A 57671-nucleotide genomic window follows, 5' to 3' on the forward strand; every position below is an offset into this window, starting at 1 on the left:
GTTTTTCTCTTCAACCGAACCGGCTGTTTGTGTGAAGTGATTCACATCCGCCGTGTCGATGGAGGCGCATTATAGGGAGTCGACTCAGGAAGACAAGCGGAAAAATGCATTTTTGTTTCAACCGCTCACCTTTTATCCACAACGCTTACTTTTGCTGCTTTTTGATCGCCATTGGCAGGTCTGCCAGACTATTTATGACCAAATCTGCCGCATTTTCTGCTTCCGGCGTGACGGGTTTGCCTGTGCGCACCAATACCTTCGTGCCAACATTCGCAGCTGTCGCCGCCTGCATATCTTCAATTTTGTCGCCAACCATATAAGAAGCGGCCATATCGATGTGCAAGAAGTCTCTGGCGGAGATAAACATGCCAGGATGCGGTTTACGGCAGTCGCAGACCTGACGATACTCTTCTACAGTACCCTGCGGGTGATGCGGGCAGTAGTAGATACCATCCAGCTCAACGTCGCGATCGGCCAGCGACCAGTCCATCCATTCGGTCAACGTTTCAAACTGCGCCTCAGTAAATTTACCACGCGCGATACCAGACTGGTTCGTCACGATAATAAGCGCGTAACCCATCTTTTTAAGTTCACGCATGGCATCAATAACGCCGTCGATAAACTCAAACTCGTCGATCTCATGTACATAACCGTGGTCCACATTAATGGTACCGTCACGGTCGAGAAAAATTGCGGGTACAGACTTTGCCACCTTTTATAGCTCCTGAATAAGGCATGTGACTCTAGTATCGCATGTTTCAGCGGGCAAGAAAGTGCTCATCGTGCAAAGCCCGATTGATTTAGACGTCTGGATGCCTTAACATCCATCTTGTTGACGGCTTCGACCGTACCTGACAGACGAAAATGCCACGGCTAACTTAATTACGATAATAAATAACCAATGATTAAACTTTCGAATATCACCAAAGTGTTCCAGCAGGGGACTCGCACCATTCAGGCGCTAAATAATGTCAGCCTGCATGTTCCTGCCGGGCAGATTTATGGCGTTATTGGCGCCTCCGGCGCCGGTAAAAGTACGCTCATCCGCTGCGTTAACCTACTCGAACGCCCTACCGAAGGCAGCGTTCAGGTTGGCGGTCAGGAGCTGACCACGCTTTCTGAGTCGGAGTTGACTAAAGCTCGCCGTCAAATCGGCATGATTTTTCAGCACTTTAACCTGCTCTCTTCCCGTACGGTGTTCGGTAACGTCGCACTACCGCTGGAACTGGATAACACGCCAAAAGAAGAGATCAAACGCCGCGTAACAGAGCTGTTGGAGTTGGTTGGTCTTGGCGACAAGCACGATAGCTACCCGGCCAACCTTTCCGGTGGACAAAAACAGCGTGTGGCGATCGCCCGTGCGCTGGCAAGTAATCCCAAAGTGTTGCTGTGTGATGAAGCCACCAGCGCACTCGATCCGGCAACGACCCGCTCGATTCTGGAATTATTGAAAGATATTAATCGTCGTCTGGGACTCACCATTCTGCTGATTACCCACGAAATGGACGTTGTAAAACGTATTTGTGACTGCGTGGCGGTCATCAGCAATGGTGAACTGATTGAGCAAGACACCGTTAGTGAAGTGTTCTCACATCCGAAAACGCCGCTGGCACAGAAATTTATCCAGTCCACGCTGCACCTGGATATTCCGGAAGATTATCTGGAACGTTTAAAAGCAGAGCCGGAAGCCGACAGCGTGCCGATGCTGCGTATGGAATTCACCGGCCATTCGGTCGATGCACCGCTACTTTCTGAGACGGCCCGTCGCTTTAATGTGAATAACAACATTATTAGCGCGCAGATGGATTACGCCGGCGGCGTGAAGTTCGGCATCATGCTGACTGAAATGCACGGCACACAGGAAGATACACAAGCAGCCATTAGCTGGTTGCAGGAACACCATGTAAAAGTAGAGGTACTGGGTTATGTCTGAGCCGATGATGTGGCTGCTGGTTCGCGGCGTATGGGAAACGCTGGCAATGACCTTTGTGTCCGGTTTTTTTGGCTTTGTGATTGGTCTGCCGGTCGGCGTGTTGCTGTACGTAACGCGTCCGGGGCAAATTATTGAGAACGCGAAGCTTTACCGTACGCTCTCTGCGCTGGTGAACATTTTCCGTTCCATCCCGTTCATCATCTTACTGGTGTGGATGATTCCGTTCACCCGCATGATCGTAGGCACCTCTATCGGACTGCAGGCAGCTATCGTTCCGCTGACCGTCGGTGCCGCGCCGTTTATCGCCCGTATGGTGGAAAACGCGCTGCTCGAAATCCCGACCGGGCTGATAGAAGCCTCTCGTGCGATGGGCGCCACGCCGCTGCAAATTGTACGTAAGGTATTACTGCCAGAAGCGCTGCCAGGACTGGTCAATGCGGCCACCATCACCCTTATCACGCTGGTTGGTTACTCCGCGATGGGCGGTGCCGTCGGTGCCGGTGGTCTTGGACAGATTGGCTATCAGTACGGCTATATTGGTTACAACGCTACCGTAATGAATACAGTACTGGTATTGCTCGTCGTTCTGGTTTATTTAATTCAGTTATCCGGCGATCGCATCGTCCGGGCTGTCACGCACAAATAACGTTGCACACAACACTAAAAACTCATTAAGAAAAGGAAATAAGCATGGCGTTCAAATTCAAAACCTTTGCGGCAGTTGGAGCCCTGATCGGTTCTCTGGCACTTGTGGGTTGCGGTCAGGATGAAAAAGATCCTAATCACATCAAAGTGGGCGTTATTGTTGGCGCAGAGCAGCAGGTTGCAGAAGTCGCGCAGAAAGTGGCAAAAGAAAAATACGGTCTGGACGTTGAGCTGGTCACGTTTAACGATTACGTTCTGCCTAACGAAGCGCTGAGCAAAGGCGATATCGATGCTAACGCCTTCCAGCACAAACCATACCTGGACCAGCAGATCAAAGATCGTGGTTACAAGCTGGTTGCTGTAGGCAATACTTTTGTTTACCCGATTGCGGGCTACTCCAAAAAAATCAAATCACTGGATGAGCTGCAGGACGGTTCCCAGGTCGCGATTCCAAACGACCCGACTAACCTTGGCCGTTCCTTGCTGCTGCTGCAAAAAGTGGGCTTAATCAAACTGAAAGACGGTGTTGGCCTGCTGCCAACCGCGCTGGACGTGATTGAAAACCCGAAAAACCTGAAGCTGGTTGAACTGGAAGCACCGCAGCTGCCGCGTTCCCTGGACGATGCACAAATCGCACTGGCGGTCATCAACACCACCTACGCCAGCCAGATCGGCCTGACTCCGGCAAAAGACGGTATCTTTGTTGAAGATAAAGATTCCCCGTACGTAAACCTGATTGTAACTCGTGAAGACAATAAAGATGCTGAGAACGTGAAGAAATTCGTTGAAGCATACCAGTCTGACGAAGTGTACGAAGCAGCAAACAAAGTCTTCAACGGCGGTGCTGTTAAGGGCTGGTAATTTTAGGCTGTTTACAGAATCTGTAATATCATCAGGACGGGCGCTTGCCCGTCTTGTCATTTATGCAAGCACCTGATTCAATATCTGACGTTTAGATCATTCATTGAGGAAATATTATGCGTGCTTTACCGATCTGTTTAGTAGCACTCTTGCTGAGCGGCTGTTCTATGTTAAGCAGATCCCCTGTTGAACCCGTTCAAAGCACCGCAACCCCGCCGAAAGCGGAGCCGGAAAAACCGAAAGCACCGCGCGCTACGCCGGTAAGAATCATTACTAACGCTGAAGATTTAGTAGGCAAACCGTTCCGCGATCTTGGCGAAGTTAGCGGTGAATCCTGCCAGGCTTCAAACCAGGATTCCCCTCCGAGCATTCCAACCGCACGCAAACGCATGCAGATTAACGCATCAAAAATGAAAGCTAATGCGGTATTGCTGCACAGTTGCGAAGTGACCAGCGGAACGCCGGGTTGCTATCGTCAGGCAGTTTGCATCGGTTCTGCACTGAACATTTCGGCGAAATGAGCCATTTTCAGTTCGAGCAAATAGGCGTTATCCGCTCACCTTATAAAGAAAAGTTCGCCGTTCCACGCCAGCCAGGTCTGGTGAAAAGCGCCAGCGGTGAACTGCATTTGCTCGCACCTTATAACCAGGCCGATGCCGTTCGCGGCCTGGAAGCCTTCAGTCATTTGTGGGTGATTTTTGTTTTTCACCAGACAATGGAAGGTGGATGGCGTCCGACCGTGCGCCCTCCCCGCCTTGGCGGCAACGCCAGAATGGGTGTCTTTGCCACGCGTTCAACGTTTCGTCCTAACCCTGTTGGCATGTCGTTGGTTGAGCTACGGGGCATCCGCTGCCATAAAGAGCACGTGATCCTCGAACTCGGTGGGCTGGATCTTGTTGATGGCACGCCAGTCGTAGATATAAAACCGTATCTGCCGTTTGCCGAATCGTTACCCGATGCTCGCGCCAGCTATGCTCAGGATGCCCCCCAGGCCAGCGTAGACGTGACGTTCAGTGAAGATCTCGCGGAGCAGCTACCGAAGCTCGAACAACGTTACCCACATCTTCGTCAGTTTATTGCCGAAGTGCTGGCGCAGGATCCGCGTCCTGCCTACCGTAAAAACGAGGAAGAAGGCAAAACCTACGCCGTCTGGCTGCTGGACTTTAACGTCCGCTGGCGCGTCACGCCGTCAGGATTTGAGGTCTTTGCTCTGGAAGCCCGCTAATTTGCGTCGCGTACTCTTTTGACATCCCTTTCTCGCTGGTAAACTAAACCACTTTTGTTTTGTGCCAGGCTCGTTTTGAGCCTGTTCGATCGTTCAACTGGAACCGTAACAACATGCGTACTAGCCAATATCTGCTCTCCACTCTGAAGGAGACACCTGCCGACGCCGAAGTCATCAGCCACCAGCTGATGCTGCGCGCCGGGATGATCCGCAAGCTGGCCTCCGGGTTATATACCTGGCTGCCGACCGGCGTGCGCGTCCTGAAAAAAGTCGAAAACATCGTGCGTGAAGAGATGAACAACGCCGGTGCGATCGAGGTGTTGATGCCGGTCGTTCAGCCTTCTGAACTGTGGGAAGAGAGCGGCCGTTGGGAACAATACGGCCCGGAACTGCTGCGAATTGCTGACCGTGGCGATCGTTCGTTCGTCCTCGGCCCAACGCATGAAGAAGTGATCACCGACCTGATCCGTAACGAGCTGAGCTCTTACAAACAGCTGCCGCTGAACTTCTATCAGATTCAGACCAAATTCCGTGACGAAGTCCGTCCACGCTTCGGCGTGATGCGCTCCCGCGAATTCCTGATGAAAGATGCATACTCTTTCCACACCTCTCAGGAATCCCTGCAGGAAACCTACGACGCGATGTACGCTGCGTATAGCAAAATCTTCAGCCGTATGGGGCTGGATTTCCGTGCAGTACAAGCGGATACCGGTTCTATCGGCGGCAGCGCCTCTCACGAATTCCAGGTGCTGGCGCAGAGCGGCGAAGACGATGTGATCTTCTCCGACTCCTCTGACTATGCGGCGAACATCGAATTTGCCGAAGCCGTTGCGCCGAAAGAGCCGCGCGCAGCAGCAACCCAGGAAATGACGCTGGTTGATACGCCGAACGCTAAAACCATCGCCGAACTGGTTGAGCAGTTCAACCTGCCTATCGAAAAAACCGTGAAAACCCTGCTGGTGAAAGCGGTTGAAGGCAGCAGCTACCCGCTGGTCGCCCTGCTGGTTCGTGGCGATCACGAGCTGAACGAAGTCAAAGCGGAAAAACTGCCGCAGGTTGCCAGCCCGCTGACCTTTGCCACCGAAGAAGAAATTCGTGCGCTGGTAAAAGCAGGTCCTGGCTCGCTCGGTCCGGTGAATATGCCAATTCCGGTGGTTATCGACCGTACCGTTGCAGTAATGAGCGATTTCGCTGCCGGTGCCAACATCGACGGTAAACACTATTTCGGTATCAACTGGGATCGCGACGTGGCCACCCCGGAAGTTGCTGACATCCGTAACGTAGTCGCCGGCGACCCTAGCCCGGACGGCAAAGGTACGCTGATGATCAAACGCGGTATCGAAGTCGGCCACATCTTCCAGTTGGGTACCAAGTACTCTGAAGCGATGAAAGCCGCCGTTCAGGGCGAAGATGGCCGTAACCAGACGCTGACTATGGGCTGCTACGGTATCGGGGTCACTCGCGTAGTCGCTGCTGCTATTGAACAGAACTTTGACGATCGTGGCATCGTATGGCCAGATGCCATTGCCCCGTTCCAGGTCGCCATTCTGCCGATGAACATGCACAAATCCTACCGTGTGCAGGAGTTGGCTGAAAAGCTGTACGCTGAGCTGCGCGCGCAGGGTATCGAAGTGCTGATGGACGATCGTAAAGAGCGTCCGGGCGTGATGTTTGCCGATATGGAACTGATCGGTATCCCACACACCATCGTGCTGGGCGACCGTAACCTCGACAACAACGATATCGAATACAAATACCGTCGTAACGGCGAGAAAGAGCTGATTAAAACCGGCGACATCGTCGACTTCCTGGTCAAAGCCATTAAAGGCTAATACCAACAAAAAGGCCCTGATTATCAGGGCCTTTTTTCTATCGATTAATTACACGCTTTACCAGGGATAAATTTCGCGTCTTTATCCGCCATCAACGTTTTCACTTTCTCACCCGTATCCGGGTTTGACTCCAGCGTGAAATGCGCCTCAAGCGTCAGCAGTACGGACTGCCCGTTTTCCGCACGAGCGGCTAAATAGTCGCGTTCAAGCTGAGCGTTATTCGCCACCGGCATCCGTTTACCCGTTGCGCAGTCGGTAAAGATTGCCGCGTCAGCCATATAGAAATACATGCCTCGCATCGGCATTGGCGTCACCGGTAAGCTGGCGGAAACCGGCTGGAGCGTGTAGTTAAACTGTGACTCAATCGGGTTACCTTCACGATCGAGCATTTCCAGCGCCTCGCCTTTAGCCCGGTAGTACGATTTTTCACCTTTACTGTCGGTCAGCACCAGTTTGTCGGCTGTACGCGCCCATGTGCCATAAGAGGCAAACGAAGACGGTTCATCCCGCACGCCCTGATAGCGTTCGTTCATCACCCATGTGCCGTCTTTTTCCAGAAACAGAGAGGTTTCAATCCCTTCGCAGTCCGCGCAAGGTAAGATGCCACGCCAGCTTTGCTGCATCGCTTTTAATTCTGCCGCCCGCGTCGGCTGTAGTACTTCAACTTCAGTACGGTTATTACAGCCGATCAAGGAAAAAAGCGTGCATGCAGCGACCACGGACAATATTGCTGTTTTCACTATCAATTCCTTATTAATTTTTATTCCCGCTCGTCAGTCTTGCGTTCGACGAACTCTCCCACGCAGTGCTTTCACTGTGGATTTTTGCGCCTTCGATGACAACCTGCGCTCTTTCGAGGCGCGCGTAGGGCGAGTTGCCTGTCGGCTTTTTTGCACCGCGGTTAATTCTTTTATCACCGCCACCAGTCGGGAGATTGCCGCTTCCCGATTGAGCTCCTGGCTACGGTATTCCTGCGCCTTAATGATAATAATGCCATCGCCGCTAATCAGATGATGGCTGGCGGCCAGCAGGCGTTCCTTGTAATACTCTGGCAGGCTCGAGGCCCGAATGTCAAAGCGCAAATGGATAGCCGTCGAGGTCTTGTTAACGTGCTGACCACCCGCGCCTTGTGCCCGAATCGCCGTGATTTCCAGCTCATTATCAGGGATAGAGACGTTTCGGGAGAGAACAATCATGAACGCGGCTGCCACGCGGTCAGATGAATTTCCAGATTGTTCTGAGAGTCGGACAGCCAAATAGCGCCGTCCTGAATAGTCGCCTGCAGCGCCATTGTACGACCAGCAAAATCACTCAGTTGCGCCAGCTGTTCATCATCCAGATACCACACGGTGAGATTTTTAAACTGCGCACATTTGTTCTGGTTTTGCTGCCACCAGATCTGAGCCGCACGACTGTTGTAGGCAAACAGAGCAACCTCACCAGACTGGGTACAGGCTTTCTTGATACGGCGCTCATCCGGCAGACCCAGCTCAATCCAAAGATCGATGCCCAGATGGTCGTTACGCAGCCATGCTTCAGGCTCGTCTTCCGCGCTCAGGCCACGCGTGAACTGCAGCCGTTCATCGGCATATTTAATCCAGGCCAGCAGGCGCAGCATCATGCGCTCCTGGGTTTCAGAGGGGTGACGCGCCAGCGTCAAGGCCGCGTCAAGAAACTGGTTGCGGTCAAGATCCGCTACGTTGACGACGGCTTTATAAATTGTCGCTTTAAGCGCCATGGGAGAACTCCTTTCGAATCAGGCGCACATTGTAGCGAAAACTGCGGCAAAAGGCTGCTAACTGCTCATCTATCAAGGCGCTGATATTGCTTGAATGAGTATGGTATAGTCACCTTGCTAAACAGAGTTTATCTTCGTAGGCTTAGACTTGCATCCACGGTTAAGTCAGAGTGCTGACAGGAGGGCATGTGGAAAAATATTGTGAGTTAATACGCAAGCGGTACGCGGAAATCGCCAGCGGAGACTTAGGGTATATCCCGGATGCGCTGGGTTGCGTATTGAAGGTGCTTAATGAAGTGGCGGCAGACAGCGCCCTTCCAGAGTCGGTCAGGGAAAAAGCGGCCTATGCTGCCGCGAACTTACTGGTGAGCGATTATGTCAATGAATGAAACGTATCAACCCATCAATTGCGATGATTACGACAATCTTGAACTCGCCTGCCAGCACCATTTGTTACTGACGCTGGCGTTAAAAGATGGCGAAGTTTTGCAGGCGAAAGCGAACGACCTGGTTTCACGCAAAAACGTGGAGTATCTGGTCGCAGATGTCGCAGGTGAAACCCGGGAGCTTCGCCTCGACAAAATTGCCAGCTTCAGCCACCCGCAGATCGGTACCGTGGTGGTCAGCGAATCCTGATTATTTTGGTGCCGGATGACGGTGCAAAGCACCTTATCCGGCCTACTTTCCACGCCAAACCAGACTCACGCCTTCTTCATCTTCCGCCGCTCCCTCACGCGTCACGAAAACACCCGCAGCCGCAATCAACGTTTCGCCGTAAAACAGCAGCGGTGTGGTATCTCGTCGCCAGGGCGGGATCCCCTGCTCCTGCCAGATTTTCTTTAATTTCCGTCCACCGTTACGCCCGACAATATGCAATAACCCTGGTGCTTTGAAACGAATGCTGACAGCTTCATCCGCTTGCGGCATGCGCAATTCACCCGCAGAGATTAACTGAACCGAACCCAATCCAGCAAGCAGCGCCAACGGTGTTTTCCACTCTAGCCATGGGATAACGGTTTCGCTTTGCCCATCGACTGACTTCACCCACCACAGCTGTGACTGATAACGGCGGACCTCGTACTCCCCGAGGCGAAAACAGGGTGAGGCATCTTCCCGCGCCAGCGCCACTTCCTGCCAGATACGTTCCAGTCCATCACGAGAAGGCATCGGCGCATTTAACCCCGCCAGCCAGCGACGAAGCAGCGCGGCACGACGCACGTCGCTCATCATCATTAACGGTACCAGTAGCAGTGTGCCGTGGGCTGTGATGCAATCGGCTAAATCGCTGGCCAGCAGTTCATCCAGTAAACTCTCCTGCTCAGCACACAGCGCGGCGCTGCGGGCTACGGCTTGCGCGAAGTGCGGCCAGCGCTGTTGCAGCAATGGGGTAACGCGCAATCTGAGGAAATTGCGATCGTAGGTATCATCCTGATTGCTTTCATCTTCAATCCAGCATAATTCATGCTGCCGCGCCCATGCTTCAAGCGCCTCTCGCGTTTGCGCCAGCAGCGGTCGAATCAGCTGGGTTCCGGCGAACGGTGAGTTTTCGCCCATGGCGGAAAGTCCGGCAGGGCCGCTGCCGCGCTTAAGCGCTAGCAAAAAGGTTTCACACTGGTCATCGAGATGCTGGGCAGTCATTAGCACCTCGCCCGGTAGTAAGGTCTGCGCAAATGCCTGATAGCGCGCGCGTCGTGCCTGAGCTTCGATGCCCAGACCATCATCCTCAAGGTGTACCCGCTCAACCACCAGCGGCACCTGCCACTGCATACATACTGACTTACAGTGCTGCACCCAACTGTCTGCATGTGGGCTTAATCCATGATGAATATGGATTGCGCGTAAAGCGACCTCAGGATGCTGCGCTCGCCACTGCACCAGCTGATGCAGGAGTACGGTTGAGTCCAGCCCGCCGCTAAAGGCGACCAAAATCGATTGAGAATTCAGCAGTGAAGTGTTCAGCGTGAGTGTCGTCATGATGGTTACTTACAATGGCATTGCCCGGCACGTTACCGGGCTAACGCCACAATGACAAGCCTTACATCTCGTACAGTTCGAGGGGCAATCCGTCCGGATCGTTGAAAAACGTAAAGCGTTTACCGGTAAATGGATCGATACGTATGGATTCACACTTCACGTGGTGTGCTTCCAGATGCGCGATCGACTTTTCCACATCCTCCACGCTGAACGCCAGATGACGCAAACCGCAGGCTTCCGGTCGGCTCGGACGGCAAGGTGGAAACGGGAAAGAAAAAAGCTCAATCACATACTGGCCGTTCAATGCCAGATCGCCTTTCCACGAATCTCTCTCTTCCCGATAGGCTTCGCTCATCAGTGTAAAGCCAAGCACATCGCAGTAAAATGCCTTACTTGCCGCGTAGTCCGTCGCAATAATGGCAATATGGTGAACCTGTTTTAATCCCAGCATAGCGTCATCGCCTCTTTCATTTTTCTGTCAGCACGTTACTCGTACGTCTTAGGGTCAGGCAAGTCGTTATGCCATTTTTAAGACTCTCACGCGATACACACCATCCTCGCCCAGTTTAGCGCCATGGATATCGGTTTCAAATCCCGGGTAGCGCTGCCCCACTGAACACAGCATCAGAAGAAAATCGAGGACAGCCCGGCTTTTGGCTGTGATCATTTCCCCGGGCATCAAGAGCGGCACGCCTGGAGGATAAGGCAGGATCATATTGGCGGACACGCGTCCTACCAGTTGATCAAGCGCCACGGTTTCCACCTCACCTTTGATCTGCCGCTGCCAGGCCTGATGCGGTGTCATTTTCATTTCCGGCAAAGTATCAAATGCCCGCAGCATCAGTCCGGAGAGATCGTGCTGGCGGATCAGCTTATGGATCCCCTGTGCCAGATCCTGAATACGCATATTGCGATAGAAATCGGGATCTTCAGCATACAGATCCGGCAGCATATTTTTCACGCGTAAATTCAGATCGTACGAGCGCTTAAATTCCGTCAGACCACGTAGTAGCCCCATCGCCCGGGTTTTATCAATGCCAATACTGAACAGGAATAACAGGTTATACGGTCCCGTTTTTTCGACGACGACGCCGCGTTCATCAAGGAATTTCGCCACCAGCGCCGCGGGGATCCCCTCTTCGCTCATATTTCCCTGTTCATCCATTCCCGGCGTCAGAATCGTGACCTTCACCGGGTCGAGGAACATGTGGTCGGCATCAGCATCAACAAATCCGTGCCAGTCTTCACCTGGCGCTACCGGCCAACATTCTGCTTCATCGACCTTTTCCGGCTGCCAGATATCAAAGAACCAGCCATCCGACTCTTCGCGCAGACGCTGCACTTCTTTACGGAAATGCAACGCCCGTTCCACCGAACGATTGATTAACCGCTTGCCGGAATTGCCACGCAGCATTGCCGCCGCCGTTTCTATCGACGCCACAATCGGATAGCTCGGAGACGTGGAGGTGTGCATCATAAAGGCTTCGTTGAACGTGTCTTCATCATAGTCACCCTTAATGTGGATCAGCGAAGCCTGTGACAACGCCGCCAGCATCTTGTGGGTGGACTGGGTTTCAAATATCACCTTTCCCGGTACCCGTTCGCCGCTCATCCCGCTTTTCCCCTGATAGATCGGATGAAAATGGGTATACGGCACCCAGGCTGAATCAAAATGGATGGAGGACACATCCAGGGTTTGCTTGATCCAGTTGGTGTTATAAAGCAGCCCGTCATAGGTGGAGTTGGTGATCACCGCGTGTACCGGCCATTGCGCCTGAGTCGTCTCTTCTACCTTGCGTTCAATACTTGCACGGGTAAATTCCCGACGGGGTATACCGCCGAGGATCCCCAACGCGTTACGCGTAGGCTTCAGCCAGATTGGCACCACATCGCTCATCATCAGCAAATGCGCCAGCGACTTATGGCAGTTGCGGTCAATCAGTAGCGTACTGCCTGCAGGCGCAGCATACATACCGACAATTTTGTTCGACGTCGAGGTGCCGTTGGTCACCATATAGCTCTGCTCAGCACCAAAGGTGCGAGCGATATACTCCTCCGCTTCGAGGTGTGGTCCGGTATGATCAAGCAATGAACCCAGTTCGGTTACGGAAATGGACACGTCGGCTTTCAGCGTATTGCCGCCAAAGAAATCATAGAACAGGCAGCCGACCGGGCTTTTCTGGTACGCCGTACCCGCCATGTGCCCGGGCGTACAGAAGGTATACTTTCCTTCCTTCACATAGGTAAACAGCGCCTTGGTGAACGGAGGCGTGATGTTATCGAGGTATTCGCTGGTGTACTGGCGAATGCGGGTGGCAATGTCTTCAGACTGACCCAGCGCATACTCAAAAAACCACAGCGCCATGCGCAGGTCGTGCGCACTGACATCCATCGTCGAATGGGTATTAATAAAGGCGTAGAGCGGGAGATACTCGTTGAGCTGGTTGATGTCACTGCACAGCTCCAGGCTATATTCATCCCAGTCAAAAATGACGCCGCAAATTCGCGGGTTGTGTTCGATAAACTTCAGCAGGTCAACGCTATTCTGCGGCCAGATAATCTGAAATCCCTGCTGTTGCAGCGCACGTTCAAGTTCCTTGATGGGCTCATCTTTATAAAAGACGCCATGCGGTCCCATGATGGCAATGATATTCATGCGTTCCTCCTGGAAAAACCTTAGTTAATCATAGCCTGGCCAAACCACAGGTAAAAAAAAGGGCCACAACGTTGTGGCCCTTTTCGGAATTAATGCAGTTTACGCGTAACCGTAGCTCATCAGACGCTGGTAACGACGGTTTTTCAGATCGTCTTTGCTTAACACGTCGAGATCGGCGAGATCGGCCAGCAGCTGTGCTTTCAGGGACGCAGCCATCACTTCCGGATTGCGGTGTGCGCCGCCTAACGGTTCCGGAATGATAGAGTCGATAAGCTTCAGCTCTTTCAGACGCGGGGCAACAATTCCCATCGCTTCTGCGGCCAGCGGTGCTTTGTCGGCGCTTTTCCACAGAATGGAAGCACAACCTTCCGGGGAGATAACGGAATAGGTGCTGTATTGCAGCATATTCACTTTATCGCCTACACCGATCGCCAGCGCGCCACCGGAACCACCTTCACCGATAACGGTGCAGATTACCGGTACGCTCAGACGCGACATTTCACGCAGGTTGCGTGCGATCGCTTCTGACTGACCACGCTCTTCCGCGCCCACGCCCGGGTAAGCCCCTGGGGTGTCGATGAAGGTAATGATCGGCATGTTGAAACGCTCGGCCATTTCCATCAGACGCAGCGCTTTGCGATAGCCTTCCGGCGCTGGCATGCCGAAATTACGGCGAATCTTTTCTTTGGTCTCACGGCCTTTCTGATGACCAATGATCATCACCGGACGGCCATCCAGACGCGCGATACCGCCGACAATAGCTTTATCATCCGCATAGGCACGATCGCCCGCCAGCTCATCAAATTCATCAAACGCCAGGCGGACATAATCCAGGGTGTACGGACGCTGTGGATGGCGCGCCAGTTGGGCTACCTGCCATGCGCCAAGATCGGCGAAGATTTTACGCGTCAGTTCTACGCTTTTTTCACGCAGGCGATGCACTTCTTCATCGATGTTAATATCCAGTTTCTCATCCTGACGGCTAACCGCAGTCAAAGAATCGATTTTTGCTTCCAGCTCTGCAATCGGCTGTTCAAAATCAAGGAAATTCAGACTCATAGTATTCCTGTATTAGTCAAACTCCAGTTCCACCTGCTCCGAACCAATAAGGCCACGGAGATCGTTTAGCAAACGATCGCTCGGAGAAACACGCCACGTCGCGCCAAAACGCAACCGCGCACGTGCATCCGCCCTCTGATAGTAGAGATGTACTGGAATTGTCCCCGAGCGGTGGGGTTCCAGAGACTGACGGAGTCGGTTTAAAAGCTGGTCATCAATTTGCCTGTCCGTCAGCGAGATAGCAAGCCCGCGAGCATATTTTTCCCGGGCTTCGTCAATATCCATGACTTCACGGGCCATCATTTTAAGCCCGCCGCTGAAGTCATCAAAGCTGACCTGTCCGCTGACGATAAGTATGCGGTCTTTTTCCAGCAATTGCTGGTATTTATCCAGAGCATCGGTAAACAACATAACTTCCAGACGTCCGGAACGGTCATCCAGTGTACAGATGCCGATACGATTGCCGCGCTTGGTGACCATTACCCGCGCAGCAATGACGAGCCCCGCAGCCGTGGTGACTTTACCACGTTCTGTCGGATGCATGTCTTTCAGCCTGTAGCCTCCGACATAGCGCTCAATTTCTTTTAAATACTGGTTGATGGGGTGTCCCGTCAGGTAAAGCCCCAACGTTTCACGCTCACCATCTAATACCACCTGCTCCGGCCACGGTTGGCAACTGGCATAGGATTGTTCAATTTGCTCCGGTTCTTCCGCCAGCACGCCAAACATATCGGCCTGACCGATGGCTTCGGCTTTTGCATGCTGATCGGCGGCTTTTAGCGCATCGTTGAGCGAATTCATCAACGCCGCGCGATGCGGACCAAGGCGATCAAACGCCCCAGACATAATTAGCTTTTCCAGCACCCGGCGGTTAAGTTTTTTGATATCCGTGCGCGCACAGAGATCAAACAGCTCACGGAAGTAACCGCCTTCGTTACGCGCCTCAATAATAGCTTCAATTGGTCCTTCACCCACGCCTTTTATCGCGCCGATGCCATAAACAATCTCGCCATCATCATTCACGTGAAAATGGTAAAGCCCGGAGTTGATGTCCGGCGGCAGGATTTTGAGCCCCATACGCCAGCATTCATCTACCAGCCCGACCACTTTCTCAGTGTTATCCATATCGGCGGTCATTACCGCCGCCATAAACTCAGCAGGATAATGCGCCTTCAGCCACAGCGTCTGGTAAGAGACCAGCGCATAGGCTGCGGAGTGCGATTTGTTAAATCCGTAACCGGCGAATTTCTCCACCAGGTCAAAGATTTTCATCGCCAGTTCGCCGTCTACGCCGCGCTTTTTCGCCCCTTCTTCAAAGGTGCCGCGCTGCTTAGCCATCTCTTCCGGCTTTTTCTTACCCATCGCACGACGCAGCATATCCGCGCCGCCAAGGGTGTACCCGGACAACTCCTGGGCAATCTGCATAACCTGTTCCTGATACAGGATAATGCCGTAGGTCGGCTCCAGTACCGGTTTCAGACACTCATGCTGCCATTGTACGTCCGGGTAGGAAATCTCTTCGCGACCATGCTTACGGTCGATAAAGTTATCTACCATCCCCGACTGTAGCGGACCTGGGCGGAACAGAGCCACCAGTGCGATCATGTCTTCGAAGCAGTCAGGCTGCAGACGTTTGATCAGGTCTTTCATACCGCGGGATTCAAGCTGGAAGACCGCCGTGGTCTCCGAGCGTTGCAGCATATCGAAGCTTTTCTTGTCATCCAGCGGGATAGCCGCAATATCCAGCGGTGGCTCACCGTTCTTTTCACGGCGCGCGTTGATCATTTCCAGCGCCCAGTTGATGATGGTGAGCGTACGCAGGCCGAGGAAGTCGAACTTCACAAGACCGGCATATTCCACGTCGTTCTTATCAAACTGAGTAACCGGGTGCAGCCCCTGCTCATCGCAGTACAGCGGCGCAAAATCAGTAATTTTTGTCGGTGCGATAACCACACCACCGGCGTGCTTACCGGCGTTACGCGTGACGCCTTCCAGCTTACGCGCCATATCGATCAGCGCTTTAACCTCTTCATCTGCCTCATAGATTTCCGGCAGTTGGGGTTCGGCTTCAAAGGCTTTTGCCAGCGTCATGCCCGGGTCGGGCGGCACCAGTTTCGAAATACGGTCAACGAAACCGTACGGATGCCCCAGCACGCGGCCCACGTCGCGGATAACCGCTTTTGCAGCCATCGTACCAAAGGTAATAATCTGCGAAACCGCATCACGACCGTACATTTCCGCCACGTGCTCGATAACCTGGTCGCGTTTCTCCATGCAGAAGTCAACGTCGAAGTCGGGCATTGAGACACGTTCCGGGTTAAGGAAACGTTCGAACAGCAGGTCAAATTCCAGCGGATCGAGATCGGTAATTTTCAGCGCATAGGCGACAAGTGAGCCAGCGCCGGAACCACGTCCCGGGCCTACCGGTACGCCGTTATCTTTCGACCACTGGATAAATTCCATAACGATCAGGAAGTAGCCAGGGAATCCCATCTGGTTGATAACTTTAAGTTCAACTTCCAGACGTTCATCGTAAGGCGGGCGCTTCTGCGCACGAACTTCAGGGTCAGGGAACAAAAATTCGAGACGTTCTTCCAGCCCTTCGCGTGATTTCGCTACGAGGAAATCTTCGGTGGTCATATCGCCAGTCGGGAATTGCGGCAGGAAATATTCCCCCAGACGCACCGTCACGTTGCAGCGTTTGGCTATCTCGACGGTGTTTTGCAGTGCTTCCGGAATATCGGAGAACAGCTCGCACATCTCATCTTCGCTGCGCATGTATTGCTGCGGCGAATAGTTACGCGGGCGTTTCGGGTCATCAAGGGTGAACCCGTCGTGGATCGCTACGCGGATTTCATGCGCATCGAAATCTCCGGTTTCCAGGAAGCGGACATCGTTAGTCGCCACCACCGGTAGACCACGCGTTTCGGCTAGCGCTACAGCTGCGTGCAGATAGTTTTCTTCATCTTGCCTGCCGGTGCGAATCAGTTCGAGGAAATAGCAATTGGGAAAATGTTCTTCGTAAAACGCCACGCACTCGTCAACCAGTGCGCTATTGCCGCGCAGCAGGCTGCGTCCGACATCGCCCATGCGACCGCCGGAGAGCAAAATCAAACCTTCTTTTAGCTCAACCAACCAGTCCCGGTCGATAACCGGTCCTTCTGCGCCATAGCCGCGCTGATAGGCTTTCGAAATCAACAACGTCAGGTTCTGATAGCCGGTATTATTTGCGGCCAGCACGGTGAGCTGCGTGAGTTCATCGCCCAACAGCTCACTGCGGACATGAAAATCTGCGCCAACTATCGGCTTGATACCCGCGCCGTGGCCCGCTCCGTAAAACTTCACCAGACCACACAGGTTGGTAAAATCGGTGATCGCCAGCGCAGGCATGCCTAACGCGGCCGCCTTTTTCACCAGCGGCCCGGTTTTCGCCAGCCCATCGATCATGGAGTAGTCGCTGTGCACCCGTAGGTGGACGAAACGTGGTTCAGACATCTTCAGATTCCTTCGACACAAGAATCAGGACGAGAGTCCCAGTGCGCGTTTGACGGGGCCAAAGCTGCGGCGATGGTGCTCAGTCGCACCATGCAGTGCCAATTTTTCCAGATGAAATGCGGTTGGATAGCCTTTGTGCTGTGCAAAACCATACTGTGGAAAAACCGTATCCAGCGCCGCCATTTCAGCGTCACGGGTCACTTTTGCCAGAATCGATGCGGCGCTAATCTCCGCCACGCGGCTATCACCTTTGACCACCGCCATCGACGGTACCGGTAATGCCGGGCAACGATTGCCGTCAATCAGCACGTATTCAGGCGCAATATGCAGACCCGCAACCGCACGCTGCATGGCAAGCATGGTGGCATGCAAAATGTTCAGCTCGTCGATTTCATGCGGTTCCGCCCGACCCAGGCTCCAGCTTAACGCTTTTTCTTTAATTTCATCAAACAGCGCCAGGCGACGTTTTTCTGACAGTTTTTTTGAGTCGTTAAGACCGATAATAGGGCGAGCCGGATCCAGAATGACGGCAGCAGTGACGACTGCGCCAACCAAAGGGCCGCGCCCGACTTCATCCACACCCGCCACTAAATGCGTATGCGGATACACAAATTCAATCATTGCGCTAACTCCAGGACCGCATCCGCCGCCTGCTCATCAGCATTGCAACGGATCTGCTGGTGCAGTTCACGGAATGTGTCGTGCATCGCATGGCTGGTTTTACCATTTGCCAGCAACGGCAACAGCGCTTGCGACAACGCCTGCGGTTCACACTCTTCCTGCAACAGCTCTTTAACCAGTTCTCTTCCCGCCAGCAGGTTAGGTAGCGAAACGTAATCCGTTTTCACCAGGCGCTTCGCCAGCCAAAAGGTGAAGGGTTTCATACGGTAGCCAACCACCATCGGGCATTTTGCCAGCATACATTCCAGCGCGGCGGTACCTGAAGCCAGCAGTGCGGCATCGCTGGCCACCATTGCTTCACGTCCCATACCATTGAGCAGATGTACAGAAAGCTCCGGTGCAACTTCCGCTTTAATGCGTTCAAACTGCTCGCGACGTTTGGCATTCACCAACGGCACCACCACTTCGAGATCCGGATAATGCTGGCGTAATAGCTGCGCCGTTTTCAGAAAATCGGCGCTGAGCATCTCCACTTCTGCACCGCGGCTTCCTGGCAGTAGCGCCAGGCAGTGAGCGTCATGAGGAATGCCCAGAACATCACGTGCCGCATTTTTATCCGGGTCCAACGGCATGGCATCCGCCATGGTATGACCGATAAAGCGGCACGGGACGTTAAATTTGTCATAAAACGCTTTTTCGAAAGGCAGAAAGGCCAGCACCATGTTGGTGGATCTGCCTATTTTGAAAACGCGTTTCTGTCGCCACGCCCAGACGGACGGACTGACATAATGAATGGTTTTAATGCCCTGTTTTTTCAAGTTCCCTTCGAGGGTAATATTGAAATCAGGCGCATCAATGCCGACGAAAACATCCGGCTTTAAGTCGGTGAATCGGCGAGTGAGGTCGGCACGAATATGCAGTAAACGGCGCAGGCGTCCGAGCACTTCAACAATGCCCATGACCGCCAGCTCTTCCATTTCGTACCAGGCTTCACAACCTTCGGCCTGCATCAGCGGACCCGCCACGCCAACAAAGCGCGCATTGGGAACGCGAGCCTTGAGTGCACGGATTAACCCTGCACCAAGAATATCGCCGGAGGTTTCTCCGGCGACGAGGGCAATCGTTAAAGGACGCTGTTCAGTCATTAACGAATCAGGCCACGCGTTGAGCGTTCAAAGAAGTCGCTGAAAGCCTGAACTTCGGGGTACTGTTTCGCCAGTTCCGCGATTTCTGGTTTCACTTCTTCCAGCGTTTTACCGCTACGGTACAACGCTTTGTAGGCGTTACGAATCGCGGTAATCGCTTCGCGGGTGAATCCACGACGCTTCAGACCTTCGATATTGACGCCAAACGGCGTCGCGTGGTTGCCCTGGGCGATAACGTACGGAGGCACGTCCTGGGCTACACCAGAACAGCCGCCAACCATCACATGTGCACCGATGATGCAGAACTGATGCACCGCAGTCATGCCGCCGATGATAACAAAATCATCAAGCGAAACATGTCCGGCAAGCGTGGCATTATTCGCCAGAATACAGCGGTTTCCTACCGTACAATCATGCGCGACGTGCGCATTAATCATCAGTAAGTTATCGCTGCCCACCTTCGTCACTCCACCGCCCTGCACTGTGCCACGATGAATGGTGACGCTTTCGCGGATGCGGTTGCGATCGCCAATTTCCACACGGGTCGGTTCACCAGCATATTTAAGATCCTGGTTAACTTCACCGATGGAGGCAAACTGATAGATCTCGTTATCGCGACCAATTTTTGTATGGCCATTCACGACAACGTGAGACTTCAGTACGGTACCCTCACCAATTTCAACATGGGGTCCAACAATACAAAATGGGCCAATGTGAGCATTGGCACCAATGCTGGCGCCCTCTTCTACAATGGCGGTCGGGTGAATAAAGGCGGATTTATCAATCACGTATCAGGCCTCCCGGCTACGGGCACACATCATCGTTGCTTCGCACACAACTTTACCATCGACCAGCGCAACCCCTTTAAAACGGGTCAGGCCACGGCGCGTTTTCTCGAAAGTCACTTCCATGATCATCTGATCGCCAGGCACGACAGGACGCTTAAAGCGTGCTTCATCAATACCCGCGAAATAATACAGTTCGCCTGGTTCCAGTTTTCCTACGCTTTTAAACGCGAGGATACCGGTAGCCTGTGCCATCGCTTCCAGAATCAATACGCCAGGGAAAATAGGTTTACCCGGGAAGTGGCCCTGAAAGAAAGGCTCGTTAACGGATACATTTTTCACTGCGCGCAGAAAACGACCTTCTTCAAAATCCAGCACGCGGTCAACCAGCAGAAACGGAAAACGGTGCGGCAGAAGTTCTAAAATCTCTTCAATATGCAGAGTATGAGTGTTAGTAGTCAAAATACTCTTCCTGTCAAAATATACTAAAAGGCAATAATAACACGGCCTGTCGCAATCGTATGAATGGGACAGGCCGAAAAGTCAGACATGCAAAAACGGTGCTTTAGTCTTGTTGATTAACCTTGCGCTCAATCGCTTTGAGGCGCTTGCTCATATCATCAATATTCATCACCAGTGCAGCTGTTTTACGCCATACCTTGTTAGGTTGTAGCGGAATGCCTGAGGAGTAGACGCCAGGTTCAGTGATAGGACGCATCACCATACCCATGCCAGTTACCGTAACTTTGTCGCATATTTCCATATGCCCATTGATCACGCTGGCACCGCCAATCATGCAATAACGGCCAATCTTCAGGCTACCCGCCATAATGACGCCACCGGCTACCGCCGTATTGTCGCCAATCACAACGTTATGCGCAATCTGGCACTGGTTATCAATGATAACACCATTACCGATCACAGTATCGTCCAGAGCACCACGGTCAATGGTGGTACAAGCGCCGATCTCGACGCGATCGCCGATAATCACGCGACCAAGCTGGGGGATCTTCACCCAGTTACCACGATCGTTCGCGTAACCAAATCCATCAGATCCAACGACGGTGCTGGACTGGATCAGGCAATTTTCACCGATCTGGATGTCGTGGTAAATCGTCACATTCGCCCACAAGCGTGAACCTGCACCGATTTTGGTATTTTTTCCGACGAAGCAACCTGCACCGATAACCACGTTATCGCCCAGTTCTACGCCAGACTCAATGACCGCATTTGCGCCCACAGAGACATTATTACCCAGCTTCGCCGTTGCATCGATCACTGCACTGGGTGCAATGTTCTGTGCAGGCTGAGGCGTGGTATCTAAAATTTGCGCCATACGTGCATAAGTCAGGTAGGGATTCTTCACTACCAGCGCCGCACTCTTAGCAAAAGGAAGATCGTCCTGCGTCATCACAACGGCAGACGCCTGGCATACGCCTAAATGTTCACGGTATTTAGGATTCACCATGAACGTGATATTGCCAGTTTGCGCAGATTGCATGGACGCTACGCCGGTGATGACGATATCGCCATCACCGTGTAATTCTGCATCCAACTGCTCTGCTAAATCAGCCAGTCGAATTGAAGGCATTACTTATTTAACCTGTTTCAGTACGTCAGCGGTGATGTCTTTTACATCGCTGCTGTTGTATGCAACGGTGTTTGCGTCAACGACCAGATCGATGCTCTGGCTGTTAGCAACAGATTTCACAGCTGTCTGGATACGAGTAACCAGTTTGCCACGTTCTTCGTTGGAACGACGTGCACGATCCTGCTCGAAAGCCTGAGCTTTCTGAGAGAAAGTCTGGCGCTGAGCCATGACGTCTTTTTCCAGCTTGGTACGATCGCTACCTGCTTTCATTGATTGCAGACGCTGCATTTTAGATTGCAGATCGGATTCCATACGCTGCAGTTCGCTGGCTCGGCCTTTGAACTCGTTTTCCAGCGTAGCAGAAACACCCGTCTTCTGTGCAACCTGTTGGAACAGGCTACCCATATTGACGATTGCAATTTTGTCAGCAGCCTGTGCGGACGTTGCCATCGCTAAACCGAGACCTGCAGCTAATAACCACTTTTTCACAATTAACTCCTTACCATCCCATTTGCACCCGAAGGTGCAGTTCTTTGCGTGGCCAGGCGATCCCATGCAAGATCGCCTAAAGTCATCGCTACACTACCACTACATTCCTTTGCGAAGAACAGTTACCAGGTTTTACCAATGTTAAACTGGAACTGTTCCGCTTTGTCTCCATCGTACTTCTTGAACGGCTGGGCGTAGGAGAAAACCAACGGCCCCAATGGGGACATCCATTGTAACGCGATACCTGCAGACATACGGATATTGCTCGGATCACCGTAATCTGGAACCCCAATAGCACGAGTTTGATCGCTATCCTGCCAGTTAGTATCCCAAACGGTACCCATATCCCAGAAGAAGGAGGTACGGACCGAGTTAGCATACTTATCGCTGATAAACGGCGTCGGGGTAATAAATTCCAGGCTGGCTACGGCCATGGCGTTACCACCGACCGCATCGTCTGATTTACAGTACGAACCGTCTTTATTGGTACACTCTTCGTAGCTGTCAGTATCGCCGGCGTAAGCCCCAGGTTTATAGACCGCTTTCGGACCGATGGTATTAGACTGGAAACCACGCACGGTGCTGGAGCCACCCGCATAGAAGTTCTCGTAGAACGGCAACTCTTTGCTGCCTATACCGTCTCCATAACCTACCTTGGTACGACCCAGGACGACCCATTTATGATCGTCATCGATCGGCACATAGGTCGCGGTATCCAACGTCGCTTTATAGTATTCGTTGTCAGAACCCGGAATGGTGACTTTGCCGTTCAGGTTGACGCGCGTACCTTCCGTTGGGAAGTAGCCGCGGTCAAGCTTGTTATATGTCCAACCATAGTTAAAGGTGAAGTCATCCGCAGCAAAGCTGTTGGTATTGGTCTCACCCATTGACTCAAGATAACGATCCATCGCAACCTGCGGCTGCATATTGGACAGTTTGTTATGTACATAACCCAGGCCCGCACGCAACGTGTTGTATTCGTTGACCGGGAAGCCCAGCGTCACGTCTGTACCATAACTTTTGTTGGTATAGTCGGACAGGTCTGCATCATCCGCTTCAAAGTCGTTATAGAAGACGCGGCCACCAAGGCTCACACCATCAACGGTGAAGTACGGGTTAGTGACAGACAACTCAGTATAGGTCTGGTAGTCGTTTTTGGTGCCGTTAATCCCGACAGAATAACCGGTACCTAACCAGTTATCTTGCTGAACGCCAGCCTGGAAGCTCACGCCGCTCTCGGTACCGTAACCGACGCCGAAGTTAAAGCTACCGGTGTTACGCTCTTTGACCTTGTAGACCACATCAACCTGATCCGGGCTGCCCGGAACACGCTGAGTATCGGTATCAACGGTTTCAAAGTAACCCAGACGGTTCAGACGCTCTTTACCCTGGTCGACCAGATCGCTGCCCAACCATGCGCCTTCCATCTGACGCATTTCGCGACGCAGAACGGAGTCTTTAGAAGTGTCGTTACCTTCAAAACGGATCTTACGCACATAGAAACGGTTACCCGCATCCACGTTTACACGTAATTTAACGGTTTTGTCGGCGTCGTTGATTTCAGGCTGCGACTGAACGCGCGGATAGGCATAGCCATAGCGACCCAGAAGCTTCTTGATGTCATCTTCCATTTTGGTCACTTTGGTGCCGTTATAGAGTTCACCTGGCTCGATCTTCGTCAGGGTCTCAATTTCGGCGGAGTGCCCGGCCAGGTTACCGCTCACCTGAACCCCAGAAAGCTTGTACTGCTCGCCTTCAGTGATGTTAACGGTGATGTAGATGCCTTTTTTATCCGGCGTCAGGCTGACCTGAGTGGAATCAATATTGAAGCGAGCATAACCGCGATCCAGATAGTAGCTACGCAGGGTTTCAAGGTCGCCCGCCAGCTTCTGTTTCTGGTATTTACGATCGCCCACCACGTTCCACCACGGCACTTCGTCACGCAACTGGAAGTGAGAGATAAGTTCGTCAGTCGAGAAGGCATGGTTGCCGACGATATTGATCTGTTGGATCTTCGCCGAAACACCTTCCTGGAAGACCAGCTTGAGGTCAACGCGGTTACGCGGCAACGGCGTCACCACCGCTTTCACACTGGCGCTGTACTTACCGACGCTATAGTAGAAATCTTCCAGGCCCTTTTCGATATCGGCAAGCGTTGTGCGATCCAGAGACTCGCCAACACGCACGCCAGACGCCTCGAGGTTTTGCTTCAGCATGTCATCTTTCACCGATTTGTTACCGGAGAAAGTGATGCTGGCAATCGTCGGACGTTCTTTTACCTGAACCAGAAGGGTATCACCATCGCGCAGGACGCGGACATCCTCAAAGTTTCCGGTGGCGAACAGAGCACGAATGGTATTACTGATGTCTTCATCATTAACCGTGTCGCCTGTGCGCACCGGCATACTGAGGAGAGCCGCACCAACGGCGACTCGCTGTAGGCCTTCGAAATGAATGTCCTTCACTACGAACCCTTCAGCACCGTATACGGTGGCGCTGCTAAACAGCAGCGACGCTATGAGCAACTTTTTCATCGCCATCGTTATTATGCGTTCTTCCTAACACTCTCTTACAACCGAGAGAAATCATTGAAAAGTGCAAGCCCCATTAACAACACCAGCAAGATAGAGCCAATGCGATAACTAAAGTCTTGAACCCGCTCGGATACCGGACCGCCCTTCAGCTTTTCAATCGCCAGGAACAGCAGATGCCCCCCGTCAAGAACGGGCAACGGAAACAGGTTGATTATCCCTAAGTTCACGCTGATAAGCGCAAGGAACATCAGGTAATAAATAATCCCGAACTCCGCTGACATCCCAGCCCCCTGGGCGATAGAAATCGGCCCACTGAGGTTGTTCAGTTTTACATCACCGGTAATCAATTTTCCCAGCATACTGACCGTCAGCTTCATCAACTGCCACGTTTTATCCGAGGCTTCGAGGATGGCGCTGAATGGCCCATACTGGCGTACAGTCTTATACTCATCAGGCAGAGGAATAACTTTAGGCACCACGCCCGCAAACCCTTCTGCCTTACCGTTAACCTGTTTTGAATCTGGGGTTAACGTTAAAGACAAGGAACTTCCTTGTCTTTCAATATCTAGCGCTAACGGCGTATCCGGATTATCGCGCACCAGCGTCACGAACGTCATCCATTGCGTCAGCGACTGACCATTGACTTTAACGATCCTGTCGCCAGCTTGCAAACCTGCCTTACTTGCAGCGGAGTTAACCTGCACTTCTGACAGTACCGGTTCAATCTGCGGACCACGCGGACGCATGCCCAAACTAGAGACAGGATCCTCTTTGTCTGGCTCAAATGCCCAATGGCGTAAATCCAGCGTTTTGTCCTGTCGCTGGTTACTGCCAAATTGCGCCACGCTGAGGGTCGTATGCTCATCGCCAATTTTGGATACCAGTTGCAATCGCACGGCATCCCAATCAGGGGTTTCGATGCCATCAACCGCTTTTAGTTCCGTACCCGGCTGAATTTGCGCCTGTGCAGCAATCGAGTTGGGTGTTATTTCACCAACAACCGGACGAACGCCAGGGACACCAATGATAAACACCAGCCAATAAGCAAAAATAGCAAAAAGGAAGTTTGCAATCGGACCCGCGGCGATAATGGCAGCACGTTGTCCAACCGTTTTATTGTTGAAGGCGTAATGGCGCAATTCCGGTGCGACCGGTTCAGCGCGCTCATCCAGCATTTTGACGTAACCGCCGAGGGGAATCATGGCGATGACGTATTCCGTACCTGATTTATCGGTACGCCGCCAAAGCGCTTTTCCAAAGCCAATGGAAAAGCGTTCGACGCGGACTCCGCAGCGCCGCGCAACCCAGAAATGACCAAATTCATGCACGGTGATAAGCACACCAAGTGCGATGATGAATGCAGCCAAATTCCAGAGAATACTCAGCATAAGACCATCCGTTAGAGCGTCCTGAACACCAGTAACAACAGGCAGGCAAAGACCGGTACCGCAGCCGTCAGGCTATCAATACGATCCAGAATACCGCCGTGTCCTGGAATTAAGTGACCACTGTCCTTAATACCTGCTTCACGCTTAAACATACTCTCGGTCAGGTCACCCAGCACGGAGGCCAGGGCTGCAACGATGGAGCAAATGAGCAAGGTGACAGGCGCAACTTCAAGATTCGCCCACATGCCATAACCCCATGAGATCACGGCCGCAGTGGCGAGTCCGCCAAAAAAACCCTGCCAGGTTTTTCCAGGAGAAACCTTCGGTGCCAGCTTATGTTTGCCAAACAGCTTACCAAACATATACGCACCAGAGTCCGCTCCCCAAACGAGGATCATGACATACAGCAGCCATAGCGCGCCACTATAATGATTCTCATCATAGTGCCATGCACGTAGCGCCAGCATTCCCCAAAAGAACGGGACAATGGTTAACACGCCGAAAATTATGCGTAATGTTTTGGAATTACGCCAGACCGACGCAGACCCTGGGTAAAACAATACCAGTAACAGCGCTACGACCCACCAGCCCAGCGACGCCCACAGCGATACTTCAACCAGCGGTTGATGGATATCGCGATGGTATTCTGGCAGCAAAAATAGCATCAGTGCCAGCAATAGCCCGCACAAAACCGCCAGCCAGACTCGCTGCGTACGCGTGGTAAAACCGCTTAACTGTCCCCATTCCCAGGCGGCCAACATACAGACGACCAACGTAACAATGGCGAACCCCACCGGCGGCAGCAAAAACAGCGCCGCGATGACAACGGGTATTAAAACAAAAGCAGAAATCAGGCGATACTTCAGCAAAAGCGACCCCCATCAGGCTTTTTCATCACCGGGTTCGGTGCCGCCGAAACGACGCTCACGATTAGCAAAGGCATGCAGCGCACCTTCAAAGTCTTGTTCATCGAAATCGGGCCAGAGAACATCGGTAAAGTAAAGTTCGGCATAGGCAATTTGCCACAACAGAAAATTACTAATTCGGTGCTCTCCCCCAGTCCTTATCACTAAATCCACAGGAGCCAGCTCATGCATACAAATTTGCTGCCCAAGCATCTCTTCATCGATTTGCTCAGGATGCAGCACACCGTCCTGCACCTGTTGCGCCAGTTGCCTGACTCCCTGGACAATATCCCACCGTCCACCGTAATTCGCTGCAATATTCAGCGTCAACCCGGTATTCTGGGCGGTAATCGCTTCTGATTTGCGAATTCGTTCTTGCAAACGTGAGTTAAATCGACTGATATCCCCGATAATACGCAGGCGTACGTTATGGCGATGCAGGTTTTTCACTTCGCTATCAAGTGCCCACACAAACAGTTCCATTAACGCGCTCACTTCCTGCGCAGGTCGGTTCCAGTTCTCACTGCTAAAGGCATACAGCGTTAACGCATCAATACCGTTATTGGCAGCAAAAGAGACAGCCCGGCGGACGGATTTTGCTCCAGCCTTATGCCCAAAGGCGCGAATCTTCCCTTGCTTTTTCGCCCAGCGGCCATTGCCATCCATGATAATTGCGACATGGCGACAACCATGTGCTGGCAAATTTTCGCTTAATGGTTTAGTTGCAGACAACATAACGCGTTATTAGTCCCTGAAAGGATTTACGGTACTCAGGAATACTGAAGCCTATCCACAAAAAAGCCGTGTCAAACCACGGCTTACCCGACCGAAAAAAAGCAAATACCCGCGATCGGGTGGCGCAGACTATATCACTGAAGCCCAACGCTAACAAATAGCACGATTCTCCGTAGAGGGATTATCATCAGCTTGAGAGTCGCATCACTTCTTTTCTGGCGACTTCCCGCGCGATGGCATCGACCTTCAACACGTCGTCAACACTCTGTGGTTCCTGCAAATCCATCTTATCCAGTACAGATAAATTGAGATCGGCAATATCGGTAAATCGGATCTGCTGCGCCAGGAATGCGGCAACGGTAATTTCATTCGCGGCATTGAGTGCGGTCGTCGCCGCCTGACCTTGCTCAAACGCGTCCATCGCCAGTTTCAGGCACGGATAACGCTGGTAATCAGGTGCGGAAAACGTCAACGCACTGAGTTTGCAAAAGTCGACAGGCTTAACACCGGACGTCACACGTTCTGGCCATGCCATCGTATGGGCAATAGGTGTACGCATATCAGGTTCACCCAACTGCGCCAGAACACTACCATCCTGATAACGGACCATCGAATGAATAACCGACTGCGGATGAATCAGCACTTCCATCTGGCTTGCACTGGCATTAAATAACCAACGCGCTTCAATGTATTCCAGACCTTTGTTCATCATGGTGGCGGAATCGACAGAGATTTTTCGTCCCATCGACCAATTCGGATGACGGCATGCCTGATCGGGGGTCATAGAGACCAGATCGCGCAATGGCGTTTCACGGAATGGGCCACCAGACCCGGTAAGCAGAACTGACATGACGCCGTTTTGCTCAAGGTCAGCGTATCCCAGATTGTGTTGGATAGGTTGCGGTAAACTCTGAAAAATCGCGTTATGCTCGCTATCTACCGGCAAAAGCTGCGCTTTGTGGCGTTTCACGTCGTCCATAAACAGACGACCGCAGGTCACCAGAGATTCTTTATTCGCCAGCAAAATGCTTTTGCTCGCACGAATTGCCGCCAGCGTCGGCAGCAAACCCGCTGCGCCGACAATCGCCGCCATGACCTGATCAACATCATCCAGCGCAGCCATATCACAGGCAGCCTGCTGCCCGCTCATCACCTCGGTACGGCTACCCTGTGCCAAAAGAGCAGCTTTTACCTGTGCCGCGCTTTTTTCATCATCCATTACCGCATAGCGAGGCGCAAACTCCAGGCATTGCTCTACCATACGGGCAACATTTTTACCCGCCACCAACGCAGCAACACGAAATTTTTCCGGGTTATGGCGTACTACATCCAGCGTACTGCAACCAATGGAACCGGTTGATCCCAGGATGGTTAATTGCTTCATCGGACATCCAGAAGAATTTTACTCGCCATACTTCAAGTTGCATGTACGTTGGCTTTACTCGGCCTTTGGCGTCACCGCCTTCCTGCAACTTGAATTATTTAGAGTATGTAGACAGAAAAAAGCAAAACGCCGCCATCCAGCCTTCTCAGGCCTTCTAAGCGGCGTTTTTAGCGTACAGGCGAATCAGAACTGCATCAGTTCTGCTTCTTTCTCTGCCAGCGCCGCATCAACTTTCTTGATTGCTGCGTCAGTCAGTTTCTGTACGTCGTCCTGAGAACGGCGATCGTCATCTTCGCTGATCTCTTTTTCTTTCAACAACGCTTTCACTTTGTCGTTTGCATCGCGGCGTACGTTACGTACCGCAACACGCGCGCCTTCAGCTTCACCACGTACGATCTTGGTCAGATCTTTACGACGTTCTTCGGTCAGCGGCGGCAGCGGAACGCGGATGTCAGAGCCCGCAGAGCTTGGATTCAGACCGAGGTCGGAAGCCATGATTGCTTTCTCAACGGCTGGACCCATAGAACGGTCAAATACGTTGATTTTCAGGGTACGGGAATCTTCAACCGTTACGCTTGCCAGCTGGCGCAGCGGAGTCGGCGTGCCGTAATATTCCACGACAATACCATCCAGCAGGCTAGGAGAAGCACGACCCGTGCGAATTTTGCTGATTTGGTTTTTGAACGCTTCGACGCATTTGTCCATGCGTACTTCAGCATCTTTTCTGATATCGTTGATCACGTTACGAATCCTTGAAAGCTTGTTTCAGTCAGACCATACCCGCCACGCAAGATGTGACAAGTATAGTCTTGATTAATTTTGAGGGACGTATCCCGCGACATTAAAGCGGAATATTACCTGCATTTAGCCGCAACGGGAATTATTCCGTGATTAACGTGCCTTCTTTTTCACCCATAACAACACGGCGCAGTGCACCTGGTTTGTTCATGTTAAAGACACGAATCGGTAATTTGTGGTCACGAGCCAGCGTGAACGCGGCAAGATCCATTACTTTCAGCTCTTTATCCAGTACTTCAGTGTAGGTCAACTGTTCGTACATGGTCGCCGTTGGATCTTTAGCCGGGTCGGCAGTAAATACGCCATCGACTTTGGTGGCTTTCAGAACCACATCCGCTTCAATTTCAATACCGCGCAGGCAGGCTGCAGAATCGGTGGTGAAGAACGGATTGCCGGTACCCGCAGACAAAATAACAACGCGGTTGTTACGCAGCAGGCTGATAGCTTCGGCCCAGCTGTAGTTATCACACACGCCGTTCAGAGGAATTGCGGACATCAAGCGAGCGTTCACATAGGCGCGGTGAAGCGCATCGCGCATCGCCAGACCGTTCATTACGGTGGCTAACATGCCCATGTGGTCGCCCACAACGCGGTTCATCCCCGCTTTCGCCAGACCAGCGCCACGGAACAGGTTACCACCACCAATCACTACGCCAACCTGAATACCCAGCTCAACCAGCTCTTTGATTTCCTGAGCCATGCGGTCGAGGATGCTTGCATCAATACCGAAGCCTTCTGAACCTTGCAGAGCTTCGCCACTTAACTTAAGCAGAATACGTTTGTAGACGGGTTTTGCATTGGTAGCCATGTTTCTTTCCTGAGACTGTCAACGAATGAGATGAGTTAATTCCGGCGACATTGTATGTCGCTTTTCAGCATGACCACTATAGCGGTTCGCTGAATTTACAAGCCAGACACAAAAAGAAGCCGCCCTCAGGCGGCTCCTTTAAAAATTAAGACTGCTTGGACATCGCAGCAACTTCTGCTGCAAAGTCAGTCTCAACTTTCTCGATGCCTTCACCCACTTCAAAGCGGATGAAACCAGTTACGTCAGCGTTATGCTCTTTCAGCAGCTGACCAACAGATTTGCTCGGTTCCATGACGAAAGGCTGACCGGTCAGAGAAACTTCGCCGGTGAATTTCTTCATGCGGCCTTCAACCATTTTCTCTGCGATTTCTTTCGGCTTGCCAGACTGCATAGCGATGTCCAGCTGAACCTGGTATTCTTTTTCTACCACTTCAGCGGAAACGTCTTCCGGCTTAACGAATTCTGGTTTGCTTGCAGCAACGTGCATTGCCAGCTGTTTAACCAGTTCTTCGTCAGCGCCAGTTGCAGCAACCAGAACACCGATACGAGCACCGTGCTGGTAGTTACCCAGAACTTCGCCTTCCAGGGAAGCAACGCGACGGATGTTGATGTTCTCACCGATTTTAGCAACCAGAGCAACACGTTCTTCTTCGAACTGTGCTTTCAGAACTTCAACATCAGTGATTTTGCCAGCAACGGCAGCGTCCAGTACTTTGTCAGCAAATGCCTGGAAACCAGCATCTTTAGCAACGAAGTCAGTCTGGCAGTTAACTTCCAGAATGAAAGCGATGTTGCCGTCGATTTTGGTTTTGATTACGCCGTCAGCAGCAACGTTGCCTGCTTTTTTCGCCGCTTTGATTGCACCGGACTTACGCATGTTTTCGATTGCCAGCTCGATGTCGCCATTAGCTTCAGTCAGTGCTTTTTTGCAATCCATCATGCCTGCGCCAGTACGCTCACGCAGCTCTTTTACCAGGGATGCGGTAATTTCAGCCATTCTAAAATCCTCGGAAGATTTGATCTGCCCGGCATGAAACCGCACAGATTTAAAAGTGAAAAAGGGGGCCATATACAGGCCCCCTAACCAAACGTGATACTACCTGGTCTATAAGGGCTCTAACGAGCGTGCCTTATTATTCAGCTTCTACGAAGCTTTCTTCCGCCTGGGAAGCCAGATCCTGAGAACGGCCTTCACGAACGGTAGTAGCTACAGCGCCCAGGTACAGGGTCACAGCACGGATTGCGTCGTCGTTACCCGGGATAACGAAGTCAACACCGTCCGGATCAGAGTTGGTATCAACGATAGCAAATACTGGGATACCCAGGTTGTTTGCTTCTTTGATAGCAATGTGCTCGTGGTCAGCATCGATTACGAACAGAGCGTCCGGCAGACCGCCCATGTCTTTGATACCGCCCAGGCTGTTTTCCAGTTTCTCAAGCTCACGAGTACGCATCAGCGCTTCTTTCTTGGTCAGCTTTTCGAAAGTACCGTCCTGAGACTGAGTTTCCAGATCTTTCAGACGTTTGATGGACTGACGAACGGTTTTCCAGTTAGTCAGCATACCGCCCAGCCAGCGATGGTTCACGAAGAACTGGTCGCAGCTGTTAGCAGCTTCTTTCACCGCTTCGCTTGCAGCGCGTTTAGTACCAACGAAAAGGATTTTACCTTTACGAGCAGAGATCTTGTTCAGTTCAGCCAGAGCTTCGTTGAACATCGGTACAGTTTTCTCAAGGTTGATGATGTGAACTTTGTTACGCGCACCGAAGATGAACGGCTTCATTTTCGGGTTCCAGTAACGGGTCTGGTGACCGAAGTGAACACCAGCCTTGAGCATGTCGCGCATGGAAACAGTTGCCATGATTAAAACCTCTATATATAAAAGTTGGGGTTAAGCCTCCACGCATCCCATATTACCGACCCCAAAGGGCACCCCGGAATATGTGCCGATACGTGTGTGTTGTTACACAAAGTGAGATTTGTCGCTCCCGTCCATCGTGTGTAGTCTTCGAATGGATCGGAAGTCCGGCGCGCTTTATACCACAAATACGCCACCGACACCAATAATTGTTGGCGGTCTGTGCTGAATGAACGATGAATTTCGTGTTACAGGAAGGCGGCAAATTTTTGAATCCCCGGGAGCTTACAACCAGTAAGTGACTGGGGTGAAAAAATGTAGCCAACGCATCTGTGGCACGAAAGGCGAAGTTCAGAATGATTCTCAATTTGGCAGGGTACACCCCAGACTGATACCATTGGCAGCACTTAAACAATTATTGCCGATATCATCGGCACTGATGGACAGAATTTATGGCTATCTCAATCAAGACCCCTGAAGAAATCGAAAAAATGCGCGTCGCTGGCCGCCTGGCCGCTGATGTACTGGAAATGATCGCGCCGTTTGTTAAACCGGGCGTCAGCACCGGCGAGCTGGATCGCCTCTGTAATGACTACATCGTGAATGAGCAGCAGGCTATTTCCGCCTGCCTGGGCTATCACGGCTATCCGAAATCCGTATGTATCTCTATTAATGAAGTCGTGTGCCACGGGATCCCGGACGACGCCAAACTTCTGAAAGACGGCGACATCGTCAACATCGACGTAACCGTGATTAAAGACGAGTACCACGGCGATACCTCCAAGATGTTTATCGTCGGCAAACCTACTATTCTGGGCGAGCGTCTGTGCCGCGTCACACAGGAAAGCCTGTACCTGGCGCTGCGAATGGTAAAACCGGGCATTCGCCTGCGCACGCTGGGCGCTGCGATTCAGAAATACGCGGAAGGCGAAGGTTTCTCTGTTGTTCGTGAATACTGCGGTCACGGTATCGGTCGCGGCTTCCATGAAGAGCCACAGGTTCTGCACTACGATGCAGACGACGGTGGTGTGGTACTGCAGCCGGGCATGACGTTCACCATAGAACCGATGCTGAATGCCGGTGATTACCGCATCCGCACCATGAAAGACGGCTGGACGGTGAAAACCAAAGACCGGAGCTTGTCTGCACAGTACGAGCATACTATTGTAGTGACGGAAAACGGCTGTGAAATTCTGACGTTACGCAAGGATGACACCATCCCGGCGATCATCACACACGGCGAATAATGTTTTGCCTGATGGCGATGCATTCGCATCTTATCAGGCCTACAAATTGTACTACTTAGTAGGCCGGATAAGGCGTTCACGCCATCATCCGGCTTTTTAATGGGTGGCGCATAATGAATACTCTTCCTGAACAGCACGCAAATACTGCCCTCCCCACCCTGCCTGGCCAACCGCAAAACCCAGGGACATGGCCACAGCAAGATCTCAACTGCTCCGGCATTAAAGCGCATATCGACACCTTCCAGAACTGGTTAGGCGAAGCGTTTGACAGTGGAATTTCCGCAGAACAGCTCATTGAGGCCCGCACCGAATTTATTGACCAACTGCTACAGCGTTTGTGGATAGAAGCTGGGTTCGGGCAAATAGCCGATCTGGCGCTGGTTGCCGTTGGTGGCTACGGACGAGGCGAATTGCACCCGCTTTCCGATATTGACCTGCTGATCCTGAGTCGTAAAAAGCTGCCTGATGCGCAGGCCGAGAAAGTCGGTGAGCTGTTAACGCTGCTATGGGACGTGAGGCTGGAGGTTGGGCATAGCGTGCGTACGCTGGAAGAGTGTCTGCTGGAAGGATTGTCAGATTTAACCGTCGCCACCAACCTGATTGAAACACGCTTGCTGATCGGCGATGTGGCGCTGTTTCTGGAGCTGCAAAAGCATATTTTTAGCGAAGGTTTCTGGCCTTCCGACAAGTTTTACGCCGCTAAAGTGGAAGAGCAGAATCAGCGCCACCAGCGCTATCACGGCACCAGCTACAACCTGGAGCCGGACATCAAAAGCAGTCCCGGCGGCCTGCGCGATATCCATACCCTGCAATGGGTGGCGCGTCGCCATTTTGGCGCCACCTCACTGGACGAAATGGTCGGCTTCGGCTTTTTGACACTGGCTGAACGCGCCGAGCTGAATGAATGTTTGCATATCCTGTGGCGGATTCGCTTCGCCCTGCATCTGGTCGTTAGTCGTTACGACAACCGCCTGCTGTTTGACCGCCAGCTCAGCGTGGCGCAAAGGCTAAACTACGGCGGCGAAGGCAACGAGCCTATCGAGCGGATGATGAAAGACTATTTCCGCGTCACCCGACGGGTCAGCGAACTGAATCACATGCTGTTGCAACTGTTCGACGAGGCGATCCTCGCCATGCCCGCCGATGAAAAACCGCGCCCGATTGATGACGACTTCCAACTGCGCGGCACGTTGATCGATCTGCGCAACGACGATCTGTTTATCCGCAAACCAGAAGCGATACTGCGGATGTTTTACATCATGGTGCGTAACAGCGCGATCAGCGGGATTTACTCCACCACGCTGCGCCATTTGCGTCATGCCCGCCGTCATTTAACGCAGCCGCTGTGCTACATCCCGGAAGCGCGATCGCTGTTTCTCAGTATGTTACGCCATCCGGGTGCGGTGAGCCGCGGTCTGCTGCCGATGCATCGCCATAGCGTGTTGTGGGCCTATATGCCGCAATGGTCGCATATAGTCGGCCAAATGCAGTTTGACCTGTTTCATGCCTATACGGTGGATGAACACACCATCCGCGTAATGCTCAAGCTGGAAAGTTTTGCTAACGAAGAGACCCGTCAGCGCCATCCGCTGTGTGTGGATCTATGGCCGCGTCTGCGACAGCCGGAGTTGATTCTGATTGCCGCGCTGTTCCACGATATCGCCAAAGGTCGCGGCGGCGATCACTCGGTGCTCGGCGCTCAGGACGTGCTCAAGTTCGCCGAACTGCACGGCCTGAATTCCCGCGAAACGCAGTTGATCGTGTGGCTGGTGCGCCAGCATTTGCTGATGTCGGTGACCGCTCAGCGCCGCGATATTCAGGATCCCGAAGTAATTAAGCAATTCGCCGAAGAGGTACAAACGGAACACCGTCTGCGCTTTTTGGTGTGTCTGACCGTCGCGGATATTTGCGCCACCAACGAAACGCTGTGGAATAGCTGGAAGCAAAGCCTGCTACGCGAGCTGTACTTCGCAACGGAAAAACAACTCCGTCGTGGCATGCAAAATACGCCGGATATGCGCGAGCGCGTACGCCACCATCAGCTTCAGGCATTGGCGCTACTGCGAATGGACAACATTGATGAAGAAGCGTTGCACCACATCTGGTCACGCTGTCGCGCCAACTACTTCGTGCGTCACAGCCCAAATCAGCTGGCCTGGCATGCGCGCCATCTGCTGCAACACGATCTCAGCAAGCCGCTGATCCTGCTCAGCCCACAGGCCACGCGCGGCGGGACAGAAATTTTCATCTGGAGCCCTGACCGCCCTTACCTGTTTGCCGCCGTCTGCGCTGAACTGGACAGGCGTAATCTTAGCGTCCACGATGCGCAGATTTTCACTACCCGCGATGGGATGGCGATGGATACGTTCATCGTGCTGGAACCGGACGGCAGCCCGCTGTCTTCAGACCGACATGAAGCGATCCGTTTTGGACTGGAACAGGCCATCACGCAGCGCAGTTGGCAGCCACCGCAACCGCGTCGCCAACCGGCAAAATTACGCCACTTTACCGTCGATACTGAAGTTACCTTTTTGCCGACCCATACCGACCGAAAATCATTCCTGGAGCTTATCGCTCTCGACCAGCCCGGCCTGCTGGCGCGGGTCGGGCAGATTTTTGCCGATCTGGGAATTTCGCTGCATGGCGCCCGAATTACAACCATTGGCGAGCGAGTAGAAGATTTATTCATAATCGCCACCGCCGACCGGCGCGCCCTTAATAATGAGCTGCAGCAGGAAGTGCATCAACGGTTGACAGAGGCCCTCAATCCAAACGATAAAGGGTGATGTTTTTATTTATTATGGAAAGAGTTTAACAATGCAGCAGTTACAGAACGTTATTGAGTCCGCTTTCGAGCGCCGTGCCGACATTACTCCGGCAAATGTAGATACCGTAACCCGCGAAGCGGTGAATCAGGTTATTTCTTTACTGGATTCCGGTGCACTGCGCGTCGCAGAGAAGATTGAGGGTCAGTGGGTCACACATCAGTGGCTGAAAAAGGCGGTCCTGCTCTCTTTCCGTATTAACGATAATCAGGTCATCGAAGGTGCGGAAAGCCGTTACTTCGATAAAGTACCGATGAAATTCGCCAACTACGACGAAGCGCGCTTCCAGAAGGAAGGTTTCCGCGTGGTTCCGCCTGCGGCCGTGCGTCAGGGTGCGTTTATCGCCCGTAACACCGTGCTGATGCCATCTTACGTAAACATCGGCGCTTATGTTGATGAAGGTACGATGGTTGATACCTGGGCGACAGTCGGTTCCTGTGCGCAAATCGGTAAAAACGTACACCTGTCCGGCGGCGTTGGCATCGGCGGCGTACTGGAGCCGTTGCAGGCTAACCCAACCATCATCGAAGACAACTGCTTCATCGGCGCACGCTCTGAAGTGGTTGAAGGCGTGATCGTCGAAGAAGGTTCTGTTATCTCCATGGGCGTGTACATCGGTCAGAGCACCCGTATTTACGATCGCGAAACTGGCGAAGTGCATTACGGTCGCGTTCCGGCAGGCTCCGTGGTCGTCTCCGGCAACCTGCCGTCGAAAGATGGTAAATACAGCCTGTACTGCGCGGTGATTGTGAAGAAAGTCGATGCCAAAACGCGTGGCAAAGTGGGAATCAACGAACTGTTGCGCACTATCGACTAACAGCGATTTGAAAAAGCGGGCTTAGCCCGCTTTTTTTACATCTGCGAGTGGCATAAACAAGGCTTTTCGTTAATTATTCAATGGTTATAGTGAGCTTAAGGGTACCGCTATGTATGACAATCTGAAAAGTCTGGGCATTACTAATCCTGAAGAGATCGATCGTTACAGCCTGCGGCAAGAAGCCAACAACGATATCCTGAAAATCTATTTCCAAAAGGATAAAGGCGAGTTTTTTGCCAAGAGCGTGAAGTTCAAATATCCCCGTCAGCGCAAAACGGTGGTAGCTGATGGCATCGGCCAGGGTTACAAAGAAGTGCAGGAGATCAGTCCCAACCTGCGCTATGTGATCGATGAACTGGATCAGATCTGCCAGCGCGATCGCAGCGAAGTCGATCTTAAACGCAAGATCCTTGATGATTTACGTCATCTCGAAAGCGTCGTGACCAACAAGATCAGCGAAATTGAAGCCGATCTGGAAAAACTGACGCGTAAATAACCGCGCGTGAATGTATTCGTAAGCCGGGTAAGGCGAAGCCGCCACCCGGCATTTTGCCTGATAAGCGTAGCGCCATCAGGCAATTAATCAATGCTGTTCATCCAGTTGTAACGCCACATACAGCAGCAGTCTGTCGTCAAAATTCCCCAGATCCAGCCCGGTCAGTTCTGAAATACGATTCAGGCGATATTCCAGCGTATTGCGGTGAATAAACAGTGCCTTTGAGGTGGCCAGCGGCTGGACGTTATGACGAAACCATGCCGCCAATGTCCGACGCAGCAACCCATTGTTATCCATCGCTTTCAGCCTCACCAACGGACGCGCCAGTTCATTGGCCTGCCAGCCACCGCGCAGGCTGTCCAGCAGCACTGGCAACATCAAATCCTGATAGAAATAGCTACGGCTTTCCGGCATCCGCTGTTTACCGACCATCATGGTGGTGCGCGCCGTACGATACGAACGGGCAATGCTACCAGGCCCGGTAAAATAGTTGCCCAGCGACACGCGAAAACGCAGCTGTCCGTTCTCTTTCATGCGGGCAATAAGCTGCTCAACCCGCTTACGATGATCTTCAGCGTCCCAGCGGCCAAACTGATTGAGCGCCGGTTTCAGCACCACCATCTCGGTCAGAGAGACAATCGCAATCAGATTATTACGTTCGGGCGTGGTCAACGCATTCTGCAATTGCTGTAACTCCGCCATCGCACTGTCAACGCCAAGCTGGCCACTATCGACCTCCAACACCGCCACCACGCGTGGCTGGTTCAAATCAATGCCTAAACGCTGGGCCCATTCCATCAGCGCTGGCGTATTCTCTTCCGCCTGAATCAGGTTCATCACCAGCTCTTCACGCAGACGGCTATCCTGCGCTAACAGATGCATCAAGCGCGACTGTTCCAGCATCATTTCGGCGGTCATACATACTAACTCGCCGTATTTGCGCAGATGCTCCGGCTCGCCGGTAAGGCCGATAACGCCAACGATTTCGCCTTCCAGACGTAGAGGCAGGTTTATCCCCTGTCGTACACCGTGCAAGTGACGTGCAACCGCATCGTCGATATCGACCACCCGACCCTGCGAAAGCACCAGCAGCGCGCCTTCGTGCAATTCACCAATACGTTCGCGATCGCCGCTGCCGATTATCCGCCCACGGGCATCCATTACGTTGATATTGGTATCAATGATGCGCATGGTACGCGCCACGATATCCTGCGCCATTTTGGTATCAAGATGCCAACCAGCCATAAACCCCTCCTGTGAGCAGAGCTCAAGCATAGGGAAGATAATAAGCGGCGACATTGTGCAAATGCACAAAGCGAAAGGGAGAAGTATGGAGTTGTGGGAAGTATCACAAAAAGAAACCCCTTCCTGTGCAGGAAGGGGTTGAGGGAGATTACTGCATCAACAGATAGATGGAGCTGTCACCGCGCTGAATGTTCAGCGCCAGTACAGCCGGTTTGCTGTCGAGGATTTTGCGCAGTTCAGCGATGTTTTTCACCGGCTGCTGGTTCGCGCCGATAATCACATCCCCTTTCTTCAGGCCAATCTGTGCAGCCGGAGAATTCGGTTTCACGTCGCTTACCACGACACCTTTGTCCTGGCCTTTGTTGCTCATATCGGCACCTTCGATGCCTTTAAAGATAGAGCTGGAGTCAACCTGAGTCTGGCTGCTCTGCTGCAATTCCAGGTTCACGGTGACCGGCTTACCGTCACGCAACAGACCCAGGGTGATTTTGCTGCCAACCGGCATCGTACCGACCTGCGCACGCAGGGCGGCGAAGCTGCTGATAGGTTTGCCGTTCAGGGAGGTAATCACATCCCCGGCTTTAATCCCCGCTTTCGCTGCGGAAGAGTTCGGCATCACTTGGCTGACGAATGCGCCACGCTGGGCGTCAACTTTCATCGCTTTCGCCAGCTCAGAGCTCAGCTCGGTACCCATAATGCCCAGCTCACCGCGTTTAACCTGGCCAAACTCAACCATCTGCGAGGTCAGGTTTTTCACCATGTTGCTTGGGATCGCAAAACCGATACCGATGTTACCGCCGTCCGGTGCGAGGATCGCGGTGTTAATACCGATCAGCTCACCGTTCAGGTTGACCAGCGCACCACCGGAGTTACCCCGGTTGATCGCAGCATCCGTCTGAATAAAGTTTTCGTAGTTCTCCGCGTTCAGGCCACTACGTCCCAGCGCAGAAACAATACCGGAAGTCACCGTTTCACCAAGGCCAAACGGGTTACCAATTGCCACGGTGTAATCACCCACTCGCAGCGCATCGGAATCTGCCAGCTTAATCGCCGTCAGGTTTTTCGGATCCTGAATTTGGATCAGCGCGATATCGGAGCGCGGATCTTTACCCACGATCTTCGCGTCAAATTTACGACCATCGCTCAACTGAACTTTAATCACCGTGGCGTTATCTACCACGTGGTTATTGGTCACGACATACCCTTTCGCGGCATCAATAATTACGCCGGAACCGAGTGCCATAAATTTCTGCTGCTGGCCGCCGCCATTGTCAGCGCCCGGTGCGCCGCCCTGGCAGAACGGTGAACTCTGGAACGGAGAACCGTCCTGGCAGAACGGTGAATTATCACCGAAGAACTGCTGGAAATTACGCGGCATGCGCGGCGTATTTACCGTCGTGCTCCCCTCGACGTTAATACTTACCACCGATGGCATCACTTTTTCGAGCATCGGGGCCAGGCTTGGCATCTGTTGGGCGGTCATTGCTGAAGACGACGTCTCAGCCGCTGTAGCAGACAGGGGGGACAACGCCAAACCTAAACTCAGAGCCAGTGCACTCATTGCTAATGTGGTTTTTTTCATGTGTTTCGTTCTCGATTAACAGGTAACGCAAAATTGCTGTATACGTCAGAGTCGTTTTATAGCGCTAAGTTCCAGAATTAAGTTTAAGGAAAAAGTAAAATTTTATTGTCCGTCTTTACAAATGAGTATTTATTGTTCTACGGCCATCAAGCGACGATATTCATCCCAGGCATACAAATCTGTCATTCCGCTGATATAATCCTGAATCAGCCGACAGCGATAATAATATTCCAGAACCGAATACTCGGCGCACCCCGTCGATATTTTACTAACCGCCTCAACATACGCAAGACGATGGCGGGTAGACAACTTCTGAAATAAACGGGACTCGATAGGAAAACGTTTTACTCTTTCATTGTCGACCAGTTCAGAAAAATCTGACTGAGACATTTTTAATAACGGCTGATAGATCTCCAGCAACCCGCTGATCACCCGATAGCCCTGTAGTTCCAGTTGTTCAACATCCGGATGGCTAAACACATGTTTTACCGCCACATTTTTATAAACACCCAGTAACTGGCTGAAGCTACTTGCATCTTCTAGCAGCGCATGATTAAAGCTGCCTTCATAAATCTGCGGCAAATTATCAATAAACCGCTGGGCCGCATATGGCACCAGTTTATTCAGCGTATTGACGCGTAAATACATAAAGAACTGATCTTCGGTACTCCGGCTTAATGTATTTGAACGTGACTTCTCCCAGGCGTTCTCAACAACCTGGCTAAACAGGGAACCTTTTTCATGCTGCCCCCACGCCTCATACAGGTGGTGATAAAGTTGCTCGACGCTAAAGATTCTTTTCTCAACGGCATCTTCCAGATCCGCCACGCAATAAGAGATATCATCGGCAGCTTCCATAATCCAGGTTAATGGAAAGCGACTGTAAGGCGCTAATGATAATTCTTTACGCAACCGCTCAATATACGGTTCTTCAGAAAGGTAATAACCCGGCTTCTTCATTAAATAATTGTGTGTTTCGGGTGCACTGCCGCGCCACCACGCTGGACGGGTATATTTTAAAATACCGCCAACCTGCGCCCAGGTAAGGTTCATACGCATCAACGTATGCACAAGGCGAATACCCTGCGCATTGCCTTCAAAATGGCACAGGTCCTGGCGTACCTTACGGCGAATATCATTCAGCGACTCCTCGCCTTCACGCAACCGTAATGCCGCCACCTGGCAACGGTCATCACTTAGGGGCTGACTTTCTGCGTCTGCGGGATACAGCCGCTGGCGGAACCAGTCATTAATCGCCGCTTCCCCAAAATGGCCAAACGGCGGATTACCAATGTCATGCATCAGGCAGGACATTTCGACAATACTCTCAAATGGCCCTGTCAGTTCATCCAGGCCATACAGCTCCAGCAGCTTTAGTTCTTTCAGTCGGCTGAGGATCTCTTTCGCGATATAGCGCCCAACCTGCTGAACTTCCATCGAGTGCGTCAAGCGCGTGCGTACTGCCGCATTACGCTCCAGCGGAAAGACCTGCGTTTTTTGTTGCAGTCGGCGAATGGCCGGTGAATTGATAATACGTCCGCGATCGCTTTCGAAAATACGCAGGATCTCATGCTCAGTCTTCACGCCCTGCGGCGAACGGTAACGACGATGCCAGTTTATTTTTTTTCGGAAATCGATCTGTGCCATGTCCTCTCCCGCCTGAGAAATGCGCTACCCCTTAAGCGCATGATAGACTATGCCCTCAAATCTGGCTTATCGCGAGTAAATCTATGAAAATCGGCATCATTGGTGCAATGGAAGAAGAAGTTACGCTGCTGCGTGACAAAATCGAAAACCGTCAGACCATCGCGCTCGGCGGTTGTGAAATTTACACCGGACAACTGAACGGTACAGAGGTTGCGCTGCTGAAATCGGGTATCGGTAAAGTGGCTGCGGCACTGGGCGCTACGCTGCTGCTTGAACGCTGCAAGCCGGACGCCATCATTAATACCGGTTCTGCGGGTGGCCTGGCCTCTACGCTGAAAGTCGGGGATATCGTAGTTTCTGACGAAGCGCGCTATCACGACGCCGACGTCACTGCCTTTGGCTATGAATTTGGTCAGCTACCGGGATGCCCGGCTGGTTTTAAAGCCGATCCTGCGTTGATTGCTGCCGCAGAGTCTTGCATCGCCGAACTCAATCTGAACGCCGTTCGCGGACTTATCGTCAGCGGCGACGCATTCATTAACGGTTCCGTGGGGCTGGCTAAAATTAAGCATAACTTCCCACAGGCGATTGCCGTTGAGATGGAAGCGACCGCAATTGCGCACGTTTGCCACAACTTTAACGTGCCATTTGTCGTGGTTCGCGCTATCTCTGACGTTGCCGATCAGCAGTCCCATCTCAGCTTTGACGAATTCCTGGTGGTTGCCGCGAAGCAGTCAAGCCTGATGGTTGAAACGCTGGTACAGAAACTGGCGCATGGCTAAATTACTCTCCAGGGCGCTGGTCGCCCTGCTTTTCACTCTCCCGGCGTTCCTTTACGCCGCGCCGCGTGTTGTGACGCTTTCTCCTGCCAATACTGAACTCGCTTTTGCCGCTGGCATTACCCCCGTTGGCGTCAGCAGCTATTCAAACTACCCGCCAGAAGCCAAAAATATTGAGGAAGTCTCAACCTGGCAAGGGATGAATCTTGAACGTATTGTGGCGCTGAAACCTGATTTGGTTGTCGCCTGGCGCGGGGGAAATGCTGAGCGGCAGGTGAATCAACTAACCTCTCTGGGTATTAAGGTCATCTGGGTGGACGCCGTTACCATTGAGCAGGTTGCCGATGCGCTACGCCAATTAGCGGCATGGAGCCCCAAGCCTGAACAAGCTAAACAGGCGGCGCAAACCATGCTTGATGACTATGCTTTACTTAAATCTCAGTATGCCAACAAACCGAAAAAACGCGTGTTTCTCCAGTTTGGTGCCAATCCTCTGTTTACCAGTGGAAAAGGTTCTATTCAGCACGAAGTTCTTGAGGTATGCGGCGGAGAAAACATCTTTGCCGGTAGTCGGGTTCCCTGGCCGCAGGTTAGCCGTGAGCAGGTCCTGGCACGAGCCCCCCAGGCTATTGTTGCCACAGGCGGTCCGGGTGAAACTCTGAAAATTGAGCAATACTGGGGAAACCAGCTAAAAATACCCATTATTACACTTAATAGTGACTGGTTCGAACGCGCGAGCCCGCGTATTATCCTCGCCGCAAAACAACTCTGTAATGCGCTTTCACAGATAAATTAGCGCCTGCCCCCACCAGGTCTGTTGTGAGGATTTAAAAATGCTCGTCTATTGGCTTGATATTGTCGGCACCGCGGTATTTGCAATCTCTGGCGTATTACTGGCCGGAAAATTACGTATGGATCCGTTTGGCGTCCTGGTACTCGGCGTGGTTACCGCCGTTGGTGGTGGTACGATCCGCGATATGGCGCTGGATAATGGACCGGTTTTTTGGGTTAAGGATCCGACCGATCTGGTGGTGGCGATGATCACCAGCATGCTGACGATCCTGTTGGTACGTCAACCAAGACGCATACCGAAATGGATCCTTCCGGTGCTGGATGCCGTTGGTCTGGCTGTGTTCGTGGGTATTGGGGTCAACAAGGCATTTCTCGCAGGAACAGGGCCGCTGGTGGCGATTTGTATGGGGGTGATTACCGGCGTTGGTGGTGGGATCATTCGCGATGTGTTAGCTCGTGAAGTCCCGATGATTTTGCGCACCGAGATCTACGCCACAGCCTGTATTATCGGCGGGATCGTGCATGCGACAGCGTTTTATACCTTTGATGTTTCACTGGAAAACGCCAGTATGATGGGGATGATTGTCACGCTGCTGATTCGGCTTGCCGCCATTCGCTGGCATCTGAAATTGCCGACGTTTGCGCTGGATGATAACGGGCGTTGATATGACGATACAGAACATGTAGGCCGGATAAGGCGTTTACGCCGCTATCCGGCACATTGCCCGGTGGCGCTACGCTTACCGGGCCTACAACATCAGACCATCAGTATTACAGACAGCAATCAGATGCTGAAAGAAGAACCACACCCGCAGGTGCTTTTCGCATTCGGGTTAGTCACAACGAAGCGGGAACCTTCCAGACCTTCAGTATAGTCAACCGCGCCGCCCACCAGATATTGCAGACTCATCGGATCAACGACCAGACCAACACCTTGTTTCTCGATGGTCATATCACCTTCATTGACCTGATCATCAAAGGTGAAACCGTACTGGAAACCGCTGCAACCACCGCCAGTGATATACACGCGTAATTTCAGATTCGGGTTATCTTCGTCAGCGATCAGGCTTTTAACTTTATTGGCTGCTGCTTCAGTAAATTGCAGTGGCAGCGCTACGTCATCACTCATATTTTGCTCCAAACGACATCGGCAATTGGGTAAATTTCAACCCAATATTTTGGGCCATTATCTAATACCCTGGTATTTCGTTCAAGTATTCTCGCCAGCGGCAGTACCCTGGCTTTTTGCCGCCTGCTCCGCTTCCTGTTTTGCCAGCGTACGAGCCAGGATAGTCGAGTATAGCGGCTTTCCGCCCATAAATTGGGCTAATAGTGTTGCGCCAAGACAGGTAATAATCATTGGCAAAATGAGCTGATAGTTATCGGTCATCTCCAGCACCAGTACAATACCCGTTAGCGGCGCACGCACCGAAGCAGCCAACAAAGCCCCCATTCCGGCAATGGCAAAGGTTCCGGCCTCCAGGTGATACTGCGGAAAAGAGGCCGCCGCAGCCATACCGAACGCCGTACCAAGCAACGTCCCCAACGCCAGCATCGGGGCAAAGATCCCACCGGGCGCGCCGGATGAGAAGCACAGCAGCGTGGTGACGACCCGGGTGATAAATATAAACAGCAGTAGACCGACGCTAAAATTGCCTGCTGCGGCAATCGGGATCAGATTAAAACCACCGCCTGCCGCTTCAGGTTGAATTAATCCCAGGATACCGCACAGACCGCCGATCGCGCCGCCCATCAGCACCCATTTTTTAATTTCACCGCCGTGAAAGCGCTGGAACATATCCTGGGTGCGCAACACCATGGTGTTGAACAATGGCCCGACACAGCCAAAAATAAGCCCGAGCACGAGATACAGCCACAGCGTATTCACCGGCGCATTAGACAGTTTCCCGACTTCAATTATCGGGGCTTCACCGTTGAAAACACGAAACACAATGCTCGACATAATAACGCCGGTAAACACGGCTTTGATCGACACGAGGTTATAGCGAAACTGCGGGCGCATCTCTTCAATGATGAACAGGATCCCCGCCAGCGGAGCGTTAAACGCCGCCGAAAGGCCCGCTGCCGCACCGGTAGCCAATAAGGTATGCCGCGCTTCGGCGCTACGCATGCGGAAAATATCCAGCACCATGCGCCCGAGGTTACCGCCAATCTGCACGGTCGGACCTTCACGCCCAAGCACCATGCCAGCACCCAACGTGCCCATGCCGCCGATAAATTTCACCGGCAGGACACGCCACCAACGCACAGGTCGCAGCTCTTCCAGCGCACCTTCAATCTCAGGGATCCCCGAACCACCGGCTTCCGGCGCAAATTTACGCACCAGGAAATAGCCGACCATCGCCAGCAACGCCGAGAGAATAAACGCCAGCGGCCACAGCAGAATGTCATGGTCCGCAACCTGAGCCAGCGTGCCAATGCGCTGATTCTGCACCCAGGTCACCGCTTTCTCAAATGCCACGCCAACAAGCCCTGTCACAGTACCCACTACTGCGGCCATCAACAGGATCGCCAACGGCGTTTTGTCTCGTTCCAGGAGACGACGAATTTGATCCCTGCGGCGTAAACGCACAATTTGCTGTGCTTCAAAAGAGGGAGTGTCTGTCTTCATCAGATGATCATTAATTGGTAATACAAATACGGAATCGGCATTCTACTCGCACATTTCGCGAAAATCCCCTGCAAATCGCATTGTTTCAAATGCGTAAAACTTTCATAACCTTCTCTGAATAACTAGAATAGCGGGCATTTACTTTTTCTACGAACCAGGACCCCATCCATGAGTAAGTCTGAAAATCTCTACAGCGCAGCACGCGAACTTATCCCAGGCGGCGTTAACTCCCCCGTTCGCGCCTTTACTGGCGTGGGTGGTACTCCGCTGTTTATCGAAAAAGCGGACGGCGCGTATCTGTACGATGTCGATGGTAAAGCCTATGTCGATTACGTCGGTTCCTGGGGACCGATGGTACTGGGTCACAACCACCCGGCAATCCGTAATGCGGTGATTGAAGCTGCGGAGCGCGGTTTAAGCTTCGGTGCACCGACCGAGATGGAAGTGAAAATGGCGGCGCTGGTCACCGAATTAGTGCCGACCATGGACATGGTGCGCATGGTGAACTCCGGTACGGAAGCGACAATGAGCGCAATCCGTCTGGCGCGCGGTTTCACCGGTCGCGATAAAATCATCAAATTTGAAGGCTGCTACCACGGCCATGCCGACTGCCTGCTGGTTAAGGCTGGTTCAGGCGCATTAACGCTGGGCCAGCCGAACTCCCCAGGTGTTCCGGCCGATTTCGCGAAACACACTCTGACCTGCACCTACAACGATCTCGCTTCAGTACGTGCGGCATTTGAACAGTATCCGCAGGAGATTGCGTGCATCATCGTTGAGCCGGTTGCCGGCAACATGAACTGCATCCCACCGCTGCCGGAATTCCTGCCGGGCCTGCGTGCGCTGTGCGATGAGTTTGGCGCACTGTTGATCATCGATGAAGTGATGACCGGTTTCCGCGTAGCGCTGGCCGGAGCACAGGATTATTACGGCGTTGTTCCGGATCTGACCTGCCTCGGTAAAATTATCGGTGGCGGAATGCCCGTTGGCGCATTCGGTGGCCGTCGTGATGTGATGGACGCACTGGCGCCGACCGGTCCGGTTTACCAGGCGGGGACGCTTTCCGGTAACCCGATCGCGATGGCGGCAGGTTATGCCTGTCTGACCGAAGTGGCCCAACCGGGTATTCATGAAACGCTGAACGAACTGACGACGCGTCTGGCGGAAGGTCTGTTGGAAGCTGCCGAAGAAGCGAATATTCCGCTGGTGGTTAACCATGTGGGCGGGATGTTCGGGATTTTCTTCACCGATGCAGAAACCGTAACCTGCTATCAGGATGTGATGGCATGCGACGTCGAACGCTTCAAGCGCTTCTTCCACATGATGCTGGATGAAGGAATTTATCTGGCGCCGTCTGCTTTCGAAGCGGGCTTTATGTCCGTGGCGCACAGTGAAGACGATATCAATAACACCATCGACGCTGCGCGCCGGGTGTTTGCGAAGTTGTAAAAAAGAGGACGTGCAGAGCAGAAATGTAGGCCGGGTAAGGCGAAGCCGCCACCCGGCTTTTTTTGGTTCATCGCAGGTTAGCCTGAACCGCACCAAACACCCTAAAGCTCATCAATAATATACTGGAAGCTACATGTCGACGTGAACTGCCCGGAGCCAATGTTGCTGGTGTTCACCGCCACATTAATGTCATGAAGTTCAACATCGGTTATCGGATGATCAACGGCGCTGGTCGTGACGCTCGACTGGTCGCAGCCCAGCACATTGAGCGTAATCCCCGATGAGACAAAACGGCAATAAGCGCCACGGTCGTCAAATTTGCTGCCATCGCAAAGTTTCCCCCCCTCCATCAAATAGGTATGTAACGTGCGATTCACCGTACCACCGGTGGCATCAAGCATGAGGGTTGTTTTCTGTTTCGAAACGTTCGCATCCCAGGAGATATCAAAAGTATCAACGGGAACTTTCGGGCAAACTGAGCTGCGCGTATCCGGTGGACTATAGGTTACGCCAGGATAAATAAGATCCGTCGCAGTTGTATGAGTGGCAGCCAGCCACGGGCAACTATAATTATCATTTTGTACCGTAATATCCACAATAAAAGAGCCACAACCATACCAATCCGCAGGAAGATTTTTACAAAGGGAGCGAGAAACGGTGTTATCAAAATCCCGCATAACTATTGTTGGCGCGGGCTCTGGTCCGGACCATGAGATTAAGATCGCAGTATCTCCTTTCCTTGATGCTCTGAACTTCCAGGAACCATAATACACACCATCTGACGTGGTCACTGTGCTATTCAGTATAATCGATCTATCTGCTAAACTAGGACCTATGCCGTAATAGAGCGTGGTACTTGAAAACGTCGCTTTCAGCATGGGTTTGGCCACTACCGAACTGCCATAAACGGCAATCAGCAGCAAAAATAAAGTCCGTATTATTTTCATCATAAATACTCAAATGTAACCAGTGCACTTGCGAAGAACGTTCCCGGAACCAGATCTTCGCCAGGAAGGTGCTGTACCCAGGCATTCAGGCTTAGCGAGTTATTCCCCGGCACCAGCATGAATATCGCCCCCTCTTCATCGTTCATGCCCACGGGAACGCCGGATAGCGTTTCAATACCAATCCCGATCCCGGAAGCGCCTGAATGGCTATCGATGGCCAGGATACCGCGCATTCCGGTCGCTTCGGTTCCAGTGAAATTCACCTGCACCCCGTTACTCAGCGCCGAATCGCAATCCGTGAGTTCAAACACTAAAGGCTTACGAGCAGACTGGCCATCGGGAGTGAAATCAGAACTGTCAAGCGACGAAAAATCGACTTCGGCAATCCCCGTCCCCTGCATCGTGAGCGTGCAAGGACTGGCCAGCAGGCTACCGGAAAAATGCAGGTTATCTGCCGCTGAGACCGGCAATATCAGCGCCCCACAGAGAATGCAGGCCGCGCCGTGTAATAGCGCCTGTCTTTTAGCCATTACTGATAATCCACCTGTAATGTTGCCGTCGCATCGAAGCCGCCTTCTGTCAGCGAAGCACCGCTCTTTTTAACCGGTATGGCTTTCAGAACAGGTATCGATTGTTCATTCACCTTAATGGTGGACCCCAACGTAAAGGGTTGGTCGTTCTGCCTGAGTTCAATCCCCAGTCCCGCCACGCTGGTGTTTACTGCCGCCTGATTAAAATCACTCACGGAACCGCTTAGCGTCAGGGTCATCGCCATCGCCTCATCGCGCACCGTTGAATCACAGGTGATCTCATACGGAACATTCTGCGCATAACGCGTACCATCTATTTTATTAATCAGCATGTTACCGAACTCAACATCGATCGTCTGATCATTGTTAATCGTACAATTCGGCGGTGATATTAACGTACCGTGAAACTTAAGGTTCTCAGCCGACTGCGCGGCAAAACTGCTGCTTATTAACACTATCAAAGCCATTTTTTTCATTGGTAATCCACCACCAGCGTAGCGCCTGCGTTAAACGCGCCACCTGTTAACGTTACGCCATTATTTTTGACGGGAATTGCCTCAATGGCCGGACTGCTGCCACCGCTATATTGAAATGACAACCATTGCGTATTGCCGGGTGAAATCAGCGCGCCATCCGTGGCGGTTTGCAGACGGATTCCCAATCCATCAACATCGGTTTGCAACACCGACTCGCCATTGATAGCCACAGCATTTCCCTGAATCTGTAACTTCAGGTAATCGCTCACTCTGCCGTTACAGCTCAGGCGATAGCCCACCGCCTGCCGGTAATTCACCCCATCCACTTTCGTCGTCAACACATTGCCAAATTCCACCTCACCGCCGGTCACAGTACAGGGCGGCGCGGCATTAACGAGTATCTTCAACGTCATGTTGACCGTCTTACTTTCCGCTGCCAGCGGCATACTGACCGCACTCAGCATGGCCGCACACGTTACCGTGCCCAGCCGTAACCGCCATTGCCTCATCTTGCGTCTCCTTGTCGGTTACGACTTTCTGCTTTTTGCTTCATCTACCGCACAACTGTTGTCAGTACAGTTAAAAATCAGCGGTAACCGCGCGCCATAATCGTTGACGTAAGTCAGCACAGGCGAGCGACCTAATTCACTGGCTTCCCCTCCCAGCGTCACGTTGCTTTTTGGTGCAATCACCATTGGGCTAAAACCTCTGGCCGGTGCGCCGTCCATGCGGCTGCTGGCGTTGCTTAACACCACGTAGTAACCGGTCGGATTGCTCACCTGATAGCCATTGCCCTGACGCTGAAGGGTGATCTTGTATTGCCAGGGATGCTGCATATCGATTTTCGATAGCGCCTGCGGGCGGTAAAAAACTTTGATGCGCGTTTGCAGGGCAATTTGCAGCGTATTGGGCTTGTCGCTTTGCGGCGGAATTTCACGCACGTTGTAATAAAAAAGGGTCTCCCGATCCTGGGGGAGCGACGCCAGTGCCGGCATCCCCTGAATTTTGACCTGTCCGATTCCCGACGGCTCAATGCGCTGGACCGGCGGGACGACGATTAAAGGCGATGTGATTTTGGCGCCCTTCTCATCTTCCACCCAGGACTGCGCCAGATAGGGCAGTTTGCTGTTGGCGTTTTTCAGATCGACGCTTATCGATTTATCTTCGCCGCGAAACACCAGGCGGGTGCGATCGGGCGCGATGGCGGCCTGAGCGCTACCGTAGCCGCCCAGCAAAAGCAGCAAAACAGCGGCCTGGTTATAACGTTTTAATGGCATCATGAATGCGATTTCCTGAATCAATGTGTTGGATAACGAGAAGAGAGCGCTTCGGGTTGCGTTGAAAACGTCAGCCGCTGCGTATGAAGCTGGAGTAATGGTTTCTCTTCGGGCTGCGTTGCCATAGGTGATGAAGCGTCGCCGATGCACGGCAGCAGCAGGCCGCTAAACAGATCGCCCGGCAGAGGATCGGGCAACGCCGCTTCACACTGCGTTTTACCTTCCCATGTCACCTGCAACCGCTCGCTGGGGTTAATGCCGATCAGATAAACGCTGCCGTCTTCACCTACGATCCCTAACTGTTGCTGGCGACTGTTGTAAACCTCCGCGCCGAAGGGCGGCGTGCCGCCATCGAGCAGGCGGATACTGGCCATGGCTTTTTTACCGCTGAGCACCTCCATGCGGCGATAACCGATCGCCCCTTCCGTCAGGGTCGCCTGAGCAATGGAGAGGGTTGCTTCCGCGTCTTCCGGCAACTGGGTAATGTCGATTTTCACCTGATTGCGGTAGTAGTCGTTGACGTCGACAATGACAGCTTTACCAAACGCGTTGGTATATACCGGCGTGCTGTAGCCGGAGATGGGTACGTTCGCTTCATCGCCGACATCCACCATCAGCCGCGAGCCGCCGTTGACGCTGGTGCGGTGCAGTGCCCCGCCTTTAGCAGTCAGCGTCGCGCCGCCCTGGATGTTCAGCCCGCCGGAGGTATAGTCGCCTTCCTGATAGTTCGCACTGACGTCAATGTCGGCATAGCTCGCTTGATGACGGTAGTAGCCGTCGAGAGTCGCGCCGTTATCCGCGCGGCCAGCGTTGATCTGGTAGTTATTGCGATCGTCAATGCGCTCGTAATAGCCGACCTGATTAATGTTGTTGTCATCGCTAAAAGAGCCGTTGTAGCTCAGTGTGCGGTTGTTGCCCCACGGAATACTTAGCGAGACGTACACGCCGTCATCTCGCTCATCATCATATTCATTGCGAAAACCGTTCACCGACAGACTGATCCCGCGCACCTCACCGACATAGAAATAGTGCGACAGCGTCATGTTATAGCTGTCCTGGTTGGGTTGATTCCAGTAGGTACGATGGGTGTAGTTGATATAGGCGTTGACGTTTATTGCCGAAAAGTTCTGGCTGTACGTCAGGGTATACATCTCTTTATCATGGCCGGTTCGCTGACGATCGTTATCGTCATTATGCGTATCGATAAACTCGTCCATCGTCATGTAGTTTTCTTCGGAAAAGCGATAGCCAGCAAACGTCAGACGGCTGTCTATATCATCAAAATCTTTAGCGTAGCTGGCACGGAACGAGTTACCCTGAATGGTGCCGTCGCCGTAGGCGCTACCCTCTGGCAGCGTCGCACGGGAATGGGTGACATCGACGGAAAACGCGCCCAGCAGCGCCAGATCGCGCCCCAGTCCTAACGCCAGCGCCTGATAATCCTGCTCACCAATGGCACCGCCGTACAGCGACCAGCCATTAGCGATCCCCCAGGAGGTTTCGGCTGAAGTGAAAAAGCCGCCTTCCATATTGTGATCCCAGTCCTGCGGTCGCCCGGCTGCCAACTTGTAGCGCACCTGGCCGGGGCGGGTCAGAAACGGAATGGAGGCGGTGCTGACATCATATTCCTGCACCTGACCGCTTTGTTCTTCAATTTTGACGTGTAGATCGCCGGATACCGTTTCATTAATATCCTGAATGCGAAACGGCCCCGCCGGGACCTGCGACTCATAAATCACCCGCCCGCGCTGAGTCACGGTGACTTTGGCGTTGGTGCGCGCCACGCCGGATATATCCGGGGCGTAGCCGCGCAGATTAGGCGGTAACATCTGATCGTCGGTAATAAGGCTACCGCCAACATAGTTAAAGCCGTCGAAAATATCGGATTCCAGCGATCCTTCGCCCAGCGTTAGCTGCGCCTGAAGTTGCGGGATAGCCCTGTAGGCGTAATAACGGTTCCAGTCCCAATTCTGTTCTGAGCTAGAGCCAAAGTTGTCTTTATCTTCGCTGTCATTTTCGTGACGGTAATTAGACTGCCAGTCCGCGCGCAGACGCCACGCGCCGAGGTTGGCACCCACCGTACCATTGCCGCTGATGTCATATTCATCGCCGTCATCATGTTCAGCATGTCGCCACTGGCTGTTAATATTGTAGTCAAATAACACGCCGGGTATCCCCTCGTCCCAGCGGGAAGGCGGGTCCCACTCTTCATCGCTGTATTCCAGATACGCCTGCGGAATAATCACCGTCAGCGTTGACTGGCTTAAATCAGTTTGGGTTTCCATCCCTTCCAGTTGTCCCATTTGCAAACACTGCCCAGCATTTATCCAACTCATTTTTTCCGCTATTTCGGGTTTTAACCCCAGCAGCGACACCAGTTCAGGTGATAAACAGGGATAAGTATTGTCAGGATCGCCATTATCAACGGAATACGTAATAATATTATCCTGGGCAATTTGACTCTGATTGACCAGCACCTGGAGATTATAACTCCCCGGCATAATGTAGCCCTTACGGGAAAAACGGGAAAGATCCAAACCAGCGTCATCTTTAACATCAAGAAACCGGGTATTAAATTGAATGGGCGCTTCCGCATAACTATTATCCGGGCCAACAGCCAGAATAATACCCACCACAGACGCAAGCGTGCTCAGACGAAATTTTTTATAGTGAGCCATCAGACAATCTATCCCTGAAAAATATAATCCATTTTTATTTTAATCATTATCCTGCGGCAGATTGCCGCAGGATGGCATTTCACTTACAGATAGCTGATCGTGAAGTTTACAGTACTGCTAAATTCGCCGGTCTCAATAGAAGGTGCCGCTGAATCGCCTTTCACCCAGGCTTTGAAGTTCAAAGTCTGTTTCGCTGCGGCTACGCTGCCATTCATCGTCAAGTTTTCGCTGTAAGCGTCGCCCAGTTTGATCGCGGAACCCAGGTGGTTACCGATGACAATGCTGGAACCCGCCATTTCGCCGCCGCCGATACGCATCAACGCAACATTGCCCGGATTAGCGCTGGATTCGTTACCGATCGCAGAGAAAACGGTAGATGCTTCTTTCTCAGTGGTGAACGCGCAGTTTTCCAGACCAATATGGAAATCGACTTTTGAAGATTCTTTACCGCCCATCAGAGAACCGGTACCGATATGACCCAGGTTGACGGTCTGGTGTTCATCACCGACAACGATTGAACACGGAGAATCTTCAATCGTACCGGTAAAAGTAACCGTACCAGTATTACTGCCCGCAGCATTGGCAAAGCTGGAAACCCCCATAACCAGTGCGGCAGTAACCGCAGCTTTTACAGCTGTATTCATTTTTCATCCTTATTAAAAGTTGGTGAGTATTTTTACGCTATTCACATGAAGTTATACTCAACACCCCATGTTTATATTAGTAGATATATATTATATGATGAGTTATAAAATTTCCGACGCAACATTCAAAAGAAGCAAACAACACGTTAATAAATAACATCAATTAAGCTCAGCGAAGTATTTTCCATTAAAAGCCCAAAGACAAGTGTTTTTTATTTAAAGGATTATCAGAATTAAATAACAATTATTTTTTTACTGTTCAAAAAACAAACAAAGCAAGCAGAATGGAAGAGCAAAAAAAACAATAAACATGTCAAAATGAATAAAAAAAGATCTGAATCACAGTACTGAATGTATATTAATGACGCATAACATTTATTTTGGGTATAAATTCCATAAAAAAAAACAAAAAATGCTAAGTTACATTTTTTTTGTTTACTCGTGGCAATTAATTTATTTTAATAGAATTGTTTTTATTACTTTAATAGAAAAAATAATATTTTATTATCAAAATTCTATAATGAAAACTTATTATTAAATAAAAATTGATTTACGAGAAGTATCAAAAATGCGACATCTACACCTTAATATTTAAAAAGCATAATGCCCGAATCCGATAATTTTTATTATTGGATAGTTCATGTCGCAATTTATCATCAACGTTTCGAGCCTGGATATGCTGAAATTAGTCACCCTGTTCAGGGGGCAGCAACGGCGCGCTACTGAAATAGCAATGACTTATCGATACAGAGATAACACCTGCTTCTTCCTGAAAATCAAAGCAGCGTTCCCCGGTAAAATGCGATGAACCTTTTTTATTGCCGGATGTCGACGCAAAGCGTCTTATCCGGCCTACATGAAAGGGGTCAGCCTCAGCGGCTCTGCTTTCTCAGCAGATAGATAAAGTACGGCGCACCAATAAACGTCGACAATAATCCCGCCGGGATCTGATACGGAAACAGCACCATCCTGCCGCACCAGTCAGCAAAGACCAGCAACACGCCACCCGCCAGCGCCGAAATCAGCATATGCGGCATCGCCCGGCGAAAACCCATCATACGGGCAATATGCGGAGCCATCAGCCCGACAAAGCTCAACGGTCCAATTGTCATGGTGGCTGTCGCCGTCAGCCCTGCCGCCAGCAGCAGTAACCCCACGCGTGATGGCGTGATAGCCATACCGACAGCCCGCGCCGTATCTCCGCCGAGCGGTAAAATTGTTAGCCAACGGCGGCACAGCGGCGTCATCGCCAGCAGAATCACCATCACAATCCCGGTACGCAGTACCTGCTCTCCGCTCGCGTTATAGGTTGAACCGGAAATCCAGGTCAACACGCCCGCCATGCGCGGATCGCCGCTGGCCTGCAGCATCATCAGCAGCATAGTAAAGGCCGTACTGAGCGCCATACCGGCCAACAGCATACGGTGCGGTGAAAAACCACCGCGCCCGGCGGCAATCATAATGATAAGCAGAGTGCCCGCGGCCCCGAGGCTTCCGGCGGGCAGCAGCCAACCAAAAGCATTTCCGGGGACCAAAAACAGCATGAGCACCACGCCAAATGCCGCACCGGAGCTAATGCCCAGCACTTCCGGGCTGGCCATCGGGTTGCCCGTCAGACGTTGAATAATACAGCCCGCTACCGCCAGCATCACCCCGGCAATCAGTGCCGCCAGAATGCGAGGCCAGCGCCAGGGCATCAGCTCATCCAGCATCGCGCCGCTAGCCCATGTCCAGCCATGTGCGTCGCGGCCAAACGACAGCGCCACCACGAGGGTTAGCAGCAAGATTACGCCACCTGCCAGCGCAAACATCAGCACATTATGACGCTCAGCGGCGATGCGATTACTGGCGTTCATATCCGGGGCGCTCATACTCCTCAAGCGCGGCAACAACCACAGTAGCAACGGTGCGCCAATCAACGCCGTCACTGAACCGGTGGAGACTTCCATCCATACGCGGGTCAGCCACAGAATGATTTGGTCGGAGAGCCAGAGGATCAACGCACCAATCAGCGGGGCCAGTACCAGACGTGCCAGCAAACGACGCGCACCGAGCATTTTCGCCAGCAGCGGTGCAAACAGGCCAATAAAGCCGATAATCCCAACCGCGTTAACCAGTAAGGCGCTGATGACAATGGCCAGCGATAACGCCGCCAGACGTGCCAGCGACAGCGCCAGACCGAGGTTGCGCGCCACGCCGTCATCCAGTCCCATCAGCGTCATTGGGCGTAATAACAACAGAGTCAGCATCACACCGCCCAACAGCTGCGGCCACAGACGCTGTACGCCGCTCCAGTCGGTTTGCGTTAACGTGCCGCTGCTCCATAAAAACATGCTTTGCAGCTGATCGTGATGGAAGATAACCATCAACTGGTTAATCGCCCCGCAGTACAGGCTGACCACCAGCCCGGCAAGGATTAACGTCACCGGAGAAAGACGCTTACCCCAGGCAACGCCAAACACCAGCGCCCCAACGACACATGCTCCCGCCAGCGCCGCAAATTGCGTGGTCAGCGCACCAGGAATAGCCCACAGCGTGGTAACCGTAATGCCCAACTGCGCACCAGTCGCAACGCCCAGCGTGGTTGGCTCCGCCAGCGGGTTACGCAACACCTGCTGAAACAACACGCCGACCAGACCCAGCCCGGCGCCGACCAGTAGCGATATCGCCAGCCTCGGCAGCAGGCTATAGTGAAAAACCATCTGCTCAATGATGTCGATATCCGGTGACCAGATAGCCTGTTGCCACTGACTGCGCGGTAGCGCAACGGAGAAGTTAACCCATGTCAGCCAGCAGGCAGCAACAAACAGCACCAACAACAGCAACGCCGGATGGCGGCTTCGCCTTATCCGGCCGACAAAGCGCCCAAACCGTAAGTCGGATAAGGCGTTTTTCGCACCGCCATCCGGCATTTCAAGTTTCCTGCTCACGCTTTGCCTCCCAACGCATTATCCAGAATACGGGCAAAATGCATGGCCGATAGCGTTGCGCCATAGAACCAAACGGCAGGCACACGTTGAAAACGTCCGCCACGGACAAACGGCATCGCCTGCCATAATGGCGTAGACATCAGCGCAGCCATCTCTTTATCGTTGCCGTGATCAAAGCACAGCACATCGACATCCTTATAAGCAGCCAGACGGTCAATACT

Annotated in this window: 55 protein-coding genes (1 of these 55 only partly in view); 16 read left to right on the forward strand and 39 right to left on the reverse strand. The window is 52.4% G+C overall.

Annotation, left to right across the window (positions count from 1 at the left end):
- Positions 1 to 145 precede the first annotated feature (145 nt).
- On the reverse strand, positions 146 to 712 hold the full coding sequence (gmhB, locus tag OGX90_RS14560; protein WP_008786280.1) for a D-glycero-beta-D-manno-heptose 1,7-bisphosphate 7-phosphatase: 567 nt from the start codon (positions 710 to 712) through the stop codon (positions 146 to 148).
- A 189-nt stretch (positions 713 to 901) separates the two neighbouring features.
- Between gmhB and metN the strand changes: the two genes are divergently transcribed.
- From metN to proS, 6 genes are all read left to right on the forward strand, one after another.
- A complete protein-coding gene (metN, locus tag OGX90_RS14565; protein ID WP_048227055.1) occupies positions 902 to 1933 on the forward strand; it encodes a methionine ABC transporter ATP-binding protein MetN in 1032 nt (343 codons plus the stop codon).
- Positions 1926 to 2579 (forward strand): methionine ABC transporter permease MetI, encoded by a 654-nt coding sequence (locus OGX90_RS14570; protein WP_003018471.1) that lies wholly within the window; start codon positions 1926 to 1928, stop codon positions 2577 to 2579. Before metN ends, OGX90_RS14570 begins: the two co-directional genes overlap by 8 nt.
- Before the next feature lie 44 nt (positions 2580 to 2623).
- Positions 2624 to 3439, forward strand: coding sequence for a methionine ABC transporter substrate-binding lipoprotein MetQ (gene metQ, locus OGX90_RS14575; RefSeq protein WP_003829145.1), 816 nt, complete (start codon positions 2624 to 2626; stop codon positions 3437 to 3439).
- Positions 3440 to 3555: 116 nt separating this feature from the next.
- A complete protein-coding gene (gene rcsF, locus OGX90_RS14580; RefSeq protein WP_003018477.1) occupies positions 3556 to 3960 on the forward strand; it encodes an envelope stress sensor lipoprotein RcsF in 405 nt (134 codons plus the stop codon).
- Entirely contained in the window at positions 3957 to 4664 is a 708-nt protein-coding gene (gene tsaA / locus OGX90_RS14585) for a tRNA (N6-threonylcarbamoyladenosine(37)-N6)-methyltransferase TrmO (RefSeq protein WP_003829147.1), read from the forward strand. Before rcsF ends, tsaA begins: the two co-directional genes overlap by 4 nt.
- 113 nt (positions 4665 to 4777) lie before the next feature.
- Positions 4778 to 6496, forward strand: coding sequence for a proline--tRNA ligase (proS, locus tag OGX90_RS14590; protein ID WP_286624145.1), 1719 nt, complete (start codon positions 4778 to 4780; stop codon positions 6494 to 6496).
- Positions 6497 to 6540: 44 nt separating this feature from the next.
- Here the strand turns inward: proS and nlpE are convergent, their stop codons facing one another.
- The 3 genes from nlpE to OGX90_RS14605 are packed head-to-tail and all read right to left on the reverse strand — an operon-like array spanning position 6541 to position 8234.
- Complete coding sequence (gene nlpE / locus OGX90_RS14595) at positions 6541 to 7239, reverse strand: envelope stress response activation lipoprotein NlpE (protein ID WP_286624289.1); 699 nt, start codon at positions 7237 to 7239, stop codon at positions 6541 to 6543.
- A 30-nt stretch (positions 7240 to 7269) separates the two neighbouring features.
- Positions 7270 to 7692, reverse strand: coding sequence for an alternative ribosome rescue aminoacyl-tRNA hydrolase ArfB (gene arfB / locus OGX90_RS14600; RefSeq protein ID WP_032942412.1), 423 nt, complete (start codon positions 7690 to 7692; stop codon positions 7270 to 7272).
- On the reverse strand, positions 7689 to 8234 hold the full coding sequence (locus OGX90_RS14605) for a YaeQ family protein (RefSeq protein WP_003018497.1): 546 nt from the start codon (positions 8232 to 8234) through the stop codon (positions 7689 to 7691). Before OGX90_RS14605 ends, arfB begins: the two co-directional genes overlap by 4 nt.
- Before the next feature lie 188 nt (positions 8235 to 8422).
- Here OGX90_RS14605 and OGX90_RS14610 point away from each other — a divergent pair, with 188 nt between their 5' ends.
- Both OGX90_RS14610 and rof read left to right on the forward strand, forming a co-directional pair.
- A complete protein-coding gene (locus tag OGX90_RS14610) occupies positions 8423 to 8623 on the forward strand; it encodes a YaeP family protein (protein ID WP_003018499.1) in 201 nt (66 codons plus the stop codon).
- Entirely contained in the window at positions 8610 to 8870 is a 261-nt protein-coding gene (rof, locus tag OGX90_RS14615; RefSeq protein ID WP_003018503.1) for a Rho-binding antiterminator, read from the forward strand. Before OGX90_RS14610 ends, rof begins: the two co-directional genes overlap by 14 nt.
- A gap of 42 nt (positions 8871 to 8912) precedes the next feature.
- Here the strand turns inward: rof and tilS are convergent, their stop codons facing one another.
- The 20 genes from tilS to rpsB all read right to left on the reverse strand — a co-directional run bounded on the left by tilS (position 8913) and on the right by rpsB (position 32460).
- A complete protein-coding gene (gene tilS, locus OGX90_RS14620) occupies positions 8913 to 10208 on the reverse strand; it encodes a tRNA lysidine(34) synthetase TilS (protein WP_286624147.1) in 1296 nt (431 codons plus the stop codon).
- Positions 10209 to 10269: 61 nt separating this feature from the next.
- Positions 10270 to 10659 (reverse strand): VOC family protein, encoded by a 390-nt coding sequence (locus OGX90_RS14625; RefSeq protein WP_008786273.1) that lies wholly within the window; start codon positions 10657 to 10659, stop codon positions 10270 to 10272.
- 66 nt (positions 10660 to 10725) lie between these two features.
- Complete coding sequence (gene ldcC, locus OGX90_RS14630; protein ID WP_048236098.1) at positions 10726 to 12864, reverse strand: lysine decarboxylase LdcC; 2139 nt, start codon at positions 12862 to 12864, stop codon at positions 10726 to 10728.
- Positions 12865 to 12963: 99 nt separating this feature from the next.
- Entirely contained in the window at positions 12964 to 13923 is a 960-nt protein-coding gene (gene accA, locus OGX90_RS14635) for an acetyl-CoA carboxylase carboxyl transferase subunit alpha (RefSeq protein ID WP_003829164.1), read from the reverse strand.
- Between the two features lie 12 nt (positions 13924 to 13935).
- The gene (dnaE, locus tag OGX90_RS14640) at positions 13936 to 17418 is read right to left on the reverse strand and encodes a DNA polymerase III subunit alpha (protein ID WP_008786271.1); all 3483 of its coding nucleotides are present in this window, start codon (positions 17416 to 17418) and stop codon (positions 13936 to 13938) included.
- A gap of 24 nt (positions 17419 to 17442) precedes the next feature.
- Positions 17443 to 18039 (reverse strand): ribonuclease HII, encoded by a 597-nt coding sequence (gene rnhB / locus OGX90_RS14645; protein ID WP_003018518.1) that lies wholly within the window; start codon positions 18037 to 18039, stop codon positions 17443 to 17445.
- Positions 18036 to 19184: a lipid-A-disaccharide synthase gene (gene lpxB, locus OGX90_RS14650; protein WP_003829168.1), complete on the reverse strand. Its 1149-nt coding sequence runs from the start codon at positions 19182 to 19184 to the stop codon at positions 18036 to 18038. The genes rnhB and lpxB overlap by 4 nt, the downstream gene beginning before the upstream one ends.
- Positions 19184 to 19972, reverse strand: a complete 789-nt coding sequence (gene lpxA / locus OGX90_RS14655; protein WP_003018525.1) for an acyl-ACP--UDP-N-acetylglucosamine O-acyltransferase — start codon at positions 19970 to 19972, stop codon at positions 19184 to 19186. Before lpxA ends, lpxB begins: the two co-directional genes overlap by 1 nt.
- 3 nt (positions 19973 to 19975) lie before the next feature.
- The gene (gene fabZ / locus OGX90_RS14660) at positions 19976 to 20431 is read right to left on the reverse strand and encodes a 3-hydroxyacyl-ACP dehydratase FabZ (protein WP_003018528.1); all 456 of its coding nucleotides are present in this window, start codon (positions 20429 to 20431) and stop codon (positions 19976 to 19978) included.
- Positions 20432 to 20534: 103 nt separating this feature from the next.
- A complete protein-coding gene (gene lpxD / locus OGX90_RS14665; protein WP_003018531.1) occupies positions 20535 to 21560 on the reverse strand; it encodes a UDP-3-O-(3-hydroxymyristoyl)glucosamine N-acyltransferase in 1026 nt (341 codons plus the stop codon).
- Positions 21561 to 21563: 3 nt separating this feature from the next.
- Complete coding sequence (gene skp / locus OGX90_RS14670; RefSeq protein ID WP_016151765.1) at positions 21564 to 22049, reverse strand: molecular chaperone Skp; 486 nt, start codon at positions 22047 to 22049, stop codon at positions 21564 to 21566.
- Positions 22050 to 22171: 122 nt separating this feature from the next.
- Positions 22172 to 24589: an outer membrane protein assembly factor BamA gene (gene bamA, locus OGX90_RS14675; protein WP_111466090.1), complete on the reverse strand. Its 2418-nt coding sequence runs from the start codon at positions 24587 to 24589 to the stop codon at positions 22172 to 22174.
- A gap of 29 nt (positions 24590 to 24618) precedes the next feature.
- Positions 24619 to 25971, reverse strand: coding sequence for a sigma E protease regulator RseP (rseP, locus tag OGX90_RS14680; RefSeq protein ID WP_003829173.1), 1353 nt, complete (start codon positions 25969 to 25971; stop codon positions 24619 to 24621).
- Positions 25972 to 25982: 11 nt separating this feature from the next.
- Positions 25983 to 26840 carry a phosphatidate cytidylyltransferase gene (gene cdsA / locus OGX90_RS14685; protein WP_008786267.1) on the reverse strand — a complete coding sequence of 286 codons (858 nt, stop codon included), beginning with the start codon at positions 26838 to 26840 and terminating at the stop codon, positions 25983 to 25985.
- Positions 26841 to 26852: 12 nt separating this feature from the next.
- Positions 26853 to 27611, reverse strand: coding sequence for a (2E,6E)-farnesyl-diphosphate-specific ditrans,polycis-undecaprenyl-diphosphate synthase (gene ispU, locus OGX90_RS14690; protein ID WP_008786266.1), 759 nt, complete (start codon positions 27609 to 27611; stop codon positions 26853 to 26855).
- A gap of 187 nt (positions 27612 to 27798) precedes the next feature.
- A complete protein-coding gene (gene ispC, locus OGX90_RS14695) occupies positions 27799 to 28995 on the reverse strand; it encodes a 1-deoxy-D-xylulose-5-phosphate reductoisomerase (RefSeq protein ID WP_003829176.1) in 1197 nt (398 codons plus the stop codon).
- A 183-nt stretch (positions 28996 to 29178) separates the two neighbouring features.
- Positions 29179 to 29736, reverse strand: a complete 558-nt coding sequence (gene frr / locus OGX90_RS14700; protein ID WP_003018547.1) for a ribosome recycling factor — start codon at positions 29734 to 29736, stop codon at positions 29179 to 29181.
- 139 nt (positions 29737 to 29875) lie between these two features.
- On the reverse strand, positions 29876 to 30601 hold the full coding sequence (gene pyrH / locus OGX90_RS14705; RefSeq protein WP_003018549.1) for a UMP kinase: 726 nt from the start codon (positions 30599 to 30601) through the stop codon (positions 29876 to 29878).
- A gap of 145 nt (positions 30602 to 30746) precedes the next feature.
- Positions 30747 to 31598, reverse strand: a complete 852-nt coding sequence (gene tsf, locus OGX90_RS14710; protein ID WP_003018551.1) for a translation elongation factor Ts — start codon at positions 31596 to 31598, stop codon at positions 30747 to 30749.
- Positions 31599 to 31734: 136 nt separating this feature from the next.
- Positions 31735 to 32460 carry a 30S ribosomal protein S2 gene (rpsB, locus tag OGX90_RS14715; RefSeq protein ID WP_003018553.1) on the reverse strand — a complete coding sequence of 242 codons (726 nt, stop codon included), beginning with the start codon at positions 32458 to 32460 and terminating at the stop codon, positions 31735 to 31737.
- A 449-nt stretch (positions 32461 to 32909) separates the two neighbouring features.
- Here rpsB and map point away from each other — a divergent pair, with 449 nt between their 5' ends.
- The 4 genes from map to OGX90_RS14735 all read left to right on the forward strand — a co-directional run bounded on the left by map (position 32910) and on the right by OGX90_RS14735 (position 37842).
- Positions 32910 to 33704 carry a type I methionyl aminopeptidase gene (gene map, locus OGX90_RS14720; protein ID WP_003829182.1) on the forward strand — a complete coding sequence of 265 codons (795 nt, stop codon included), beginning with the start codon at positions 32910 to 32912 and terminating at the stop codon, positions 33702 to 33704.
- A gap of 113 nt (positions 33705 to 33817) precedes the next feature.
- Complete coding sequence (glnD, locus tag OGX90_RS14725; RefSeq protein WP_003829184.1) at positions 33818 to 36490, forward strand: bifunctional uridylyltransferase/uridylyl-removing protein GlnD; 2673 nt, start codon at positions 33818 to 33820, stop codon at positions 36488 to 36490.
- Positions 36491 to 36521: 31 nt separating this feature from the next.
- Positions 36522 to 37346: a 2,3,4,5-tetrahydropyridine-2,6-dicarboxylate N-succinyltransferase gene (gene dapD / locus OGX90_RS14730; protein ID WP_003829186.1), complete on the forward strand. Its 825-nt coding sequence runs from the start codon at positions 36522 to 36524 to the stop codon at positions 37344 to 37346.
- A gap of 109 nt (positions 37347 to 37455) precedes the next feature.
- Positions 37456 to 37842, forward strand: coding sequence for a DUF3461 family protein (locus tag OGX90_RS14735; protein ID WP_005132126.1), 387 nt, complete (start codon positions 37456 to 37458; stop codon positions 37840 to 37842).
- 87 nt (positions 37843 to 37929) lie between these two features.
- On the opposite strand, the gene cdaR is transcribed toward OGX90_RS14735, so the two are convergent.
- The 3 genes from cdaR to dgt form a co-directional block, all read right to left on the reverse strand.
- The gene (gene cdaR, locus OGX90_RS14740; RefSeq protein WP_003829189.1) at positions 37930 to 39087 is read right to left on the reverse strand and encodes a DNA-binding transcriptional regulator CdaR; all 1158 of its coding nucleotides are present in this window, start codon (positions 39085 to 39087) and stop codon (positions 37930 to 37932) included.
- 148 nt (positions 39088 to 39235) lie between these two features.
- Complete coding sequence (degP, locus tag OGX90_RS14745; RefSeq protein WP_003829191.1) at positions 39236 to 40669, reverse strand: serine endoprotease DegP; 1434 nt, start codon at positions 40667 to 40669, stop codon at positions 39236 to 39238.
- Positions 40670 to 40798: 129 nt separating this feature from the next.
- A complete protein-coding gene (gene dgt, locus OGX90_RS14750; protein ID WP_286624149.1) occupies positions 40799 to 42316 on the reverse strand; it encodes a dGTPase in 1518 nt (505 codons plus the stop codon).
- A gap of 83 nt (positions 42317 to 42399) precedes the next feature.
- Between dgt and mtnN the strand changes: the two genes are divergently transcribed.
- The 3 genes from mtnN to OGX90_RS14765 are packed head-to-tail and all read left to right on the forward strand — an operon-like array spanning position 42400 to position 44552.
- Positions 42400 to 43098, forward strand: coding sequence for a 5'-methylthioadenosine/S-adenosylhomocysteine nucleosidase (gene mtnN / locus OGX90_RS14755; protein ID WP_003829195.1), 699 nt, complete (start codon positions 42400 to 42402; stop codon positions 43096 to 43098).
- Positions 43091 to 43891 (forward strand): vitamin B12 ABC transporter substrate-binding protein BtuF, encoded by an 801-nt coding sequence (gene btuF / locus OGX90_RS14760; protein WP_003829197.1) that lies wholly within the window; start codon positions 43091 to 43093, stop codon positions 43889 to 43891. The genes mtnN and btuF overlap by 8 nt, the downstream gene beginning before the upstream one ends.
- A 37-nt stretch (positions 43892 to 43928) precedes the next feature.
- Entirely contained in the window at positions 43929 to 44552 is a 624-nt protein-coding gene (locus OGX90_RS14765) for a TRIC cation channel family protein (protein ID WP_003829199.1), read from the forward strand.
- 119 nt (positions 44553 to 44671) lie between these two features.
- On the opposite strand, the gene erpA is transcribed toward OGX90_RS14765, so the two are convergent.
- Genes erpA through clcA form a run of 3 tightly spaced genes read right to left on the reverse strand, consistent with a single transcriptional unit; the run spans position 44672 to position 46519 of the window.
- Positions 44672 to 45016, reverse strand: a complete 345-nt coding sequence (erpA, locus tag OGX90_RS14770; RefSeq protein WP_008786260.1) for an iron-sulfur cluster insertion protein ErpA — start codon at positions 45014 to 45016, stop codon at positions 44672 to 44674.
- Entirely contained in the window at positions 45009 to 45074 is a 66-nt protein-coding gene (gene yadW / locus OGX90_RS14775; protein ID WP_122973801.1) for a small protein YadW, read from the reverse strand. Before yadW ends, erpA begins: the two co-directional genes overlap by 8 nt.
- A 23-nt stretch (positions 45075 to 45097) precedes the next feature.
- The gene (gene clcA, locus OGX90_RS14780; protein ID WP_008786259.1) at positions 45098 to 46519 is read right to left on the reverse strand and encodes a H(+)/Cl(-) exchange transporter ClcA; all 1422 of its coding nucleotides are present in this window, start codon (positions 46517 to 46519) and stop codon (positions 45098 to 45100) included.
- A gap of 168 nt (positions 46520 to 46687) precedes the next feature.
- On the opposite strand from clcA, the gene hemL reads away from it, so the two are divergent.
- Entirely contained in the window at positions 46688 to 47968 is a 1281-nt protein-coding gene (gene hemL / locus OGX90_RS14785) for a glutamate-1-semialdehyde 2,1-aminomutase (protein WP_008786258.1), read from the forward strand.
- A gap of 101 nt (positions 47969 to 48069) precedes the next feature.
- Here hemL and stfH read toward each other — a convergent pair whose 3' ends face one another.
- The 9 genes from stfH to fhuD all read right to left on the reverse strand — a co-directional run.
- A complete protein-coding gene (gene stfH, locus OGX90_RS14790; protein WP_071446638.1) occupies positions 48070 to 48915 on the reverse strand; it encodes a fimbrial adhesin StfH in 846 nt (281 codons plus the stop codon).
- Positions 48915 to 49445, reverse strand: coding sequence for a fimbrial protein (locus OGX90_RS14795; protein WP_208744680.1), 531 nt, complete (start codon positions 49443 to 49445; stop codon positions 48915 to 48917). Before OGX90_RS14795 ends, stfH begins: the two co-directional genes overlap by 1 nt.
- A complete protein-coding gene (gene stfF, locus OGX90_RS14800) occupies positions 49445 to 49921 on the reverse strand; it encodes a fimbrial minor subunit StfF (protein ID WP_186413708.1) in 477 nt (158 codons plus the stop codon). Before stfF ends, OGX90_RS14795 begins: the two co-directional genes overlap by 1 nt.
- Positions 49918 to 50430, reverse strand: coding sequence for a fimbrial protein (locus OGX90_RS14805; RefSeq protein WP_286624151.1), 513 nt, complete (start codon positions 50428 to 50430; stop codon positions 49918 to 49920). Before OGX90_RS14805 ends, stfF begins: the two co-directional genes overlap by 4 nt.
- 18 nt (positions 50431 to 50448) lie before the next feature.
- Positions 50449 to 51201 carry a fimbrial chaperone StfD gene (gene stfD, locus OGX90_RS14810; protein ID WP_234096487.1) on the reverse strand — a complete coding sequence of 251 codons (753 nt, stop codon included), beginning with the start codon at positions 51199 to 51201 and terminating at the stop codon, positions 50449 to 50451.
- A 17-nt stretch (positions 51202 to 51218) separates the two neighbouring features.
- Positions 51219 to 53876 (reverse strand): outer membrane usher protein, encoded by a 2658-nt coding sequence (locus OGX90_RS14815; protein WP_286624153.1) that lies wholly within the window; start codon positions 53874 to 53876, stop codon positions 51219 to 51221.
- A gap of 83 nt (positions 53877 to 53959) precedes the next feature.
- Positions 53960 to 54520, reverse strand: coding sequence for a fimbrial major subunit StfA (gene stfA, locus OGX90_RS14820; RefSeq protein WP_186413712.1), 561 nt, complete (start codon positions 54518 to 54520; stop codon positions 53960 to 53962).
- 872 nt (positions 54521 to 55392) lie between these two features.
- A complete protein-coding gene (gene fhuB, locus OGX90_RS14825; RefSeq protein ID WP_286624292.1) occupies positions 55393 to 57432 on the reverse strand; it encodes a Fe(3+)-hydroxamate ABC transporter permease FhuB in 2040 nt (679 codons plus the stop codon).
- Between the two features lie 14 nt (positions 57433 to 57446).
- Positions 57447 to 57671, reverse strand: partial view of a Fe(3+)-hydroxamate ABC transporter substrate-binding protein FhuD gene (gene fhuD, locus OGX90_RS14830; protein WP_008786256.1) — the final stretch only. The gene runs 666 nt beyond the window's last position; the window shows 225 of its 891 coding nt (coding positions 667-891); its start codon lies off the right edge, out of view — the gene reads right to left on this strand; it ends in the stop codon at positions 57447 to 57449.

It is taken from the genome of Citrobacter sp. Cpo012, assembly GCF_030333015.1.
In the GTDB taxonomy this organism is placed as follows: Bacteria; Pseudomonadota; Gammaproteobacteria; order Enterobacterales; family Enterobacteriaceae; genus Citrobacter; species Citrobacter portucalensis.

Excerpts from the sequence above, each read along its gene's own strand:
- metN (WP_048227055.1), top strand. The coding sequence starts at position 902 with ATGATTAAACTTTCGAATATCACCAAAGTGTTCCAGCAGGGGACTCGC.
- OGX90_RS14570 (WP_003018471.1), top strand. The coding sequence starts at position 1,926 with ATGTCTGAGCCGATGATGTGGCTGCTGGTTCGCGGCGTATGGGAAACG.
- metQ (WP_003829145.1), top strand. The coding sequence starts at position 2,624 with ATGGCGTTCAAATTCAAAACCTTTGCGGCAGTTGGAGCCCTGATCGGT.
- rcsF (WP_003018477.1), top strand. The coding sequence starts at position 3,556 with ATGCGTGCTTTACCGATCTGTTTAGTAGCACTCTTGCTGAGCGGCTGT.
- tsaA (WP_003829147.1), top strand. The coding sequence starts at position 3,957 with ATGAGCCATTTTCAGTTCGAGCAAATAGGCGTTATCCGCTCACCTTAT.
- proS (WP_286624145.1), top strand. The coding sequence starts at position 4,778 with ATGCGTACTAGCCAATATCTGCTCTCCACTCTGAAGGAGACACCTGCC.
- arfB (WP_032942412.1), bottom strand. The coding sequence starts at position 7,692 with ATGATTGTTCTCTCCCGAAACGTCTCTATCCCTGATAATGAGCTGGAA.
- OGX90_RS14605 (WP_003018497.1), bottom strand. The coding sequence starts at position 8,234 with ATGGCGCTTAAAGCGACAATTTATAAAGCCGTCGTCAACGTAGCGGAT.
- rof (WP_003018503.1), top strand. The coding sequence starts at position 8,610 with ATGTCAATGAATGAAACGTATCAACCCATCAATTGCGATGATTACGAC.
- tilS (WP_286624147.1), bottom strand. The coding sequence starts at position 10,208 with ATGACGACACTCACGCTGAACACTTCACTGCTGAATTCTCAATCGATT.
- OGX90_RS14625 (WP_008786273.1), bottom strand. The coding sequence starts at position 10,659 with ATGCTGGGATTAAAACAGGTTCACCATATTGCCATTATTGCGACGGAC.
- ldcC (WP_048236098.1), bottom strand. The coding sequence starts at position 12,864 with ATGAATATCATTGCCATCATGGGACCGCATGGCGTCTTTTATAAAGAT.
- accA (WP_003829164.1), bottom strand. The coding sequence starts at position 13,923 with ATGAGTCTGAATTTCCTTGATTTTGAACAGCCGATTGCAGAGCTGGAA.
- dnaE (WP_008786271.1), bottom strand. The coding sequence starts at position 17,418 with ATGTCTGAACCACGTTTCGTCCACCTACGGGTGCACAGCGACTACTCC.
- rnhB (WP_003018518.1), bottom strand. The coding sequence starts at position 18,039 with ATGATTGAATTTGTGTATCCGCATACGCATTTAGTGGCGGGTGTGGAT.
- lpxB (WP_003829168.1), bottom strand. The coding sequence starts at position 19,184 with ATGACTGAACAGCGTCCTTTAACGATTGCCCTCGTCGCCGGAGAAACC.
- lpxD (WP_003018531.1), bottom strand. The coding sequence starts at position 21,560 with ATGCCTTCAATTCGACTGGCTGATTTAGCAGAGCAGTTGGATGCAGAA.
- bamA (WP_111466090.1), bottom strand. The coding sequence starts at position 24,589 with ATGGCGATGAAAAAGTTGCTCATAGCGTCGCTGCTGTTTAGCAGCGCC.
- rseP (WP_003829173.1), bottom strand. The coding sequence starts at position 25,971 with ATGCTGAGTATTCTCTGGAATTTGGCTGCATTCATCATCGCACTTGGT.
- ispU (WP_008786266.1), bottom strand. The coding sequence starts at position 27,611 with ATGTTGTCTGCAACTAAACCATTAAGCGAAAATTTGCCAGCACATGGT.
- ispC (WP_003829176.1), bottom strand. The coding sequence starts at position 28,995 with ATGAAGCAATTAACCATCCTGGGATCAACCGGTTCCATTGGTTGCAGT.
- pyrH (WP_003018549.1), bottom strand. The coding sequence starts at position 30,601 with ATGGCTACCAATGCAAAACCCGTCTACAAACGTATTCTGCTTAAGTTA.
- tsf (WP_003018551.1), bottom strand. The coding sequence starts at position 31,598 with ATGGCTGAAATTACCGCATCCCTGGTAAAAGAGCTGCGTGAGCGTACT.
- rpsB (WP_003018553.1), bottom strand. The coding sequence starts at position 32,460 with ATGGCAACTGTTTCCATGCGCGACATGCTCAAGGCTGGTGTTCACTTC.
- map (WP_003829182.1), top strand. The coding sequence starts at position 32,910 with ATGGCTATCTCAATCAAGACCCCTGAAGAAATCGAAAAAATGCGCGTC.
- glnD (WP_003829184.1), top strand. The coding sequence starts at position 33,818 with ATGAATACTCTTCCTGAACAGCACGCAAATACTGCCCTCCCCACCCTG.
- dapD (WP_003829186.1), top strand. The coding sequence starts at position 36,522 with ATGCAGCAGTTACAGAACGTTATTGAGTCCGCTTTCGAGCGCCGTGCC.
- OGX90_RS14735 (WP_005132126.1), top strand. The coding sequence starts at position 37,456 with ATGTATGACAATCTGAAAAGTCTGGGCATTACTAATCCTGAAGAGATC.
- cdaR (WP_003829189.1), bottom strand. The coding sequence starts at position 39,087 with ATGGCTGGTTGGCATCTTGATACCAAAATGGCGCAGGATATCGTGGCG.
- degP (WP_003829191.1), bottom strand. The coding sequence starts at position 40,669 with ATGAAAAAAACCACATTAGCAATGAGTGCACTGGCTCTGAGTTTAGGT.
- dgt (WP_286624149.1), bottom strand. The coding sequence starts at position 42,316 with ATGGCACAGATCGATTTCCGAAAAAAAATAAACTGGCATCGTCGTTAC.
- mtnN (WP_003829195.1), top strand. The coding sequence starts at position 42,400 with ATGAAAATCGGCATCATTGGTGCAATGGAAGAAGAAGTTACGCTGCTG.
- btuF (WP_003829197.1), top strand. The coding sequence starts at position 43,091 with ATGGCTAAATTACTCTCCAGGGCGCTGGTCGCCCTGCTTTTCACTCTC.
- OGX90_RS14765 (WP_003829199.1), top strand. The coding sequence starts at position 43,929 with ATGCTCGTCTATTGGCTTGATATTGTCGGCACCGCGGTATTTGCAATC.
- erpA (WP_008786260.1), bottom strand. The coding sequence starts at position 45,016 with ATGAGTGATGACGTAGCGCTGCCACTGCAATTTACTGAAGCAGCAGCC.
- clcA (WP_008786259.1), bottom strand. The coding sequence starts at position 46,519 with ATGAAGACAGACACTCCCTCTTTTGAAGCACAGCAAATTGTGCGTTTA.
- hemL (WP_008786258.1), top strand. The coding sequence starts at position 46,688 with ATGAGTAAGTCTGAAAATCTCTACAGCGCAGCACGCGAACTTATCCCA.
- stfH (WP_071446638.1), bottom strand. The coding sequence starts at position 48,915 with ATGAAAATAATACGGACTTTATTTTTGCTGCTGATTGCCGTTTATGGC.
- OGX90_RS14795 (WP_208744680.1), bottom strand. The coding sequence starts at position 49,445 with ATGGCTAAAAGACAGGCGCTATTACACGGCGCGGCCTGCATTCTCTGT.
- stfF (WP_186413708.1), bottom strand. The coding sequence starts at position 49,921 with ATGAAAAAAATGGCTTTGATAGTGTTAATAAGCAGCAGTTTTGCCGCG.
- OGX90_RS14805 (WP_286624151.1), bottom strand. The coding sequence starts at position 50,430 with ATGAGGCAATGGCGGTTACGGCTGGGCACGGTAACGTGTGCGGCCATG.
- stfD (WP_234096487.1), bottom strand. The coding sequence starts at position 51,201 with ATGATGCCATTAAAACGTTATAACCAGGCCGCTGTTTTGCTGCTTTTG.
- OGX90_RS14815 (WP_286624153.1), bottom strand. The coding sequence starts at position 53,876 with ATGGCTCACTATAAAAAATTTCGTCTGAGCACGCTTGCGTCTGTGGTG.
- stfA (WP_186413712.1), bottom strand. The coding sequence starts at position 54,520 with ATGAATACAGCTGTAAAAGCTGCGGTTACTGCCGCACTGGTTATGGGG.
- fhuB (WP_286624292.1), bottom strand. The coding sequence starts at position 57,432 with ATGCCGGATGGCGGTGCGAAAAACGCCTTATCCGACTTACGGTTTGGG.